Here is a 57671-nt window from a genome sequence, read left to right on the forward strand (position 1 = left end):
ACTGGCGGCGTGCTGCTGCAACACGTCAAGGAACATGGCCTGCACGTCGATCTCGGTCCCGAGGATCGACTGTTCTACTACACGACCTGCGGCTGGATGATGTGGAACTGGCTGGTGTCGGCCCTCGCCGTGGGTAGCGCGGTGGTGCTCTACGATGGCTCGCCGTTCCACCCCGGCCCCGAGCGCTTGCTGGACCTGATCGATCAGCAGCGCATCAGCGTCTTCGGCACCAGCCCCAAATTCCTCGCTGCCCTGGAAAGCGAAGGCCTCAAGCCCCGGCAGACGCACCGTTTGGACAGCCTGAAAACCCTCCTGTCCACCGGTTCGGCGCTGGCCCCCCATAGCTACGACTACGTGTACCGGGACATCAAGCCCGACGTCTGCCTGGCCTCGATGTCCGGCGGCACCGACATCGTGTCCTGCTTCGTCAACGGCAACCCGCTGTCCCCGGTGCGCCGGGGCGAAATGCAGGGCAAGAGCCTGGGCATGGCCGTGCAGGTCTGGAACGAGGCCGGCAACCCGGTCATCGGGGAAAAAGGTGAGTTGGTGTGCACCCGGCATTTCCCGGCGATGCCCATTGGCTTATGGAACGACCCTCGGCAGGAAAAACTTCGCGCGTCCTACTTCGCCCAGTTCCCCGGGGTGTGGGCCCAAGGCGACTACGCCGAGGAACTGCCCCACGGCGGCCTGTTGATCCATGGACGCTCCGACGCCGTGCTCAACCCTGGCGGCGTGCGCATCGGCACGGCGGAAATCTATCGGCAGGTGGAAAAGGTCGAGCAGGTGCTGGACAGCGTTGCCATCGGCCAGCAATGGCAAGGCGATGTCCGGGTGGTGCTGTTCGTGCGCCTGCGCGATGGCGTGACGCTGGATGACGCCTTGGAACAACGGATTCGCCAGGTCATCCGGACCCACACCACACCACGGCATGTACCGGCGAAGATCCTCGCGGTCAGTGATATTCCGCGAACCATCAGCGGCAAGGTGGTGGAGTTGGCGGTGCGTAACGTGGTGCATGGCGAGGCGGTGAAGAACACCGATGCCCTGGCCAACCCCGAGGCGCTGGAGCAGTTTCGAGATAGGCCGGAGCTTGCCGACTGAGCGTAACAGGCAGTTGTTGTGGCGAGGGGATTTATCCCCGCTGGGGCGCGAAGCGGCCCCTGAACCTGATACCCCCGCATGTCGGACTGATTGAGCCGACTGTATCGGGACTGCTTCGCAGTCCAGCGGGGATAAATCCCCTCGCCACAGGGGCGGTCTCCAACCCGATCAATCCATAAGCCCCCACTCGCCCGCCGCCGGATCGGCCGGTGGCGCCAGCGCCCCCGACTCGGTATGCAGCTTCAAACGCAACCGCAGGTTGTTCGCCGAATCGGCATTTTTCAGCGCCTCCTCCTCATCGATGGCGCCTTCGACCACCAGGTTGAACAAGGCCTGGTCAAAGGTTTGCATGCCCAGTTCCTCTGACTTTTCCATGATGCCCTTGAGCTCGCCGAGCTCGTTGCGCCGGATCAGGTCGGCCACCGTGGGCGAACCCAGCATGACCTCCACCGCCGCCCGCCGCTGGCCGGTACGGGTGCGCACCAGGCGTTGGGAAACGAACGCCTTGAGGTTGTTGCCCAGGTCGTTCAACAACTGCGGCCGGCGCTCTTCCGGGAAGAAATTGATCACCCGGTCCAGGGCCTGGTTGGCGTTATGGGCATGCAAGGTGGAAATCACCAAGTGCCCGGTGTCGGCAAACGCCAGGGCATGCTCCATGGTTTCCCGATCGCGGATTTCGCCGATCAGCACCACGTCCGGCGCCTGGCGCAAAGTGTTTTTCAGGGCCGCATGAAAACTGCGGGTGTCGACACCGACTTCCCGTTGGTTGATGATGGATTTCTTGTGCCGATGGATATACTCCACCGGGTCCTCGATGGTGATGATGTGGCCGCTGCTGTTGCGATTGCGGTAATCGATCAGCGCCGCCAGGGAAGTCGACTTGCCCGAACCTGTCGCGCCGACGAACAGCATCAACCCCTGTTTCTGCATGATGCTGTCCAACAGCACCCGGGGCAGTTTCAGGTCTTCGAAGCGCGGGATGTCCAGCTTGACGTTGCGGATCACCATGGACACGTCATTGCGCTGCTTGAAGACATTGACCCGGAACCGCCCGACGCCGGCCAGGGAGATCGCCAGGTTCATTTCCAGTTCCCGATCGAACTCAAGGCGCTGTTCGGCGTCCATCAAAGACTCGGCGAGCCGGGCAATGTCGCCGACCTTGAAGGCCTCGTGCCCCAAGGGCTTGAGTACGCCCTCGAAACGCGCGCACGGCGGCGCTCCCGTAGACATGTAAAGGTCGGAACCATTCTGGCTCGCCAGGATTCGCAACAACGGATCGATTTCCATGGACTGAAACTTCCGCGAGACATCAATGAAACAAGTTGAGCCGAACATGAAACCCTTCAGACCCACCCGCACTTACTTTCCTCACAGGATAGTAGACGCCGTGGTACAGACACGACAGCCAGGGATCGCGTGATGAACGCGACACCCGCCGGCAGCGATGCCCAACGCCTGGTCAGCCAGGTGGACTGGGCCCAGACCCCATTGGGCACTGCCCGGAACTGGCCCCAGAGCCTGCGCACCGCCGTGGACATCGTGCTCCATTCGCCCATGCCAATGGCCTTGCTGTGGGGCGCGCAGCTGACCCATCTCTACAACGACGCCTTCGGTCGACTGACCGGTGACAAGCACCCCCGGGCGTTCGGCCAGCCGACCCATGCGGCATGGCCCGAACTCAAAGGGGCAACCCAAGGGATTTACCACCGCGTGTTGCAAGGCCAGACGCACACCTGCCGCGACCAGCACTGGCGCGTGCCTTTCGCCGGGCGTCTCTGCGATGTCTGGCTGGACCTGACCTACAGCCCGGTGCATGACGAAAGCGGCAGCGTCGCCGGCATCCTGGTCACCGCCATCGAGACCAGCGAACGCCGCCGCCTGGCCATGGAATTCGAACGGCGCTCCGAGGCCAGCCTCAAGGCCCAGCACGAAAGCGAAGAGCGCCTGCAACTGGCCCTGGCCGCCGCCGACGCACTGGGCACCTGGGATTGGGACATCAGCGAAGACCGCTTCATTGCCGACGCGCATTTCGCCCTGCTGCATGGCGTCGACCCGAACCTGTCGCGCCAACTGCCCATCAGCGCCTACCTCGAAGGCGTGCATCCCGAGGACCGGGCGATGATTGCCCGCAGCATCAAGCACTGCATCACCCACGGCACCGAATACGCCGAAGAGTACCGGCTGTTGCAGCCCGACGATGAACTACGCTGGGTCTACGTGCGCGGCCGTTGCTACAAGGACCGCCACGGCCGGCCCAAGCGTTTTCTGGGCGCGGCCCTGGACCTGACCGAACGCAAGCGCACCGAGCAAGCCCTGCGCCAGAGCCAGACCGAGCTGCAGTTGATCATCAACGCCATGCCGATCCTCATCAGCTACGTGGACCGCGAAGAGCGCTTCCGGCTGAACAACAGCGCCTACCTGGACTGGTACGGCCTGACCCCGCAAGAGCTCTACGGCAAGACCATCCGCGAAGTGCTCGGCGAAGAGGCCTATGCCGCCCGCGCCCAACAAATCGCCGATGCCCTGGCCGGCAAACCGTGCAGCTTTACCTTGCAGATGGACCATCGCGACGGTCGCCCGCGCCATGCACTGATCAACTACTTGCCTCGCCACGGGACGGACGGGGCGGTGAACGGTTTCTACATCTTCGTGATCGATGAGACCGAGAGCCGGAAAACCGAGGAAGCCCTGCGCAACCTCAACGAAACGCTGGAGGAACGGGTCATCGCCAGGACCCGGCAACTGGCCGAAGCCAACCACCGCCTGCAAAGCGAGATGTTCGAACGCGAGCGCGCCGAAGAAGCCCTGCGCCATGCGCAGAAAATGGAGGCCGTGGGCCAACTCACCGGCGGCATTGCCCATGACTTCAACAACATGCTCACCGGCATCCTCGGCAGCCTCGACCTGATGCAACGCTACATCGCCGCCGGCCGCACCGCCGAGATCGGGCGCTTCACCGAAGCGGCGGTGTCCTCGGCCAACCGCGCCGCGGCCCTGACCCATCGGCTGCTGGCGTTTTCCCGCCGCCAGTCCCTGGACCGCAAGCCGCTGGACGCCAACGAGCTGGTGCGCTCGCTCGAAGACCTGCTGAGCCGGACCACCGGCGATCACATCGTGCTGCGGCTGCAACTGACCCCCGAGCTGTGGCCGGTCAGCACCGATGCCAGCCAGTTGGAAAACGCCCTGCTCAACCTGGTGATCAACGCCCGCGACGCCATGCCCGACGGCGGCGAATTGATCGTCGAAACCGCCAACGTCTATCTGGACGGCACTGACATCAACACCCTCGAACCGGTCAAGGTCGGCGACTACGTGATGATCGCGGTCAGCGACAACGGCAGCGGCATGACCCCCGCCGTGCTGGCCAAGGCCTTCGACCCGTTCTTTACCACCAAGCCCATCGGCCAGGGCACCGGCCTGGGCTTGTCGATGATCTACGGGTTTGCCCAACAGTCGGGTGGACACCTCAACCTGGACAGCGTGCCGGGCCAAGGCACACGGGTGCAGTTGTACCTGCCGCGCTTGCACGTTGCGCCGGCCCAACAACCCGCCACGGCGGAGACGGTCGACGTACCGCCGGCCATCGCCGGGGAAACCGTGTTACTGGTGGAGGATGAACCGGCAGTGCGCATGCTGGTGCTCGACCTGTTGAAGACCTTGGGCTACACCGCCCTGGAAGCCCAGGACGCCATCACGGCCCTGCCCCTGCTGGAATCGGAGCAGCGCATCGACCTGTTGGTGACCGACGTCGGGCTGCCGGGCATGAATGGCCGACAACTGGCGGAAATCGCCCGCCAGCACCGCCCGGGGTTGAAAGTGCTGTTCATGACCGGTTATGCGCAGAAAGCCGCCGAACGCCAGGGGTTCCTCGACCAGGGCATGGACATGGTCGCCAAGCCCTTCACTCTTGATCTGCTGGCCAACAAGATTCGGACGATGATCAACCATGACAGCTGACTTGAGGCATAATCGCCGCCCCGTCGCACCGTTCAGGTCACCGCTGCAATGAAAGCCCAAGCCCGCCATATCCTGGTGAAAACCGCCGAAGAAGCCGAACAGCTCAAGCAACGCATCGCCAAGGGCGAAGCCTTCGATGTGCTGGCCAAGAAATACTCCACCTGCCCCTCGGGCAAACGCGGCGGCGACCTGGGCGAAGTGCGGCCGGGGCAGATGGTCGGTGCGATCGATGCGGTGATCTTCAAGAAGCCCTTGCGGGTGGTGCATGGGCCGATCAAGAGCAAGTTCGGTTACCACCTGGTGCAGGTGTTCTACCGGGATTGAAACCGAGCCTGGCGCTTGTGGGAGCGAGCTTGCTCGCGATGGCGGCGACTCAGTCAACATTTCTGCAAGCTGACCCAGCGCTATCGCGAGCAAGCTCGCTCCCACAGGTTTTGTGCCCACTTATTATTTTGGCATCAACGCCCCCGGCACCTGGATCACCCGGCTCGCCAACAGATGCCCTGCTTCGGCCGCCTCCGCCGGAGTACCACCCAGCAAGCGGCTCGCCAGGTACGCGGCACTGAATGAATCCCCCGCCGCCGTGGTGTCCACCACACGCTCGACCCGTTGAGCAGGAATCTCATAAGACTCGCCATCGCAACGAATCAGGCAGGCCTCGGCACCGCGCTTGAGCACCACCTCCGGTGTGCCGAACTGCCCATAGGCGGCGAATACCGCGTCAGTGTCCGCATAGCCGAACAGTGCCTGCTCGTCTTCCACGGTCAACAGCGCCAACTCCACGTAAGGCAGTACGCTGCGATACGCCGCCCGCGCCGCCTCGATCGAGGCCCAGAGTCTTGGCCGGTAATTATTGTCGAACACCACCTGGGCCCCGCGTCGACGTGCTTCGACCAGGGTTTCGATGAGCCTGGCGCGCCCCTGCTCACCGAGCACCGCCAGGGTGACGCCGCTGAAATACAGCACATCGTAATCCGGCAATGCCGCCAGGATCGGCGCGGCGGCCGGGGTGGTAAAACACTCGCGCACCGCCGCCTCGTTGCGCCAGTAGAGGAATCGCCGCTCCCCCGCCGCATCAGTCTGGATGCAATACAGACCCGGCAGGCGGCCGGGCAAGCGCTGGACCCGTTGCAGACCGATGTTTTCTTCGGCCCAGCGCTCACACATGGCATCGCTGAAACTGTCGTCGCCCAGGGCGGTGACATAATCCACCGCGCCCCTGTCGCCCAAGGCGCGGGACAGATACACAGCGGTGTTCAGGGTATCGCCGCCGAAGCTTTGCAGCAGGCTGCCGTCAGCGCGTTGTTGCAGTTCGATCATGCATTCGCCGATCAGGGCGATGCGATTTTTTGGGCTGAGTGTACTCATGGATGATCCTGGTGTTTCGGTGGTGTTTTACAGGCCGTCTTCGCGAGCAAGCCCGCTCCCACAGAGGATTTTTGGCGAACACAAACTCTGTGTTCATACCTGTCCCAATGTGGGAGCGGGCTTGCTCGCGAAAGCCGCGACTCGGTCTTAAGCCCTAGAAACACGTCTCCATGCTCTCGACCACCCGCAACTGCTCATCCACCAGGCACCCCACCCGCCACTTGTCGAACGTCAGGCACGGGTGTGAAGTACCGAACGAGATAATGTCCCCGATTCGCAACTCAACCCCCGCCGCTACCGTCATGAACGCATGCTGGTCCATCACCGCCGTCACCTTGCAGCCGCTCACGTCGTCCCCCACCACCGAATCCGATCCGGGCGTGTAGCGCTTGAGCGGCACCGGCAATCCGGCGTCGTAGGCCACGTCGCGCTTGCCCAGGGCGATCACCGCGAAGCCCGGCTCCGGCAGCGATTGCACATGAGCCCAGACTTCCAGGGCCGGACGCAGGCCTTCGTGCAGGTCGCTGCGGCGCTCCAGCACGCAGCACTGGGCTTCCTTGTAGATGCCATGGTCATGGGCCACGTAACTGCCGGGACGCAGCACGCTGAGGAAACGCCCATGGGCATTCTGGGCTTCGAAGGATTCGGCGATCAGGTCGTACCAGGCCGAACCCGAGGCGGTGATGATCGGTTTGTCGATGGAGAAGGCTCCGTTGTCCTGCAACTGCACCGCCAGCCGTACCAACGATGCCGCGAATGCGCGGATGCCACTGATGGCGTGGTCGCCATGGATCACCCCTTCGTAGCCTTCGATACCGGTCAACGCCAGCGCCGGCTGACTGCGAATCGCCTCGGCCAGGGCCAACACCTCGGCCTCGGTCCGGCAGCCGCACCGACCACCGACCACGCCGTACTCGATCATCACATTGAGCCGCACGCCGCGCGAGGCGAAGTAAGCGCCCAGGTCTGCGACGTTGTCCGGATGATCGACCATGCAATGGAATTCGAACGCCGGGTCGACCAGCAGATCGGCGATCAGCGCCATGTTTGGCGTGCCCACCAGTTGGTTGGCCATCAGCACTCGACGAACGCCATGGGCGTAAGCGGCACGGGTCTGCACGGCGGTGGCGAGGGTCAGGCCCCAGGCACCGGCATCGAGCTGGCGTCGAAACAGCGCCGGGGTCATGCTGGTCTTGCCGTGGGGCGCCAGTTCGGCGCCACTGTCGGTGACGAACGCTTGCATCCAGCGAATGTTGTGCTCCAGCGCCGCGCGGTGCAGCACCAACGCCGGCAGGCTGACGTCCTTGAGCAGATGAGCACCGACGGTGGCCGCCCCCTTCTCTACGCCAGCATTGGGAATGACAGAAGACATGTTCGTACTCCTCGCACGCGGCCGCTCGTAGCCGCGGTTATCTATTCATTGATGCGCCGGGCCAGGTTGTTGGCGCTTTCGATCAGCACCCGGCGGTAGTCGGCGTAATTGTTCTTGGCGTCGGCCCGAGGGGCGACGATGCACAGGGTGGCGATGGCCACGCCGCCGGGGTCTTTGACCGGTGCGGCGAAGCAGTGGGTGAAGGTGTCGGCGACGCTGTCGAAGGAAAAGAACCCATCGAGGCCGGCCTGGCGGATTTCCTTGAGAAATTGCTCCAGGGGCAAGCGCTCGCCGTCCGGCAAAATGAAGTCGTCGGGGTCGATCAGGTCGACGATCTGTTGGTCACTCAAATGCGCCAGCAGCAGGCGTCCGGACGCCGTCCACGGGATTGGCGCGTTTTCACCGATGTCCGATGAAATGCGGAAATGCCGCTCACCTTCCTTCATCAGCGCGACGGTGTATTTGCGCCCGTTGAGCAGGCACATCTGCGCCGTTTCGCGGGTCTGGCGCACGATCTCCTGCAAGGCCTGGTCAGCCTCGCGGCTCAGGTCGAAATGCCGCAGGTGCGCCTGTCCGAGGAAATACAACTGGCGGCCCAGGTAGACGTGACCGTCCTTGCCCACCGGTTCAAGGATGCGGCGCTCCAGCAGCGACGCCACCAGTTCATAGACCGTGGACTTGGGGCTGCCGATGCCGCTGGCAATATCGTTCGGGCGCAGCGGCTGGCCGATTTCCTTGAGGAAATCGAGGATATCGAACGCCCGATCCAGTCCCCGGGCCCGGCGTTTGATGGTGTCTTCGGTCATGTCATTATTCCTGATCGTTCCCACGCTCTGCGTGGGCAATGCATCCCGTGACGCTCTGCGTCACATCGACAGCGGACGCGGAGCGTCCATGGCGGCATTCCCACGCAGAGCGTGGGAACGATCAATGATCACTTCTTCTTGTAGGCCACACAATCGATCTCGACTTTGCAATCGACCATCATGCTCGCCTGCACGCAGGCCCTGGCCGGGGCGTGTTCAGGGCTGAAGTATTCGCCGAACACCTTGTTGAAACTCCAGAAATCCCGCGGATCTTCCAACCACACGCCGCAGCGCACCACGTCCTTGAGCTCATAACCGGCCTCTTCGAGAATGGCGACCAGGTTCTTCATGGTCTGGTGGGTCTGCTCGACGATCCCGCCGACAATGATCTCGCCGTTCACCGCCGGCACCTGGCCGGACACGTGCAGCCAGCCATCGGCTTCCACGGCGCGGGCGAATGGCCGTGGCTGGCCGCCGCCTGCGGTGCTGCCGGTGCCGTAGCGCGTAATGCTCATGAGTGTTTCTCCTTACTGAATAAAATTAAAAACGGGTGTTCTTGAGAAATTCCGCCAACCGCGGCGATTGCGGCCGCTCGAACAATTCTTTCGGTGGCCCCTGCTCTTCGATGCGGCCCTGGTTCATGAATACGATCTTGTCGGAGACCTCGAAGGCAAAGCGCATTTCGTGGGTCACCAGCAGCATGGTCATGCCGTCCTCGGCCAGGCCCTTGATCACGTTCAGCACCTCGCCGACCAGCTCCGGGTCCAGGGCCGAGGTGACTTCGTCGAACAGCATCAGACTGGGGTTCATGGCAATCGCCCGGGCAATCGCCACACGCTGCTGCTGGCCGCCGGACAACTGGCCGGGGAAGTGATTGCGCCGCTCCAGCAGGCCGACCCGCTCCAGCCATTTCTCGGCCAGGGCCACCGCTTCGTCCTTGGGCAGTTTTTTCACCTTGAGCAGACCCAGGGTGACGTTCTGCAACGCGGTCAAATGCGGGAACAGGTTGAACTGCTGGAAGGCCATGCCGGTCATCGCACGGTGCCGGGCGATGACCTTCTCGGGGTGGCGCACGCGCTTGCCGTCCATGTCGTCATAGCCGATGGATTCGCCGTCGAGCATGATTTGCCCGCCCTGGAACTCTTCGAGCATGTTCACGCAACGCAACAGCGTGGTCTTGCCCGAACCGCTGGAGCCGATCAGCGTGACCACGTTGCCGCGCTGCATGCTCAGGTCCACGCCCTTGAGCACTTCCAGCGGGCCGTATTGTTTGCGCAGGCCGCGAATGTCCAACAGCGGTTGAGTGTTGGAAGGAGTCGAAGTATCAGTCATGGCAAGGCCACCCGCTTTTCAATGTGCCGCCCGAGCAATTCGATGGCGTAATTGATGATGAAAAAGAGAAACCCGGCGAACAGGTAAAACTCCAGGGTCATGAAGGTCCGGGCGATGATCTGCTGGGTGCTGAGCAACAGTTCGGCGACGCCGATCACCGACAACAGGGTTGAGGCCTTGACGATCTCGGTAGAGGAATTGACCCAGGTCGGCAGGATCTGCCGCAACGCCTGGGGCAACAGCACATAGCCCAGCGACTGGTAGAACGTCAGGCCGATGGCCTGGCTCGCCTCCATCTGCCCACGGGGCAGCGCCTGCAAGGCACCGCGCACGATCTCGGCCACATGGGAGCCACAAAACAGCGTCAGGCCCAGCACGCCAGCCTGGAATGCGCCGATCTGCCAGCCCAGGGCCGGGGCCATGTAGAAGCAGGCCAGCACCAGCACGAACACCGGCGTGCCGCGGATCAGGTCGACGTAGAAGCGAAACGGCGCGCGCATCCAGGTCCGGCCATAGGTCAGCACCAAGCCGGCCACCAGGCCGATCAGCGTGCCCAACACAATCGCCAACAGCGAACACTGCACACTGGTCAGGAAGCCGGCCCACAGGGTGTCCCGGGCGATCCATAACTCATGCAACCAACTGGGTGATTCGTACATGGGAGACTCCTAACGGCGGATCGCCAGGCGCTGCTCGAAATACCGCAGCACCATGGCAATGAGGTAACAGGCCGCGACATACAGGGCCGTGGTCACCAGCCAGGTTTCGATCACCCGATAGCTCTCCACGTTGATCTTGCGGGCGTAGTAGGTCAGCTCCGGCACGGCGATCGCCGCCGCCAGGGAGGTGTCCTTGAACAGCGAAATGAAGTTGTTCGACAAGGCCGGCAACACGTTGCGCAGCATCACCGGCACGGTGACGTAGGCTTTCACCTGCCACTCGCCCAGGCCGATGGCCAGCCCCGCTTCCCGCTGCCCCTTGTGAATGCTCAACAGCCCGCCGCGGAACACTTCGGTCAGGTAGGCCCCGGCGTACAGCGAGAGGGTGATGACGAACGACGGCAGCTTGTCCAGGCGGATGCCCAGGCTCGGCAAGGCGAAGTAGATCAACAGGATCAGCACCAGGATCGGCGTATTGCGGATCACCGTGACATACACCGACGCCAGCACCCGCAGAACCCGGTGCTTGCTCAGCAGCGCGAACGCCATGGCCAGGCCGATCACGCAACCGATGGCGATCGACACCAGCGCCAGGGAAAGCCCCAGGCCCAGCCCCGCCAGCAAGGTGTCGAAATCGCGCCAGACGGCAGCAAAGTTCAACTGATAATTCATGGTCGACAGTACCTTCAACGAAGCGCCCGCAAGGGGCGCCCCGGGCTCACAGGGTCATTTGAATTCAACGGGGAAACCAATCGCCGGCGACGGCAGCTCGACGCCGAACCACTGCTTGAACGACGCCGCATAGGTAGGAAATTCCACGCCGGTCATGGCTTCATGCAAGGTGGTGTTGACGAAGTTCAGCCAGTCCTGGTCGCCGCGCTTGACCGCACAGGCGTAGGTTTGCGGGCTCCAGGCATAAGCCGGGCTGCGGTAGCGCCCAGGGTTCTGCACCATCAGGTACTTGACCGAGGACTGGTCGGTGGCGGCGGCATCGGCGCGACCGGAGTTCACCGCCTGGTACATCAAATCGACGCTGTCGTACTGGTCGACCTTGGCCTTGGGCAGCGCCTGGTGCACCAATTCTTCGGCGTAGACGTTCTGCAGCACCGCCACGGTGACGTCATCGCCCGCGGCCTTGAGGTCTTCGATTTCCTTGTACTTGCTGTTGGCCGGCAGCAGCAGGCCCACGCCTTCGCGGTAGTACGGCAGGGTGAACGCCACTTGCTGGGCGCGGCTGGCAGTGACGGTGATGAACTGGCAGCTCATGTCGACCTTGTCGGTCAGCAGATTGGGGATCCGCGCATCGGACGACTGCACCACGAACTCGACTTTCTCCGGGTCATTGAACAGGCCCTTGGCGACCATGCGCGCGATATCGATATCAAAGCCCTGCAACTTGCCATCCGCTCCCTGGAAGTGCCACGGCGCATTGGTACTGCCCGTGCCCACGATCAATTTCCCCCGCTGCAGCACGCTGTCCAGCTTGCTGTCGGCCGCCTGGGCGACACCCACGGCAGCCACCGTGGCCGCGAAGAGAAAAACACATGTTTTGAACAAGGAAGGTCGGCGTTGCATGGCAAGCACTCCAGAGTGAGTTTATTCCGCTATACCGGAACATGGTATGTAACAACGGAATAGACAGCAGAAAGTGTGCCACAGGCTTGGGGCGCATGGGTGAGAAAAATGGAAAGTCAGGGAAATCAGGGAGATGGGAAAAACAGAGGCAATGGATGGGTGCTTGGAATCGTGCCGAGATTGCTACCGTTGGCCACGGCGAGCGGGTAACAAGGCCCCATGCCGGGTACTCGGCGCACCTGGCGCACTGAAACGGAGCCACCTGGAGTTATAAATGGATACCCGCGGGAGCGAGCTTGCTCGCAATAGCGGTGTATCAGTCAATGTTGGTGTTGACTGACCTGACGCTATCGCGAGCAAGCTCGCTCCCACAATTGTTCGGCAGTGTGCCTGGTCTATTTGCGCTTGTAGCTCTTGCTGCCGCCAGGCGTGAGGCAATAGACCCCGCCCCGGGGGCCGACGCAGTAATTGCCACTGCCGCACTGGCAACCGTCGGCGGACTTGAGCAGCGACTGCGGGCGCGCCTCGTTCCGAAGCCCCAGCACAGCGGAACAGGACTTCTTCGAAGCGCTGATGGAGCCGTCATTGCAGAGGAAGGTATCTCCGTCACACCCGGCGATCCCGCCCTTGCGGCCGGAACACGGTTGATTGGCGGCAAGGGCCGAAGTGCCCAGGGCCAACAACAGGATCGCGACACAGGTGCGAAGTAAAGCGGACGTTCCGTGACAGAGGTTCATGACAGCTTCCTGGCTGATAGGTGGCTCTATGCTATCACCCGATCATCTACTGCGCCTAACGCCCGCAAAACCTCACCCTGGACAACATCCGCAAATCCCCCTCGCGGTAATAGTCATCACTCCAGCTGTCATCCACCGCCAGTGGCTTGACCTGCTTGAGGGCGAGTTTTTTCGCGAAGTAGCGAAAGCGGTAATGCTCATAGAAACGCAGCAGTTCCAGCCCGTAGCGGTCGGCCAGGTCGGTATTGCCCTGAATGATCAGGTAGTTCTCGTCGTTGCCGCTGCTGGCGGCGGCGCTGAGGTTGTGGCTGCCGCTGAGGATGGTCGGTGTGTCACTGGTGAAGTCGGTGACGATGGCTTTGGTGTGCACCAGTAGATTGCCCTTCTGGCCTTTCATGTTTTCCCGCAGCCAGCCCTCCAGACCGGTGTTGAGCAACGCGGTGGCGGCGAATTCGGCGGTGCGGTCGGCATGAAAACCGGTGATGCGGCTCTTGGTGTTTTGCAGGCCGTAGCGCAACACGTCGTCATTGGGCTGGCCGAGCAAGGCGTCGAGGATGCGGTCGGGCAACACAAAGGCGGTGACGAACAACAGGTCCTTTCGCGCCCCCTTGATGATGTCGACGAAGCGATCCAGATCGCCCTCCCCGGTGCGTGGCGAGAACCCGGCGAACAACGCTTCTTGCGGGGCCATGGCATTGTTCAGGGTCAGCCACTGGCGAGTGACATCGACATCCTGGGGCGTTGCCCAGATTTGCTCGAATACCTGGGAATAGCTGCTGCTGATCCGCGGGTCATCCAGCACATGCACGACGTTGGCCTGGCGGTAGACACCGTTGGCCGTGAAGTTGGTGCTGCCGCACAGCACGGCTTCAGGGTGCAATGAGCCGTTGACCTCTACCTTGCTCAGCACAATGAACTTGTTATGGAAAATATTGTGGGTGATCCGCCCACGCTTGTTGGCCGCCGGCATGTTTTCGAGGCTGGCTTCGTTGCGCGCCGTGGTGTCGTCTCCCGGCTCGGCGTGATACAGCACCCGCACCTGGGCGCCGCGAGCATGAGCGGCAGTCACCGCGTCGACGATCACCGGCAATTCGTATTCATAAATGGCGACGTCCAAGGCCCAGCGGGCATCCAGCGCCCGGTCGATGAAACCGGTCAAGCGACCCAGCAAGCCGTTTTCCAACCAGCGACGTGGTGCGTCGGGCCAGTCATCGATGGACAGGTGCTTGTTGGCATTGAGCAGCGCGTCCACTTCGGGAAACTTGCGCTGGAACGCCTGACTGGCGGCCACGGCACGGTTGAAGATGACCCGCTGGTCGGCCGGCTGCCCGTCGTCGCTGGTGACGGTGACGGCCAGGGATTCGCCCAATTGCGGTGCATCGGGGCTGCCATAGGCCAGGTGCACGCGATAGTGGATCGTCACGCCGGGGTTGACGGCGTAATCGGCCCAGCGAAATTTCTGCAGGGGTGCCTTGTCGCTGGGGGTGGCGTGGAATTGGGGAAAGGTGTGGGTCTTGTCGGGGAACGTCAGGCTGTTGAACAGGAACAGCCAGGGCTTGTCCCCCTGCTGTTTCTCGATGGCAAAACCCAGCAAGCCCTTGCGCCGGGGTTCGGCCAGGTCCATGGCGAGCAGCACGCCGTTGGTGCCGGCATAGGCCTTGACCCGAAAATCGTCCTGGGCGTTGGTGACGAGTACGCGCATGGTTCACTCCTGTGAGGGCTGCTTGAGCATAGTGCAGTGATGCGGGTCAGGTGGGCAGGTCATTGGAACCGAGGGGATGCCATCGCGAGCAAGCTCGCTCCCACACAGGGCCGGGAATACATCAATCATGAACACACAAAACACTGTGGGAGCGAGCTTGCTCGCGATGGGGCCCTGACAGTCACAGAACCTTTCAATCAGCCTCATCGATATGCCGATACTCAGCCTGCAACTGCCCCGCCAACTGCCGGGCCCGGCCCAGGCGGATCGGGCCGCGCTCGATGTTGATCAACAGGCACGGGCAATCCAGGGAGGGCAGTGACAGTCCCTCCTTGACTCGTCCGTCGGTCATCACCAACACCCGCTGCTGCTCCGCCGGGTAACGCCTGCGCCGCGCAACCAGCCAGCGCCCGGCCTCGTCCAGCGCCGCCAGCAACGGCGTTCCGCCACCGGCGCCCAGGCCATCGAGCCAGTCCCGCAGGCCCGCCGAGGCCTTGAGCCCTTGCACCTGCCAGTTCGGCTGCGTGCCGCTGGCCGTCAACAGCGCCAGGCGGGCCCGTTGCCGGTAGGCGTCGTCGAACAATTGCGCCAACAAGCCTTTGCCGTCACTCAAGGCGCGATGACGACGGGTCGAGGCCGACGCATCGACGATGACCAGCCACAGCTCATGGGGCGCCCGATGCCGAGCGTGCCAGCGCAAGTCTGCATGCCGGTGTGGCCGGCCATTGAGTAACGTTCCCGGCCAGTTCACCGCACCGCTGGCCGCGGCTTTGCTGCGGCCCTGGCGTCCTTGCTCCAATTGTCCTGCACGGGGTCTGGCATTCGCCCCCGCCGTTGAACGAGGGCGAATGCCTAGGGCTTTTTTGGCCAGCTCGGCACGTCACGTCGGGCACCGGTCGGCAGTGCCCGAGCCGGCAGGTCGCCCCACTGGCCTTGGCCTTCGTTGGGCTTGGCCGTTTCATTCGCAGCCGTTTGTGGCGCCTGGGACGACGCCGGTGCCGAATGCCCGCGCCGCCGATGCCGCAAGGCAAATTCGGCGACCGCATCGATGTCCTCATCGGCAATCGCAGCAGCGTCTCGCCAGGCCGCATGGGCCCGGGCCGCCCGCAGCCAGACCAGGTCGGCGCGCAAGCCATCGACCCCGGCGGCAAAACAGCGCTCGGTGATCTGCGCCAGCGTCGCATCATCCAAGGCGATCCCAGCCAAACGGTCACGCGCCCGCTGGCAACGTTCGCGCAACTGCTGCTGGGCCATATCCCACTCCGTGCAGAACGCCAGCGGATCGCTGTCGAAATCCAACCGCCGCCGGATGATCTGGCCGCGTTCAGCCGGGGCGGTGTGACCATCGAGGGCGACGTTCAGGCCGAAACGGTCGAGCAACTGCGGGCGCAGCTCGCCCTCTTCCGGGTTCATGGTGCCGATCAGCACAAAGCGCGCTGGATGCCGATGGGAAATGCCGTCGCGCTCGATCAGGTTGGTGCCACTGGCGGCCACATCGAGCAGCAGGTCCACCAGGTGATCGGGCAGCAGGTTCACTTCATCGACATACAGCACGCCACCATCGGCTTTGGCCAGCACGCCGGGAGAAAATTGCGCGCGCCCCTCTCCCAGGGCCACATCCAGATCGAGGGTGCCCACCAGCCGCTCTTCGGTGGCACCGAGGGGCAAGGTGACGAACTGACCGCTGGCCAGCAGGTCCGCCAGGCCCCGGGCCAAGGTGGACTTGGCCATGCCCCGTGGGCCTTCGATCAGCACACCGCCGATTTTCGGATCGATGGCGGCCAGGCACAGGGCCAGTTTCAGGTCATCGGCGCCGACCACGGCGGAGAGTGGGAAATGGGGTTGGGTCATATCTAATTCTCAAGGGTGGTCGATAGCGTCAATATGAACAGAGTACTTGTGGCGAGGGGATTTATCCCCGCTGGGCTGCGAAGCAGCCCCAAGTGAGTCAACTCAATCTACCTGATACACCGAGGTGTTTGGGGTTAGGGTCGCTTCGCAACCCAGCGGGGATAAATCCCCTCACCACAGGGACGGTGTCTGACCTGCTGATTATGCATGTCAACCATCTTCCTCAATGTCCAACAACAAATTCTCCAGCGCCTCGCGATACTCCCCCGGTTCCTGCCACATCCCCCGCTGCTGCGCTTCGAGCATGCGCTCGGTCATGTCCCGCAGGGCGTCGGGGTTGTGCTGGCGGACGAAGTCCCGGGTGTCCGGATCGAGCAGGTAGGCATCGGCCAGCAAGGCGTACTGGTGGTCGTCGATCAGTTGCGTGGTGGCGTCGAAGGCGAACAGGTTGTCCACCGTCGCGGCCAGCTCGAACGCGCCTTTATAGCCGTGCCGCTTCACGCCGTCGATCCACTTCGGATTGGCCGCACGGGAGCGGATGACGCGGTTGAGTTCTTCCTTCAGGGTGCGAATCCTGGGCAAGTCCGGCAGGCTGTGGTCGCCATGGTAACTGGCCGCGGCGACTCCACCGAGGGTCTCGACCGCCGCCAGCATGCCGCCCTGGAACTGGTAATAGTCGTTGGAATCAAGCAGGTCGTGCTCGCGGTTGTCCTGGTTCTGCAACACCGCCTGCACCTGGCTCAAGCGCCGGGAGAACGGTTCGCGAGCGGCGGTGCCTTCATCGCTGGCGCCGTAGGCATAACCACCCCAGTTCAGGTACACCTCGGCCAAGTCTTCGCGGCTCTGCCACAAGCGACCGTCGATCGCCCCCTGCACGCCCGCGCCATAGGCACCAGGCTTGGCACCGAAAATCCGCCAGCCGGCCTGGCGCGCCGCGTCTTGAGGCTCAAGGCCCGATGCCAGCAAGGCTTCGCGCTCGCTGCGCACCTTGGCCGCCAAGGGGTTCAGGTCGTCCGGTTCATCGAGGGCGGCGACGGCCTGCACGGCGGCATCGAACAGGCGGATCAGGTTGGCGAAGGCGTCCCGGAAGAACCCGGACACCCGCAGCGTCACATCGACCCGCGGCCGGTCCAGCAGGCTCAACGGCAGTATCTCGAAATCATCGACCCGCTGGCTACCCGTGGCCCACACCGGACGCACGCCCATCAAGGCCATGGCCTGGGCGATATCGTCGCCGCCGGTGCGCATGGTGGCGGTGCCCCACACCGACAGACCGAGCTGGCGCAGGTGATCGCCATGGTCCTGCAAGTGCCGCTCAAGGATCAGGTTCGCCGACTGGAAACCGATGCGCCACGCCGTGGTGGTGGGCAGGTTGCGCACGTCCACCGAGAAGAAATTGCGCCCGGTGGGCAACACGTCGAGGCGTCCGCGACTTGGCGCGCCGCTGGGGCCGGCCGGTACGAAGCGCCCGCTCAAGGCATCGAGCAGGCCACGCATTTCCGCCGGACCGCAGGCGTCCAGGCGCGGCGCCACGACGGCTCGCAGGTTTTCAATGATGCCACCCACCACCTCCCAGCCCGGCGCGTCGAGCTGCTCGACCGCGCCGTCCAACGCCTGCTCGATCAACTGCACGGCGAACAGCTCCAGGCGCTCGCGAGTATCGCCGGCGCTGCGCCAAGGTTCGGCGCTGACCCGGCGCAACGCCTCGGGACAGTCGCCCGTCCAAGGTTCGGCCAAGGCACAATCCAGCGGATCGAAGCCCAGCCCGAACGCCTTCGCCAGCGCCCGCAGCAGGCTCGACTGCGCACCCTTGCCATCGCCCCGGGGAATGCGCAGCAACGCCAGCAACGTGTCGATACGCAGCCGCCCGCTGGGCGACTCACCGAAAATGTGCAAGCCGTCACGGATTTGCGACTCCTTCAAGTCGCACAGGTACGTATCCAGGCGTGGCAGCCAGATCGCGGCGTCAGCATCGCTGTCGAGGCCGGCATCCAGTTGCAGCTCGCGGTCGATGTTCGTCTCGCGCACCAGGTTGAGGATGTCCCGTTGCAGTTCCCGGGCGCGACGCGGATCGAGCAATTGCGCCTCGTAGTATTCGTCCGCCAATAACTCCAGGTTACGCAGCGGCCCATAGGTTTCGGCCCGGGTCAGCGGCGGCATCAAGTGGTCGATGATCACCGCCTGGGTGCGACGCTTGGCCTGGGCGCCCTCGCCCGGGTCGTTGACGATGAACGGGTAGATATTCGGCAGTGGCCCCAACAGCACGTCCGGCCAGCAATTTTCCGAGAGCCCGACACCTTTGCCTGGCAGCCACTCGAGGTTGCCGTGCTTGCCGACGTGGATCACCCCGTGGACGCCATAGGTGTGGCGCAACCAGAAATAAAACGCCAGGTAACCGTGGGGCGGCACCAGGTCCGGGTCGTGGTACACCGCACTCGGGTCGACCTGATAACCCCGGGCCGGCTGGATGCCGACGAAGGTCAGGCCCAGGCGCAGGCCGGCGACCATCAGGCGGCCGTCGCGGAACATCGGGTCCTGCTCGGGCGAGCCCCAACGCGCCAGCACCGCTTGGCGATTGGCCTCGGGCAGCGCGTCGAACATGGCCAGGTAGGCATCCAGGGCCAGGCTTTGGTGGCATGGCCGCAGGTCAAGGCTGTCCAGGTCGTTACTGACGCCGCCGAGCAATTGCCGGATCAACGCAGTGCCGCTCGCCGGCAGTTCGGCCGGCAGTGGATAGCCCTCGGCCTGCATGGCCCGCAGGATATTTAAGGCCGCCGCCGGCGTATCCAGGCCGACGCCGTTGCCGATACGTCCGTCCCGGGTCGGGTAGTTGGCGAGGATCAGCGCCACACGCTTCTGCCCATTGGGCAGGCGCGCCAGGGTGGTCCAACGTCGGGCCAGCTCGGCGACAAAATCCATGCGTTCGGGTACGGCGCGGTAGCAGACCACGTCGCTCTGGCTGCGCTCACTGCGCCAGGCCAGGTCCTTGAAACTGATGGGGCGGCTGATGATCCGGCCATCCAGCTCCGGCAAGGCAATGTGCATCGCCAAGTCCCGCGGGCCCAGGCCCTGCTCGCTGGCGCGCCAGCCCGGTTCGTTGTCCTGGGCGCAGATCGCCTGGATCACCGGGATGTTGCGGCGAAACGGTCGCAAGTGCGGGGCTTCAGGGCTGGATTGAGCGAAGCCGGTGGTATTGAGGATCACCCCGGCCTCCACCTCGTCCAGCCAGTCTTCGACCAGCGCCAGGCAACCGGGCTCCTTGAGGCTGGCCACGGCAATCGGCAACGGATTGAGCCCCGCCGCTCGCAGGCGCTGGCAAAACACATCGATGAACGCGGTGTTCGCCGCTTGCAAGTGGGAACGATAAAACAGCACCGCCGCCACCGGTTGCCCGGCGCTCCACTCGGCTTGCCAATCGCCGAGGCTGGCGCTGGTTTTTTCCGGGTGATAGATCGCCGTGCGCGGCAGGGTCTGCGGCTCGGCCCACGGATAATCGCGGCCGAACCATTGACTGCCAAGGTTGTGAAACAGGTCCAGGGCATTGCCCAGGCCGCCCTGGCGCAAGAACTGCCAGAGCCGATCACGGTCTTCGACGGCCACGTTGCTCAGGTCACTGAGTTCCGGGTCCGGACGATCGTCCCCCGGCACCAGGATCAGCTTCACCCCGCGCCCGGCCAGCTCCACCAGGCGTTCAACGCCATAGCGCCAATAACCGATGCCGCCGTGCAGCGACAACAGGATGACCTTGGCGTGGCGCAGCACGCCTTCGAAATACAGATCCACCGAGGCGTGGTTCTGCACCTGCATCGGATTGGCGAGGCGAAACTCCGGATAATCGCCCGGCAACTGCTTCGCCGCTTCGGCCAGCAGTGCCAGGCTGGAATCGCCGCTGCACAGGATCACCAGTTCGGCGGGGGTTTGCCCCAGGTCGGCAATGTTGTCATCCGACACGAAACCGCCGGGCTGAGTCCTGAGCAGGTGCATGGCTTAGGCGCTGAGGGCGGCGCGCAACTGCGCTTCAAGCAGCGCAGCGTCCAGCGCCTGGCCGATCAGCACCAGACGGGTGACCCGCGCTTCCTCGGCGCCCCACTGGCGGTCGAAATGTTTATCGAAACGCGTGCCAACGCCTTGGATCAGCAGGCGCATCGGCTTGTTCGGGATCGCCGCGAAACCCTTGACCCGCAGTACACCGTGCTGGACCACCAGTTGCGTCAGCGCGTCCAGCAACAGGCTTTCGTCGGCCTGGGGCAGCTCGATGGAGATGGAATCGAAGGCGTCATGATCGTGGTCGTCATCGTCGCCATCGTGGTGATGGTCGTGATGGCTGTGGCGGCCGTCGATGTGCTCTTCGGAACCGGCGCCCAGGCCGATCAACACGTCCAGCGGCAGGCGACCGCTGCTGGCTTCGATGACCTTGACCGCCGGCGGCAGCTCTTCGGCGACTTCCAGGCGAACTTTGGCCAAGTCTTCAGGGCTGATCAGGTCAGCCTTGTTGAGGATCACCAGGTCAGCACTCGCCAGTTGGTCGGCGAACAGCTCGTGCAACGGCGATTCGTGATCCAGGTTCGGGTCGAGTTTGCGCTGGGCATCGACCTGGTCGGGGAAGGCGGCGAAGGTGCCGGCGGCCACGGCTGGGCTGTCGACCACGGTGATCACCGCATCGACCGTGCAGGCGCTGCGGATTTCCGGCCATTGGAAAGCCTGGACCAGTGGCTTGGGCAAGGCCAGGCCGGAGGTTTCGATCAGGATATGGTCGAGGTCGCCACGCCGGGCCACCAGCTCTCGCATCACAGGGAAGAATTCTTCCTGCACCGTGCAGCACAGGCAGCCGTTGGCCAGTTCATAGACGCGGCCGTTGGCCTCTTCTTCGGTGCAACCGATGGCGCACTGCTTGAGGATCTCGCCGTCGATACCCAGCTCGCCAAACTCGTTGACGATCACGGCGATGCGCCGGCCTTGGGCGTTGTCGAGCATGTGCCGCAGCAAGGTGGTCTTACCCGAGCCGAGAAAGCCGGTGACGATGGTGACGGGGAGTTTGGCCAGTGTTTTCATCGGATGCCCTTTGGCAAGGTGGCGGGCAAACGGGACGACAACCGCGGGCACAGGTGTGCACGGAAGATTTCGCCACCGGATCACCCCGCCCGGTTGTAGTGAGAATCTGTCTCGAGGCAGGTCTCCTGGCTGACGGCGGGCCAGTCTTTCGACTGGCAATGGCTGCGCCTTCCCGTGCGCCTTTGGTAAAAGGGCATGCACAGTGGCCTTGCAGAAACCTCACCGTTCACAGTTGCGGGGGCAGCCGCGGCTTGGACCGCGTTCCCTTCTTAGCTTCGGCACAGGCCGAAGAACCTCGAAGGCGCAAGGCTACGCAGGGTGTGGGGGCGGGTCAATCTCCGCAAGTAAGTTCTGCGGTGTCCTTGCTCGCGATGGGCTGCGCAGCGGCCCCCTGTGCATTGACGGCCCCGCCCCACCCATGCTCTCCTGTGCGCCTAGTTACGGGTGCCCTTCACAGGGTGAAACGGGAAACCGGTGAATCGTGTGCTTTACTCCAAAGCCACGTCAGTCCGGTGCTGCCCCCGCAACGGTAAGCGAGCGAAGCGTCTGAACCACTGTGTCCCCGGACATGGGAAGGTGACGCTTGCAGGCAAGGCTCAGCCCCTGCCCCTCGCGAGCCCGGAGACCGGCCCATGACTCAAAGCATCAACAAACCCGCGGTGGGCGGGCGCTGTTCGAACCTTGGCGGTCTTTCGCCCGGGGTCTCATTGCGCTCGCATCCCCACGGAACAAAAACAGAGGGAAGCGCCATGTCGACCATCAGCAGCACCGCCCGCACCGCCAGCAGCACCACCACCCTGAGCCAACGCCTGAGCGCCGCGATCCTGGCTTCGATCCTGGGCGCGGGGCTGGTCTATTTCGCCGGTTTCTCCCACATCGAAGCGGTGCACAACGCCGCCCACGATACCCGCCACAGCGCCGCCTTCCCGTGCCATTGAGAACTGACGACATGATCAAGCGTATCGCGCAGACCGCCGGCTTCAGTGGCTTGCTGGCCGCCCTGCTGCTGACCCTGTTGCAGAGTTTCTGGGTATCGCCGCTGATTCTCCAGGCGGAAACCTTCGAGAAGGCCCCGGCGACCGAGGTCCATGAGCACACCGACGGTGTGGCCCACACCCATGATGCCGAGGCCTGGGAACCGGAAGATGGCTGGCAGCGCGTGCTGTCCACCACCGGCGGTAACCTGGTGGTCGCCGTGGGTTTTGCCCTGATGCTGGCGGGCCTGTACACCTTGCGCGCACCGACTCGCACCTCCCAGGGCCTGCTCTGGGGCCTGGCCGGTTATGCCACTTTCGTCCTGGCACCCACCCTCGGCCTGCCCCCGGAATTGCCCGGCACCGCAGCGGCCGACCTGGCCCAGCGGCAGATGTGGTGGATCGGCACCGCGGCGTCCACGGCGGTGGGCATTGCCCTGATCGCCTTCGGCCGGCACTGGCTGCTCAAGCTGCTGGGCGTGGCGACGTTGCTGGTGCCCCACCTCATCGGTGCGCCGCAGCCCGAAGTCCACTCGATGCTGGCGCCCGAAGCGCTGGAAAGCCAGTTCAAGATCGCCTCGCAGGTGACGAACGTCGCCTTCTGGCTGGCCCTGGGCCTGATCAGCGCCTGGCTGTTTCGCCGTGACGGTCAAGCCCACCACGACGCATGAACACTGGGGCGATGCTGGTGATCGGCCTCGGTTGCCAACGCGGTTGCCCGGCCAGCACGCTGCGGGCCTTGCTCGACCAGACGTTGCTGGCCCACGGCATCGAACTTCACCAGGTCCGGGCCCTGGCCAGTATCGACCTCAAGCGTGACGAGCCCGGGCTGCTGGAACTGGCCGGGCAACTGGCCCTGCCGCTGACCTGTTTCAGTGCCGGACAGTTGGTCGGTTACGAACAGCGGCTTAGTCATCGCTCCGAGATCGCCTTCGCGCGAACCGGTTGCTACGGCATCGCCGAAAGCGCCGCCCTGGCCTTGGCCGACCAATTGGGCACGACACCCGCAACGCTGCTGATTCCCCGCCAAACAGGCCCCATGAGCACGTTGGCATTGGCGGTCGTGGCGTAAATCCCGATAATCGCCGCCCAGGATCATGAGCGATCTTCATCTGGGCGACGCTCACCCACCTTCCACAGGAGCCGGTCATGACCGTGTACTTCATCGGCGCCGGCCCCGGCGACCCGGACCTCATCACGGTCAAAGGCCAGCGACTGATCCGCCAGTGCGCGGTGATCATCTACGCCGGCTCGCTGGTGCCGACCGCCGTCCTCGAAGGCCATTGTGCCGAACAGGTGATCAACAGCGCCGAGCTGCATCTGGAACAGATCATCGAATTGATCAACAGCGCCCATCTCAAGGGCCAGGACGTGGCCCGGGTGCACTCCGGCGACCCGAGCCTGTACGGCGCCATCGGCGAACAGATTCGTTGCCTGCGGGAACTGGACATCCCTTTCGAAATCATCCCGGGCGTGACCGCGACCTCAGCCTGCGCCGCCCTGCTGGGTGCCGAACTGACCTTGCCGGACATCTCCCAGAGCCTGATCCTCACCCGTTACGCCGATAAATCCCCGATGCCCGCTGGGGAAGAACTGGGCAACCTGGCACAGCACGGGGCGACCATGGCGATTCACCTGGGGGTCAATCACCTGGAAAAAATCGTCGACGAACTGCGGCCCCACTACGGCGCGGATTGCCCGATTGCGGTGATCCACCGGGCGACATGGCCGGATCAGGATTGGGTGATGGGGACGCTGGCAGATATTGCCGAGAAGGTGCAAGCCAAGGGTTTCCGCCGGACGGCGCTGATCCTGGTGGGGCGTGTGCTGGGCAATGACGTGTTCAGCGAATCGTCGCTGTACAGCGCCGGACATGCGCATCTCTACCGGCCCTGAGGCAATCGGCAAGAGCCAACCCCGATCCCTGTGGGAGCGAGCTTGCTCGCGATAACGACGGCACATTCAACATCATCGCAGGCTGACCCACCGCTATCGCGAGCAAGCTCGCTCCCACAGGGGGGGTGGATACAGGCTGACGACTGAAACCAGTGTGGCGAGGGAGATTGCTCCCTCGCCACACACTATCCGCAGCGAACACCTATCAGTAGTAGGCGTTTTCTTTCTGCGTATGGTCGGTCACGTCACGCACGCCCTTGAGCTCCGGAATGCGCTCGAGCAAGGTGCGCTCGATGCCTTCCTTCAAGGTCACGTCAGCCTGGCCGCAGCCCTGGCAGCCGCCGCCGAACTGGAGCACGGCGATGCCGTCTTCCACCACGTCGATCAACGAAACCTGGCCGCCGTGGCTGGCCAGCCCCGGGTTGATCTCGGTTTGCAGGTAGTAATTGATGCGCTCGTTGACCGGGCTGTCGGCATTGACCATCGGCACCTTGGCGTTCGGTGCCTTGATGGTCAGCTGGCCGCCCATGCGGTCGGTGGCGTAGTCGACCACCGCATCGTCCAGGAAGGCTTCGCTGAACGAGTCGATGTACGCGGTGAAGCTCTTGAGCCCCAACGCGGTGTCTTCGGGTTTTTCTTCTCCCGGCTTGCAGTAGGCAATGCACGTCTCTGCGTACTGGGTGCCGGGCTGGGTGATGAAGATGCGGATCCCGATCCCCGGGGTGTTCTGCTTGGACAGCAGGTCGGCCAGGTAATCGTGGGCGGCATCGGTAATGGTAATGGCGGTCATGGAAACTCCTCGCAGGCTTGACGGCAGTTTACGCCAATCATCGCGCCGGACAAAGTCCTAGTATTTTTGTCAGGAAAGCGTCCGACGGCACGGGGTTTGCCGCCGGACAGGCCTATCAGAGGTTCTGGTAGCGATTCATGTCCAGCACACCGCTTTCCACGGGCTCCGTTTCCTGGATGTACTGGCTCAGGTCATGGAAGTAATACCAGAACTGCGGGTGACTGCGGCGAATCCCCCAGCGCTCGACGATCCGCTCGAACGCCGGCTCATCCTGGGCACGTTCCATGGCCTCGACAAATGCCGGCACTTGCCCGGCCGGAATGTTGAACATGAAGTTCGGATAGCTGCTGAGCACGCCCGGGTAGACCGTCAGCGTGTCCAGCCCCGGCTGATAGCGCGTCTCCTCGCCCAGCAGGAACGCCACGTTGCTGTGGGCCCGGTTGCGCAGCAGGCTGTAGACCTCACGTTGGCCGCTGGCGGTTTCGATGCGCAACAGGGTCGCTTCCGGCAGTTGGTCGATCACCTTGAGCCCCGCCGCCGGTCGCGACACCAGCCGACTGAGGGCCTGCTCGGCGTTTTGCAGCGCAGGGTCGATGTTCGGGCGCGAGCAGTAGGCACCGTCGCAACGGTTGATCGGATCGGGGTGCGCGTTCAGCTCGCCATAACGGGTCAGCAGTTGCTGGGCGAAATCACCCTTGGGATCGCGCTCGTCAAGCTTGAGGGCGGTCGGTTTGTCATTGTCGATGGCCTCATAATCGAGCCACATCTTGAATTTGCCACCGGCCTGGTACCAGTCGTCGAGGTAGCCTTCCCGGGAGTCGGCCGGCATCAGGCGCAGGAAGTTCTGCTCCGCACCGTTGCGGATCAAATCGAAATACAACCGGGTCTGGGCCTGGTGGGAGACGTTGCCGAACACGTCGAAATTCACCGCCAACTGATAATAGGTACGCTCCAGTAACGGGAAGTCGAACAGCCACATCGTCTGCGGCACCTCCCCGATCAGCCCCTTGGTGACCGAAGCGCTGTCGAAATGCCGGAAAATGCTCAGCAGCGCGTTGTCGTTGCCGGCCCACAGCGTCGACCAGCTCGGAGCCGGCAGCTCGGCATAGTTGTCGCGGCGCAAGGCCTCGTACTCGTTGCGCTTGTCACGGTAATCGAGCCACAGGCTGAGGACGCTGCCCACATCGTCGTTCTGCCCCGGCATCGCCAACAGCGGTGTGGCCTGGCCGCGGTAGTTCGGATCGGTGATGTACAGATCGTGTTCAGGGGCCTGGAACAGCGCCCAGAAATTGTCACGGATCACGTCCGTGGCGATCTGGCCCCGGCACACCGGCCCGCGAATGAACGTCCGCACGAAATACTCGGCGTTATCGAGCATGAATTGGTAGCGGGCCTGGGCCGGAATCGCTTCGAAGGTGGAAAACGGGTTGGCCCGGCGCTCCGGACCGTACCCCGGCAACGCGGTGACCTGCCACTTGCCGCTGTAGAACAGGCTCTTGATCCGCGCCATCTTCGCCGCGCTCAAGCCGTAGGTGATGTGGGTCTTGTGCACGATCACCCCTTGCACCGGCCAGAGCCGATAATAGACGCGGGTGCCGGGATCGTCGTTCGGGCGGCGGGTGTTGATCAGGTCGATGGGCTGCCCGGTGGGCGTACGCGAACGCACCCATTGGAAGAAATGCCCCGGCTCGCCGTCCTTGAAATAGATATGCGCCAGGAACCAGTGCTCGAACAACCAGCGCCCCACCAGGCTTTCCCGGGCGCCGGGGGCGTTGAGCAGGTTTTCCCACTGCACCACTTGCAAGGCTTCGGCGGCGCTCGGGGCCAAGGCCTGCTGGTCGATGGGGGCGCCGGCGGCCAGCCAGCGCTGCAGGGTCTGGTATTGCTGGTCGGTCAGGCCGGTGACCGCCAGCGGCATGCCTTCCCTGGGATGGGCTGCCGCATATTCGTCGAATTGATCCGGCATCGCGCAGCTGTTCTCTCGATTGAGACCCAACACGATCTCCTCCGGCAGCTTGGCGTTGGGTTGCAGCGGCGTGCGGTGCCCCAGTTCCAGCATTCGCGCCATCAACGCCGCCTGGCTGCCTTGGGCGTCGAGCACCGAATAGAAGCCTTTGCGCTGCCAGGCGCGCTGGCCGGAGGCATCGTAGAACAAACGGGTCGGCTCGGCCGCCTGGCGCCGCTCGCCGTCATACACCGACAGCTTGCTCGCGCCCCGTGCCGCCCCTTCGCCGCTGCCCAGGTTCAATTGGCAGGCGGAGTCGTAGCAGGCATGACAGGCCACGCATTTTTCCGTGAAGATCGGCTGGATGTCGCGGGTGTAGGAGATCGCCGGAACGGGATTCCCGGCGGCTGCGCTAAAAGACAACGACAGCAACAGACTGCCGAATAAGACGCGGTACGGCATGTCTCGGGTCCCTAAGAGATAGTCCGGCGATTCTACCGGGCCAGCATCGCCTTGCAAACATGAGCGATATTCATGCAAAAGCCCCTCATGATCAAATCCTGCGCAGGTTTGCTATCATCCCGGCCTTCGTAATGGTCTTTTTTTCCAGGTAGTCCTATGTCCGATCGCAGCGCTCGCCTTTATCTTCTCCAGCAAGCCCTCAAGGAACGCATCCTGATCCTCGACGGCGGCATGGGCACGATGATCCAGAGCTACAAGCTGGAAGAACAGGACTACCGCGGCAAGCGTTTTGCCGACTGGCCGAGCGACGTCAAGGGCAACAACGACCTGCTGGTCCTGAGCCGCCCGGACGTGATCGGTGCCATCGAAAAGGCCTACCTGGATGCCGGTGCCGACATCCTGGAAACCAACACCTTCAACGCCACCCAGGTGTCCCAGGCCGACTACGGTATGCAGGCCCTGGCCTACGAGCTGAACCTGGAAGGCGCGCGCCTGGCCCGCCAGGTGGCCGACGCCAAGACCCTGGAGACCCCGGACAAGCCACGCTTCGTCGCCGGCGTGCTCGGCCCGACCAGCCGCACCTGCTCGCTGTCGCCGGACGTAAACAACCCCGGCTACCGCAACGTGACCTTCGACGAACTGGTGGAGAACTACACCGAAGCCACCAAGGGCCTGATCGAAGGCGGCGCCGACCTGATCCTGATCGAGACCATCTTCGACACGCTGAACGCCAAGGCGGCGATCTTCGCCGTGCAAGGGGTCTACGAAGAACTGGGCGTCGAACTGCCGATCATGATCTCCGGCACCATCACCGACGCCTCCGGCCGCACCCTCTCCGGCCAGACCACCGAAGCCTTCTGGAACTCGGTGGCCCACGCCAAGCCGATCTCCGTGGGCCTGAACTGCGCCCTCGGCGCCAGCGAACTGCGCCCGTACCTGGAAGAGCTGTCGAACAAGGCCAGCACCCACGTATCGGCCCACCCCAACGCCGGCCTGCCCAACGAGTTCGGCGAATACGACGAACTGCCGGCCGAGACGGCCAAGGTCATCGAAGAGTTCGCCCAGAGCGGCTTCCTGAACATTGTCGGCGGTTGCTGCGGCACCACCCCGGCGCACATCGAAGCCATCGCCAAGGCCGTGGCCGGCTACGCGCCGCGACAGATTCCAGAGATCCCGAGGGCTTGCCGCCTGTCGGGCCTGGAACCGTTCACCATCGATCGCAGCTCCTTGTTCGTCAACGTCGGCGAGCGGACCAACATCACCGGTTCCGCCAAGTTCGCCCGGTTGATCCGCGAGGACAACTACACCGAAGCGCTGGAAGTGGCCCTGCAGCAGGTCGAGGCCGGCGCCCAGGTGATCGACATCAACATGGACGAGGGCATGCTCGATTCGAAGAAGGCCATGGTGACCTTCCTCAATCTGATTGCCGGCGAACCGGACATTTCCCGCGTGCCGATCATGATCGACTCCTCCAAGTGGGAAGTGATCGAAGCCGGCCTCAAGTGCATCCAGGGCAAGGGCATCGTCAACTCCATCAGCATGAAGGAAGGCGTCGAGCAGTTCATCCACCACGCCAAACTGTGCAAACGCTACGGCGCCGCCGTGGTGGTAATGGCCTTCGACGAAGCCGGCCAGGCCGACACCGAGGCGCGCAAGAAGGAAATCTGCAAGCGCTCCTACGACATCCTGGTCAATGAAGTCGGCTTCCCGCCGGAAGACATCATCTTCGACCCGAACATCTTCGCCGTCGCCACCGGTATCGAAGAGCACAACAACTATGCCGTGGACTTCATCAACGCCTGTGCCTACATCCGCGACGAACTGCCGTACGCGCTGACCTCCGGCGGCGTGTCCAACGTGTCGTTCTCGTTCCGTGGCAACAACCCGGTGCGCGAGGCGATCCACTCGGTGTTCCTGCTGTATGCGATCCGCGCGGGCCTGACCATGGGCATCGTCAACGCCGGCCAACTGGAGATCTACGACCAGATCCCGGTGGAACTGCGTGACGCCGTGGAGGACGTGATCCTCAACCGCACCCCCGAAGGCACCGACGCCCTGCTCGCCATCGCCGACAAGTACAAGGGCGACGGCAGCGTCAAGGAAGCGGAAACCGAGGAATGGCGCGGCTGGGAAGTGAACAAGCGCCTGGAGCATGCGCTGGTCAAGGGCATTACCACCCACATCGTCGAAGACACCGAAGAATCGCGACTGTCGTTCGCCCGGCCGATCGAGGTCATTGAAGGCCCGCTGATGGCTGGCATGAACATCGTCGGCGACCTGTTTGGTGCCGGCAAAATGTTCCTGCCCCAAGTGGTCAAGTCCGCCCGTGTGATGAAGCAGGCCGTGGCCCACCTGATTCCGTTCATCGAGGCGGAAAAAGGCGACAAGCCGGAGGCCAAGGGCAAGATCCTGATGGCCACGGTCAAGGGCGACGTCCACGACATCGGCAAGAACATCGTCGGCGTGGTGCTCGGTTGCAACGGCTATGACATCGTCGACCTGGGCGTGATGGTGCCAGCGGAGAAGATCCTGCAGGTGGCCAAGGAGCAGAAATGCGACATCATCGGCCTGTCCGGCCTGATCACCCCGTCCCTGGATGAGATGGTGCATGTGGCGCGGGAGATGCAGCGCCAGGACTTCCATCTGCCGCTGATGATCGGTGGCGCCACCACCTCCAAGGCCCACACGGCGGTGAAGATCGAACCCAAGTACAGCAACGACGCGGTGATCTACGTCACCGACGCCTCCCGCGCCGTGGGCGTGGCGACCCAGTTGCTGTCCAAGGAGCTCAAGCCGGCGTTCGTCGAGAAAACCCGCCAGGACTACATCGAAGTACGCGAGCGCACGGCCAACCGCAGCGCCCGCACCGAGCGCCTGAGCTACCCCGCTGCCGTGGCCAAGAAGCCACAGTTCGACTGGAGCAGCTACCAGCCGGTCAAGCCGACCTTCACCGGCGCCAAGGTGCTGGACAACATCGACTTGAACGTCCTGGCCGAATACATCGACTGGACACCGTTCTTCATCTCCTGGGACCTGGCCGGCAAATACCCGCGCATCCTCACCGACGAAGTGGTCGGCGAAGCCGCCACCGCGCTGTACGCGGATGCCCGGGCGATGCTGCGCAAGCTGATCGACGAGAAACTCATCAGCGCCCGCGCCGTGTTCGGCTTCTGGCCGGCCAACCAGGTGCATGACGACGACCTGGAAGTCTACGGCGACGATGGCAAGCCACTGGCGCGCTTGCATCACTTGCGCCAGCAGATCATCAAGACCGACGGCAAGCCGAACTTTTCCCTGGCCGACTTCGTCGCGCCCAAGGACAGCGGCGTGACCGACTACGTCGGCGGCTTCATCACCACCGCCGGCATCGGCGCCGAAGAAGTCGCCAAGGCCTATCAGGAGGCCGGCGACGATTACAACTCGATCATGGTCAAGGCCTTGGCCGACCGCCTGGCCGAAGCCTGCGCCGAATGGCTGCACCAGCAGGTGCGCAAGGAGCATTGGGGTTATGCCCAGGACGAGAGCCTGGACAACGAGGCGCTGATCAAGGAGCAGTACACCGGCATCCGCCCTGCCCCCGGCTACCCGGCCTGCCCGGATCACACCGAGAAGGCCACCTTGTTCCGCCTGCTCGATCCCGAGGCCAGCGAACTGAAAGCCGGCCGCAGCGGCGTGTTCCTCACCGAACACTACGCCATGTTCCCGGCGGCAGCGGTCAGCGGCTGGTATTTCGCCCATCCCCAGGCGCAATACTTCGCCGTGGGCAAGATCGACAAGGACCAGGTCCAGAGCTACACCGCGCGCAAGGGCCAGGATTTGAGCGTGACGGAGCGTTGGCTGGCACCGAACCTGGGCTACGACAACTAAGCCCCCTTAAAATAAGCGCCCTTAAAAGATCGCAGGCTTCGCCAGTTCCTACAGGGTTTTGTGTGTTCCCGTAGGCACCGGCGAAGCCTGCGATCTTTTTTTGTCTATGCTTGTCCCACACACATGGCAGACGAGGGATTTATGGACGATCCAGTCGACAACAAGCCGCCGACCCTGTGGCAGATGATGCACAGCGTGCTGGCCGCCGCCTTCGGCGTACAGAGTGGCAAGAACCGCGCCCGGGATTTCACCCACGGCAAGCCGAGTCACTTCGTGATATTGGGGATCACGTTCACGGTGATTTTCGCCTTGACGCTGTTTGGCATCGTCAAGCTGGTGGTGCATCTGGCGGGGTTGTAACGCTCTCCAACACAACATATGACCCTGTGGGAGCGAGCTTGCTCGCGATCACGGTGCACCAGTCGACATCAATCCGACTGAACCACCGCTATCGCGAGCAAGCTCGCTCCCACAGGTTTTTCATCGCCAGGGATAAACCGTTTACTGGTGACTGACCCAGAACACTGCGGTGCCCACCACCAGGATAATCAGAAACAAAATGGCCCAGGCATCAACAGTACTGTCGCTTTTCCTTGCTTTGGTCGGATTGCTCATTGCATCGCCTCTTGTCGGTTTTGTAGGTGATTGCATAGGGACTCGACCACAGTTAAGACGATGATTGCCCGTACGACAAATGTGGGTTAGGCAATAATCAATCTCATTAGTCGATTTGGTTCTTTACATATACTCAAACATCACTTTTGCGCATAACTCAAAACAGGTATCTTGCACCGGCTCCTCTAGGAGTGCGCGGCCGTGCGCGCAGAATTGCCGAGGCAGAACCCGATTCCAGCGAGCCAACATGCAGCTGTTTCTGATCGGCCCAAGCCTGAGACCGAGACTTATATGTACGTATATGACGAGTACGATCAGCGAATCATCGAGGACCGCGTCAAGCAGTTCCGTGATCAGACCCGACGCTATCTGGCAGGCGAGCTGAGCGAAGAAGAATTCCGCCCTCTGCGCTTGCAGAATGGCCTGTATATCCAGCGCTTCGCCCCGATGCTGCGCGTGGCTGTGCCTTATGGCCAGCTGACTTCACGCCAGGTGCGCAAGCTGGCGCAAATTGCCCGGGACTATGACAAGGGCTATGCCCACATCAGTACCCGGCAGAACGTCCAGTACAACTGGCCGGCCCTGGAAGATGTGCCCGAGATCCTGGCCGAGCTGGCCACCGTGCAGATGCACGCGATCCAGACCAGCGGCAACTGCCTGCGCAACGTCACCACCGACCAGTTCGCCGGTGTCGCGGCCGACGAGTTGATCGACCCGCGGCCGTGGTGCGAAATCGTTCGCCAGTGGACGACGTTCCACCCGGAATTCGCCTACCTGCCGCGCAAGTTCAAGATCGCCATCAACGGTTCGAGTTCGGACCGTGCGGCCATCGAAGTCCACGACATCGGCCTGGAGACGGTCTACAACGCAGCCGGCGAACTGGGCTTCCGTGTGCTCGTGGGCGGCGGCCTGGGGCGTACCCCGGTGGTTGGCGCGTTCATCAACGAGTTCCTGCCGTGGCAGGACCTGCTGAGCTACCTCGACGCCATCCTGCGGGTGTACAACCGCTACGGCCGTCGTGACAACAAGTACAAGGCGCGGATCAAGATCCTGGTCAAGGCCCTGACGCCTGAAGTGTTCGCCGAGAAGGTCGAAGCCGAGATGGCTCACCTGCGTGGCGGCCAGACGACCCTGACCGAAGCCGAAGTCCATCGTGTGGCCAAGCATTTCGTCGATCCAGACTACAAGGCCCTGGGCAATCAGGACGCCGAACTGGCAGCCCTGGACAAGGAACACCCGGGCTTCGCCCGCTGGCGCACCCGCAACACCCTGGCCCACAAGAAGCCGGGTTATGTCGCGGTGACCCTGTCCCTGAAACCCACCGGCGTGGCACCGGGCGACATCACCGACAAGCAACTGGACGCCGTGGCCGACCTGGCCGAGCGCTACAGTTTCGGCCAGCTGCGCACCTCCCACGAGCAGAACATCATCCTGGCGGACGTTGAACAGAGCCAGTTGTTCACCCTGTGGGGCGAGCTGCGCGAACAAGGTTTCGCCACCCCGAACATCGGCCTGCTGACCGACATGATCTGCTGCCCGGGCGGCGACTTCTGCTCCCTGGCCAACGCCAAGTCGATCCCTATCGCCGAATCGATCCAGCGTCGTTTCGATGACCTGGACTACCTGTTCGACATCGGCGAGCTGGACCTGAACATTTCCGGCTGCATGAACGCCTGTGGTCACCACCACGTCGGCCACATCGGCATCCTGGGCGTGGACAAGAAAGGCGAAGAGTTCTACCAGGTCTCCCTGGGCGGCAGCGGCAGCCGCGACGCCAGCCTGGGCAAGATCCTCGGCCCGTCGTTTGCCCAGGATGACATGCCTGACGTGATCGAGAAGCTGATCGACGTGTACATCGAACAACGTACCGCGGACGAGCGCTTCATCGACACTTACCAACGTATTGGCATCGACCTCTTCAAGGAACGCGTCTATGCAGCGAATCATTAAGAACAACGAGGTCATCGACGAAACCTGGCACCTGTTGCCCAAGGACGCGACCCTCGATGGCATCTCCAACTGCGACGACCTGATCGTGCCACTGGCCCTGTGGCGCGATCATGCCCATGCCCTCAAGGCCCGCGACGGCGGCCTGGGTGTGTGGCTGGACGCCGACGAGGAAGCGGAAGAAATCGGCGAAGACGCCAACCAGTTGCAGGTCATCGCCCTGAACTTCCCGGCCTTCACCGACGGACGCAGCTACTCCAACGCCCGCCTGCTGCGTGACCGCTATGGTTTCAAGGGTGAATTGCGGGCGATTGGCGACGTGCTGCGCGACCAGCTGTTCTACATGCGCCGCTGCGGTTTCGACGCCTTTGCCTTGCGCGCCGACAAAGACCCCTTTGAGGCCCTCGAAAGCCTCAAGGACTTCTCGGTGACCTACCAGGCTGCCACTGACGAACCGCTGCCACTGTTCCGTCGTCGCTGAAACAGCCCCATGAAAAAGCCCTGATCCGGGTGTGCCGGTTCAGGGCTTTTTCATTTGATGGTCCCCACCGTGGCGGCCCAGCCCCCTGTGGGAGCGGGCTTGCTCGCGAAGGCGGCGTCACAGCCAGCATCATCTATTCAGACAGACCGCCTTCGCGAGCAAGCCCGCTCCCACAGGGCAGTGCGGGGGCGGGCTGCGCGGATTACCAGAACCGCTGCTGGGTCAGGCGGCTCCACCAACTGAGCAGCACGCGATCCACCGAACCACTAGCCGCCATGCCAATGCGTTCCTGCAGGCTTTTGCGTTCGGCGTAGTGCAGGTAGTACAGCTCGGCACCCTTGGCCCGTTCGGCCAGGTACTCGTCGCTGGTTTTCAGCTCGTCCACCAAGCCCTTGCCCTGCGCCGCGACACCCAGCCAGACCTCACCGGTCGCCACTTCATCGATGGCCAGTTGCGGGCGATAGTTGGACACGAAGTTCTTGAACAGTTCGTGGGTGATGTCCAGGTCTTCCTGGAACTTCTCCCGGCCCTTCTCGGTATTTTCGCCGAACACCGTCAACGTGCGTTTGTACTCACCGGCCGTCAACACTTCGAAATCGATGTCATGTTTCTTCAGCAGACGGTTGACGTTGGGCAATTGCGCGACGACGCCGATGGAGCCCAGGATCGCGAAGGGAGCGCTGATGATCTTCTCGCCGATGCACGCCATCATGTAGCCGCCGCTGGCCGCCACCTTGTCGATGCAGACGGTCAGCGGCACGCCAGCCTGACGGATCCGCGCCAGTTGCGACGAGGCCAGGCCATAGCTGTGGACCATGCCGCCACCACTTTCCAGGCGCAGCACCACTTCATCCTTCGGCGTCGCCAGGGTCAGCAGCGCGGTGATTTCATGACGCAGGCTCTCGGTGGCCGAGGCCTTGATGTCACCGTCGAAGTCCAGCACGAACACCCGGGGCTTGGCCGCCGGCTTGTCCTTGTTTTTCTTCCCGGCCTTTTGAGCCTTGCCTTCGGCCTTGCGCAAGGCCTTGAGCTGATCCTTGTCCAGCAACGTCTGTTCCAGGCGCTCACGCAACCCCTTGTAGAAATCGTTGAGTTTGCTCACCTGCAACTGGCCGGCCGACTTGCGCCGCCCCTTGCTGCGCAGCGCAGCAAAACTGGCCAGCACCACCAGGATGGCGATCACCAGCGTCACGGTCTTGGCCAGGAAACCGGCGTACTCGATGAAAAACTCCACAGCAACTCCTTAAATGCAATGCGCCACTGAACGCAGGCGCGTGACAGCCCCAGCATACCCATGCGCCTGCGTCGCGACCAGCCAAGAAACCTATGGTTACCTTGACGCGAGCGAGGCAGGGCAAGGCTGCAACGGGCATTTCAAACAAGCGTATGTTTTTTCATTGACAGCTCACCGCCATCCCCATAACCTCGCCAAACCTTCAACGTACCGGGATGACGCGGACGTGGGCAGTATCTATCTGATTCGACATGGCCAGGCCTCCTTTGGTGCGGACGACTACGATGTCCTCTCGCCCAATGGCGTACGCCAGGCGCAAGTGCTCGGCGACCACCTTGCCGAGCTCGGTGTCGTATTCGACCGCTGCCTCTCCGGTGACCTGCGGCGCCAACAGGATACCGCCGTCGGTGCGCTGGGCCAGATGTCCGCCGCCGGCATGCCGGTCCCCGAATTGGAAATCGACCCGGCGTTCAACGAGTTCGATGCCGATGCGGTCATTCGCGCCCTGTTGCCGGACATGCTCCCCCAGGAACCCGAGGCGGTGCATATCCTGCGCAACGCCGCGCAGAACCGCGCCGAATTCCAGCGTATCTTCGTGCTGATCGTCGAGCGCTGGCTGAGCGGCCGGTATGACCCGCCCGGTCTCGAAAGCTGGCTGGGGTTCGTCGAGCGGGTCCAGGCCGGCCTGCAGCGCATCCTGGAGCAAGCCGACAACACCCACAAGATCGCCGTGTTCACCTCCGGCGGCACCATCACCGCCCTGCTCCACCTGATCACCCGGATACCGGCCCGACAGGCCTTCGAACTGAACTGGCAAATCGTCAACACCTCGCTCAACCACCTGAAATTCAGGGGCCGCGAGGTGGCCCTGGCTTCCTTCAACAGCCATGCCCACCTGCAACTGTTGAAGGCCCCGGACCTCATCACCTTTCGCTGAGTCCGGATTACTGTAGACCCTTGCTGTACCACCCAAATAAGGATCGAAACCATGACCTCCGTAGCCGACGCCGTACAAGCCATGAAAGCCAAGTTCAACCCAGCCGCCGCAGCCGGCCTGGACCTGGTATTCGGTTTCCGCATCGATGAATCCAAGCATTTCTCGCTGATCGTCAAGGACAGCACCTGCGAACTGCAGGAAGGTGAAAACCCGGACGCCCAGGTCACCCTGGTGATGGATGGCGAAACCCTGCAAGGCATCGTCGACGGCAGCACCGACGGCATGCAAGCGTTCATGGGTGGCAAGCTGCGCGCCGAAGGCGACATGATGCTGGCCATGAAACTGTCCGAGCTGTTCCCAGCCTGAGATTGAGTTCGCCTTCCTCGCGAGCCTTTTGATTGCAAACGAATCCCGCCCCCGTGGCGGGATTCGTGTTTCTGCCCTCCGCTGATTCTGCCTTGCACTCACAACCTTGATCCCTGTCAGTTGTCGCTCCTCCCCCAGTCGCTAATGTAGCGCTTCCATCAAGCCAGGGACGGCTCATCGGGAGCCGGCGCCTGCTCATCTCACGGAAGAGAGACTCATGCCCACACTGAAGATCATTTTGCTGTCGAGTGCCTTCAACGGCCTGACCCAACGCGCCTGGCTGGACCTGCGCGAGGCCGGCTATCGCCCTAGCGTCGTGCTGTTCACCGATCCGGCCTCGGTCTGCCGGCAAATCGAAGAAAGCGGCGCCCACTTGGTGATCTGTCCGTTTCTCAAGGACCGCGTACCCGAGCAGTTGTGGCGCAACCCACGGCGCCCGGTGGTGATCATTCATCCGGGGATTGTCGGCGATCGCGGTGCCAGTGCCCTGGACTGGGCGATCACCCGGCAATCCGAACGCTGGGGGGTCACCGCATTGCAGGCGTTGGAGGAAATGGACGCCGGGCCAGTCTGGGCCACGTGGGAATTCGACCTGCCCAAAGGCCTGCGTAAATCGGAGCTGTATAACGGTCCGGTCAGCGACGCGGCCATTCGTTGCATCCGCGAGGTCGTGGAAAAATACCGTTGCGGTTTCGTCCCGGTGCCACTGGACTATGGCCGCCATGACGTGATCGGGCGCCTGCAACCGAACATGACCCAGGATGATCGCAGCTTCAGCTGGCACGACAGCAGCGGTTTCATCAAGCGTTGCATCGACGCCGCGGACGGTCAGCCCGGCGTGCTCGCAAGCCTGGCCGGCGAACAGTTTTACCTGTACGACGCCCATCCGGACGTTCGCCACGGCCGGCCCGGCGAGCTGTTGGCCGTGCGTGACGATGCGGTGCTGGTGGCGACGGGGGATGCCAGCCTGTGGATCGGCGCACTGCGCCGCAAGCCGCAACCCGGCGAACAGACCTTCAAGCGCCCGGCGCGCCATGTACTGTCGAACCACCTCGAAGGCATCCCGGTGCTCGACAGTTCCCTGGACCGGCAGCCGTTCAGCGACGAACCCTATCAACCCATTCGTTACCGGGAATGCGGCCATGTCGGGGAGCTGACCTTCGAGTTCTATAACGGGGCGATGAGCACTGAGCAATGCCAGCGCCTGGCGGCGGCATTGCGCTGGGCCAAGTCCCGGGACACCCAGGTGCTGTTGATCCGTGGTGGGCGCGGCAGCTTTTCCAACGGCGTGCACCTGAACGTGATCCAGGCCGCCGCCGAGCCGGGCCTGGAAGCCTGGGCCAACATACAAGCCATCGACGACGTTTGCCTGGAGCTGTTCAGCGCCCGGCAACTGGTGGTCAGCGGCCTGACGGGGAACGCCGGGGCCGGCGGTGTGATGCTGGCCCTGGCCGCCGATATCGTGCTCGCGCGCCGTGACATTGTGCTCAACCCCCATTACGCGACCATGGGCCTGTACGGTTCTGAATACTGGACCTACAGCCTGCCCCGCGCGGTCGGTCCGGACATGGCTTGGAAGCTCACCCAGGACTGCCTGCCCATCAGCGCCTTGCAGGCGTTGCGCTACGGCATGGTCCAGGAGATCGGCCCGCGTTGCCCCGACGAGTTCGGCCTGTGGCTGCTGCAGCGAGCCAACCGCGCGCTGCTCGATCCGACCTATGAAAGCATCCGGACGCGCAAGGCCGAACGGAGCCTGTCGGCGATCCAGGCGTGTCGCGATGACGAACTCGCACAGATGCGCCTCGACATGGTGGACAATCGCCACGGCTTCGCCGACAAATGCCGTCGTTTCGTCTTCAAGCACAAGGCCTGCGGTACGCCCGAACGCCTGGTTGCCCCCTGGGCGCGGACAAGACAGGCCCAGGCCGTCCAGTAACTCCCGGTATCGGGGAAGGCTTGGCAGCTCTTACAATGCCCGCTTTCCCCGCATCGGCCTGAACATGGACATCGACCTCGCCCGCACTTTCCTGGAAATCGTCCGCCACGGCAGCCTCGCCGCAGCCGCCGAAAAGCTGCACGTGACCCAAACGGCGATCACCGCCCGGGTCCAGAAGCTCGAAAGCCAGCTCGGCTGCGCGCTGTTCGTGCGCAATCGTGCCGGCGCCCGCTTGACCGCCGACGGCGAAGCCTTTGTGGTCTACGCCAACCAGTTGGTGCAAACCTGGGAAGCGGCCCGCCGTGACCTGCCGCTGCCCGAGGGTTATCGCAACGTCCTGCACCTGGGAGGCGAGGTCAGCCTGTGCAACCCGTTGATGCTCGCCTGGGCCGGAGAGCTGCGCCAGAAGATCCCCGGTCACGCCCTGCGCATGGACATTCGCGATGGCGAGAAGCTGCTGCAACAGTTGGAACTGGGCCTGCTGGATGCGGCGGTGGTCTATCAGCCCGAATACTGGCCGCGCCTGCAAGTAGAACAACTGCTGGAAGAAAAACTCATCCTGGTGCGCCTGGCCGCCCGTCCCGAACCCTACGTGTATATCGACTGGAGCGCGGACTTCCGGCGCCAACACGACACCGCGCTGCCAGACAAGGCCAAGGCCGCCGTGACCTTCAACCTCGGCCCGCTGGCCCTGCAATACATCCTGGAAAACGGCGGCAGCGGTTACTTCCGCACGCGGGTCGTACAGAGCTACCTGGACAGCGGAATCCTGGAACGGGTGTCCAAGGCACCGGAGTTCAATTACCCGACTTACCTGGTCTATTCCCGCGATCGGGATTCAGCGGCGTTGCAGCAGGCATTCGATGTGCTGCGAGAGATCGTCAAGTCCGGCAGCGACTGGTCGCAGCGCTGGGATCCATTGACCTGACACCTGCTCAAGCAAGACTTGCCTGGAATGAAAACCTGACATGGCCAGGGATTGCTCCCGCTTTTCAGGCGCTGGCGAAGCAGGCGATCTTTCTCTTGCGACTCAATCGCCGGTGGAAAGATCGCAGCCTCGTTGCACTCGGCAGCTCCTACCGTCGCAACCCAGCGGGAGCAATTCCTGGCTACAAAAGCCCTTCGCGATACTAAGGGTCGGGTTCTATGGCTCGCTCTGCATGTGATCCACGATCTCGTCCTTGATCAGCAATCGCTTCTTCTTGAGCGTCTCCAAAACGTCGGCGGGCAGCGCGGCGGAGGACGGTTTCTCGGCATCGACCACCTTGGCATCAAGTTGGGAGTATTGTTGAAGTAACGAGTCGAGCCTTGGATTCTCGCTGCGTTTTTGCTGGATTTGATCTTTTGTGTAGTTGAGATCCTGGCACAAATCGTGAGACACCGGCATGGAACACCTCCTTTGATGGATCGGTGGCAGGCGTCCTTTCAACGCCCGTCGATTATCAGGATGGCCTCTTGAACGGGGTTCTGTCGACCGCCAATCCGACCAGCGGTGACCGTTCGTCGTCCCGGATCGCTTGGCGATCAAACCTTTGCCTGGGCATAACCCTCCATTGATCAGAGACGACAAGAATCGCTCGTTCAACCTGTATGGAGACTTACTTATGGACAAATTCATCCTGCGTCAACTCGGCCTGGCAGTTGCCCTGAGTACCAGCATGGGCATGGCCTGGGCCGCGACTTCCAACGACTTCGTCGACGAAGCGGTGGCCGGTGGCCTCGCGGAAATCGAAACCAGCAAACTGGCCTTGGAAAAAAGCCAATCGGCGGACATCAAGGCGTTCGCCAACAAGATGATCACCGACCACACCAAGGCCAACGAAGAGCTGAAGGCGCTGGCGAAAAAACATGACATCGAAGTGCCCGACGACACCACGTTGATGAAGAAAGCCAAGGCGAAGATTCTCGAGGTGCGCGATGAGTCCTTTGATGCGGCCTTCGCCAACAACCAGGTCAAGGCCCACGAAGAAACCATCGCCCTGTTCAAGAAAGAAGCCGAGACCGTTACCGACGACAAGAAAGCTGGCAACACCGAACTCAAGGCGTTCGCCCAGAAGATGCTGCCGGACCTGCAACATCACCTGGATGAAGCCAAGAAACTCCAGGCGGCCCATCCTAGCAAGTAACGGTAAACCCGCTACTTGAGCCGCCATAGGGCTCGTTCAAGGAAAAACGGCGCTTCTCCCAAGACTGGAAGGCGCCGTTTTCGTACACCGGACTTCTATCAGGCCTCAAGCCCCTTGCGCGCAACCGCGGCACCCGCCTGCAACGCCCTTCCCACCTGTTCTTCGAAATCCCCCCGGCTCATCACCTGCAAGGCGGCGGCCGTGACACCCCGGTAAGCCACCAAGGCGTCGATCATCTGCTGGGCATCACGGCTCGCCAGCAACTGGCTGCTGTTGACCACGACACTTTTCGCGGCCAACTGTGCGATGTCGCCCGGTATGCCGGCCAGCATCGCCTGGCGGGCCAGCGCCGTCATCAACAAGGCCGGAAAGGCCGGGCCAGTGCCCGAGAGCGCGGAGAGGTAGTCAATGTAATCTTCTTTTTCGACCTCAACCGCAGTGCCCACGCACTCGAACAGCTGTTGCACGAGGCTTTTCAGCGGCAGCGCTATCGCACCCAACCCATACCAAGGCGTAAAGGACTGGCCGATTTCCACCGCCGCGTTGGGCATCGCCCGCACGACCGCTGAAGTCGAGGTCTGCACAGCAATCGCCTGCGCCGTGATCCCGGCCATCAGGGAGATCACCGTCTTACCCGTCGCATTGATGCCCAGGCTGGCGAAATGCTCGGGGCGAACGGCGATGATCACCACGTCGCTGCGATCCACCAGGTCCTGGTTGTCCGTGACCAGGCAAGCACCTTGTTGAGCCAGCGGGTGGTTGCCCGAGCGATTGGAAATGATCAGGTTGCCCGCCGGCACCAGCCCCTTCTCCAGGACTGCCTTGGCAATCGCGCCGCCCAACCAGCCGGTGCCGCCAATGATCCCCACGGTCTCATTGATCATCGCCGTGACCTTCGAACGTATCGGTCAGGGGCACAAAGACCCCGGGTTCTTTTTCGGCATAACCGAACTTCCCGTAGAAACGATCCAGCTCCCGCTGCTTGGGGACTTTGCCGGTGAAGATGCTCACGTAATGCGGGATGCGCTGGAAGCGCACGGTGATCAACTCTGTCGTGTTCATGGTGATGTAACCGATCTGCGTCAGATAGATCGTTCGGGCCCGGGCATCAGCTCCTTGGCTGTCGTAGCCAAAGCGCTTGAACATGTTCGCCAGGGCGTTCATGCGCTGCTCGTCCACCACCGCCACCTCTTGGGCCACTTCAGCAGACTGAAGCGCCCAGCTGCGCACGGCGAACTCGAATTGCGAATCGAACAATTGCGGGTTGAGCCAGCACTCGAACACATTCAGGATCGCCTCGGAAATGCTTTCGGCATAGCTTTCACTTTGCCGGATCAGCCCCCCCGTGTTGGTCTCCCGCCAACGCGACAGCAAAGCAGCCAGCAGTTGCTCACGGTCCTCGAAAAACCAGTAGAAGCTGGTGCGTGACAACCCCAGGCGCTTGGCCAGCGGCATGACCCGAACCGCATCGATGCCCGACTCTTTCAGGGCCACGTAGGCCGCTTCCAGCCAACCCTCCGGCGAGCCGCGCCAACCTGCGTCCTGGGCCTTGCTACGGGCCTTCCCTACCTGCGGCATCGTGCGCCTCCTTCTTCAAATACGAGATAGAAATGTACCCTGACGATCCCTTAATGTACACATGAGTACATTTTATTGACCCGGCCGTCTTGAGTACTTAAAGTCCAGCATCATGGAGATCCGACCACCGTCCCCATTAAACAAGCCGGACCCAGGCATGAAACAACCTGTCCGTGAGGCGCGCCGGGTTGTATCTCCAAGAGGCAAGGACTCTAAAACAACAACGAGCCGCCATTATGATTTTTTGCTGAACGCCGCTGAAAGAACTTCGCCATCCGGCCAAAGAATGCCGGAACAACTGCCTTCGTCACCCCCTTCATCTGATCTTCGATGGCGTGAGTCATCAGGCACAGCGTTGAAACACACCTATGCAACCCAGCGATATCGATAAAAAGGTCAAGGGCTATCGGCGGTTGATACCGTCGATGACGGCGTTGCTGGAATTCGAAGCCGTGGCGCGGCTGGCCAGTTTCACCCTGGCCGCCCAAGAGCTGGGCGTGACGCAGGCCGCCGTCAGCAAACAGATCCGGTTGTTGGAAGAGACCCTGGAGACCAAGCTGTTCCACCGCCTTCATCGGTCGATCAAGCTGACGCACGAAGGCTACGTCCTGCATCTGGTCGTCGCGGAGTCCATTCATCGCATGGCCAGTGTCTTCGACAAAATTGCCGAGGGCATTGGTGAACAGGAGATCACCATCGCCTGCACGGAAGCGTTTTCTCACTTGAGAATACTCCCCCGGTTGATTGCCCTGCGCACCCTGCAACCGAAGTTGAAGTTGCGCTTGCTGACGCAACAGGTCTCGCCCAGTTCATACCGCGATGACGTCGACCTGGCCATCCGTTTCGGCAATGGAAAATGGGAGGATGGCAGTTCGGTTTTCCTGTTCGATGAAGAAGTGTTTCCCGTTTGCGCACCGGCCTGGCTTGCCGCCAACGCAGCCCCTTCATCCGTTACCGATTTCCTGGACACGGCGCTGATTGATTCGGACTCCACCCTGGAAGGCTGGATGACCTGGAACCGTTGGTGCCGGGAACTGGGCGATATGCGCCCCAAGCTCAACTATTCATTTCGCTGCAGTTCCTATAACGATGCGATCGAGGCGGCTATTCAAGGCCATGGCATTGCACTGGGCTGGAGCCGGCTGATCGCGCACCGGCTCAACAGTGGTGAACTGATCAGAATTACGCCCTACGTGGTCAAGCCAAAAGACGCTTATTACCTGGTTATTCCGAACGGTCGGAAACTTGAGCCCATCACCCAGGCACTGATCGATTGGCTGCGCGATGACAGCCATCTAAGCCATTGATTACATAGATGTTCAAGACCACTTTTACGCATAACGCAAAGTTATGCGAGCGTGAAAATAAAGCGCGTTGACGGTCTTATCCCACCTTTCCAAACTGTACTCGCCGCCTGATCAACTTTGCGTTTGAGCGAGACCCATAATGACAATTAATACCGTGAAGACCCATCGTGAACTTCTGACCGACCGCACGCCGGGCCATGGCATGCCGGGCGGTTTGTTTGGTCGCCAGGATATTTTTGAAACCGATGTCGATATCTTTTTCACCCGGCATTGGATTCTGGTGGGGGTCACCAGCGACGTCCCCGAACCTGGGGATGTCTCCACCCTCGATATCGGCAAATCCTCCATCCTCCTGGTGCGCGACGATGATGAGCATGTGCAGGCCTTTCGCAACGTTTGCCGGCACCGCGGGGCGCGCTTGAAACAGGCTGGCAAGTCAACGGTGGGCATGCTGGTCTGCCCCTATCACCAGTGGACATACGACCTGGATGGCAGCCTGAAACATGCGGCACACATGGGCCAGGACTTCGACCCTAAATGCAAAAGCCTGATCCCGGTGCACACTCGAGTCGTCGGCACCCATGTCTTCGTCTGCCTGGGCGACGAACCGCCGGAAGACATCCTGTACCTTGACCAGGTCATGACACCGCGTTTCGCCCAATATGACCTCGCCCATTCCAAGATCGCCTACGAATCGGAAATCATCGAGAACGGCAATTGGAAACTGGTGATCGAAAATAACCGCGAGTGTTATCACTGCGCCGCCACCCACCCGGAATTGACTGCCTCTTTCCTGCCCGAAGATTTCGGTTTCTGCACCGACGGGCTGGGGGAGGATTCACTCCAGGCGCTGGCGGAGTATCACCGCCGCAATGCCGAGACCAAGGCCAACTGGGAGCACGAAGGTTATATCTGCGATGCCGTCGAGCACCTGGGCGAAGACGCCGTGACCCAGTTTCGCTCGCAGCGACTGACCATTGCCGGCAACGGCGAATCCCAGACCCTGGACACCCGCGTGGCGTGCACCCGGCTGTTTGGCGAGCTCACGCGCCGCGACTTGGGCGACGTGCATCTTTGGACGCACAACTCGTGGACCCACATCATGAGCGACCATGCCGTGGTCTCCTACATCATCCCGCTGGCGCCCGATAAAACCCTGGTGCGCACCAAATGGCTGGTCCATGCCGATGCCGTCGAAGGCGTCGATTACCAGATGGATAAGCTGACCGAAGTCTGGGTCGCGACCAACCAGCAGGACGCCAGCCTCGTCGGCATCACCCACAGCGGTACCCAGGATCCTGCCTACACGCCCGGGCCGTTCTCGGCCTTCACCGAAACCTATGTCGACCAGTTCTCTCGCTGGTACGCGGCGCGTCTGGCCGCCCATGGCGTGTGAGCAATGATCATGACGACTTACGAAAACCTGACGCGCCCTGGACATGCCAGCGTGCTCCAACGTTTTACCGACCCGGCCACCTGGGGCACGTTCGGTGCGCAATGGCACAGCGGTGAACAGAAAACCCTGCAATGCTGCGCTGTGCGCCAGGAAACCCATGACGTCAAAACCTTCATTTTCCGCTGTGCGGACTTCAGCGCCCTGAGCTTCGAGCCCGGTCAATTCATCACGATCTCACCGGTCATTGGCGGGCAGACCATTGCCCGCTGCTACACCCTGTCGTCCTCCCCGACCCGGCCGTTTGCGTTTTCCATTACCGTCAAGCGCGTACCGGGGGGCGCGGTGTCGAACTGGCTGCATGACCACCTCAAGCCCGGCGACAACCTGAGGGCCTGCGGCCCGGCGGGCAGCTTCACACCGGTCGGCCATCCGGCGACCAAGTGGTTGTACCTGTCCGCCGGTTCCGGTGTAACGCCCCTGATGTCGATGACCCAGGCCGCCTGCGACATGGCCGGCAACCTCGACATCGTTTTCGTGCACAGCGCCCGCACGCCCACCGACATCATCTTCCACGGAGAACTGACGCGCATGCAGGCCGCCATGCCGGGGTTGCGGGTCATCAGTGTTTGCGAAGGTCTCGGCGACACCGTTCAATGGCAGCAACCGATAGGCCGGCTCGATTTGTCGTTGTTGAGCCAGCACGTGCCGGATTACCAGGAACGGGAAATCTTTACCTGCGGCCCCCAGGGTTACATGGAAGCGGTCAAGTCGCTGCTCAGGGAGGCGGCATTCGACTTCGCCCACTATCACCAGGAAAGCTTCGACATTGCCGCACTGAATGAAGAACCTTTGATCGAGCAGGCGGCTTCGCTCAATCAACAGGACGTCTTCACCGTGACCCTGTCGCGCTCGGGCAAGACGTTCAGCATGCCGGGCCATCAGACCGTGTTGTCTGCCGCCAGGAAAGCCGGCGCGATCGTGCCCTCCTCCTGCAGCCAGGGCGTTTGTGGCACCTGCAAGACGGCCCTGCTCCAGGGCACGGTGGACATGCATCACAACGGCGGCATCAGGCAGCGGGAAATCGACAAAGGCCTGCGCTTGCTGTGCTGCAGCAAACCCACCTCAGACTTGGTCCTTGATCTTTAGCCTTGCCTCAGGCACCAGCGCTTGCGCCAGTGAGCGTGGGGGCCATTTATCGCCATTTCGAAAATTCGTCAGGCGCACCTCTGGGCTCAGCGTTTTTCTGCGATCAATCTCAAAAACCGCCGATAACGGCCGATACCCAGGATAAGACCCCGCCACTGGGGCGCAGGACAGAACGGTAGGTCAGTCATGACAGAGATTTATTTGCTGATAGCGCACGGCACGGACCAGGGCGAAGCCTACGTGCTGGGCTGGTTCGACGACCGGAGCAAAGCCCGGGAAGTGGCCGAGCAGAAAGAATGGGAAGCGTACCGCGCCAGCCTGAGGGAGAAACACCCATGGTCCAGCCACAAGCCGCTGGCACCGGACCAGACGGACTACCGCCGCTACTGGATCAAGACCATTTCCAAATTCGAACACGTGCCAGTGCCAAGGTCCTTTGCGGTCCATTGATCATCACGCATGAATATTCGACGAAACGAGCATTATCGGTGGTGGTCTAGACGATTAAGCCCACCTGATGAGAGCGTTACTATGTTGAAATTCCTTGGCGGCACCGTAGGTATCATTTTCCTGATTGGCCTGATCGTGGTGATTGCGCTGTTCAAGTTCATTTTTTGAGCGTGGCAGCGGGGATCTTTGGTTTGGTGGTCCCTATTTTCAGGCGTAAAAAAGCCCAATCTTTGCAGATTGGGCTACGTCATTGTCGCCAACGGGTTCGCTTGATTCATGATGACATCCATTCAGGAATGTCCCGCATGGCGTGTAGAACTCGCCATACGTCAATGTGTTCGTTGCACTCCACGTAGAACACCAGATAGGGATAACGTTTCAGCGGCCAGCAGAGTAATCCGGGGACATCCAGCTCATGGGCGTACCTGGACATACCCGATGCCGGATGGCGGCTGATGTGCATATAGGCGTTTTCCAAGGCGTCGATGAAATTGAGTGCCGCCTGCTCTGCCTGCTCGCCTAGGTAATAGTTGATGGCGTCCTCTACATCCTGGCTGGCAAGAGCTCGCGCAATGACGGGTTTCGCCTTCATCCTCTCCCCTTGCGCACCTTGGCCCGAAGGGATTCGAAGTAGTCGCCATTCACAGGAGCAGTGGGAGCAGACTCCGCCCCGGCCAGTATCAAGCCACGCAGGTGCTGCCGATCCTGATCCTTGCGAATCAGCTCCCGCACATATTCGCTACTGGTGCTGTAGCCTCTCTGGCTAACCTGATCATCTATGAATGATTTGAGAGCGTCCGGCAGGGAGATGTTCATGGTACTCATGACTTTGCCTGTTTTTTGACAAAATTTGCCAAAGTATACACTCTTGGGCCAGCCTCGCCAGGGGTCGAACTCGGGTGAAGCTTGTCGTCTTTGGCCAACCATGAAACGTGCAGATCGCAATGACATGACAGACATAGAGACTGCTATTGCTGACTGGGAACCGCTGAACCTTGAATGGCATCAAGGCTTCGCATTCATGGACGGTGTGCTGCTGGGCGATGGGCAAGTGCCTGATGTGTACATCATGCTCAACCCTCAAGGCACACAGCCCGGCGAGTTGGCACAATGTGCCAGCGCGGGGCGCTATCCGCACTCGCCCTTGCTGGCCGGTCAGCCGGTTTGGCGGCATCGACGCAACCCTTGGGTGTTGCGCGAAGCCCTGCGTGATTACTACCTGCTTCCGGCCTACCGGGAGCGCCACGGCTACCATGCGCTGCAGCCCTTGCCGTTTCGGTTCGACAAGGGCCTGGAAAGCCTCGGCCACCAGTACTGGCGTGACGCAACCGGTGCCTATTGGTTCGGCGAGTACGCGATCACCCAAATCCACGAGGCGCAACCCGACAGGCTGGCCCTGCTGGCCTCGTCCCCGGCCTCGGTGACTTCAGCGTCCGCGCTGTTCTGCGACGGTGCGCATCTCTTTTTGCAGGGGCACATTATCGCCAGCGCCACGGCGCGGGTGCGCTATTGCAACCACCCGTCCTATCGAGTGATCGACGATCAAGTCTATAGGGGCTTCAAGCCCCTGCACCAGAAGGACGGCACGCCGCTGCCGGTCGCCAACCCGGATGACTTCCAGATGCTCGCCCAACGCTGGGGCACCGATGGGCAGTCGATCATCGTGCAAGCGCAGCAGGGTTCGAGCATTTCTTATGAATACTTCTACCGCATCGACAATGCCGACCTGGCGACCTTCACCGTGCTTAACGAACGCTACGCCAAGGACAAGCAACGCGCCTATTACCTGACCGGAAAAACCATTCGCTACGTGGGAGACTTCCACCTGCTCCAGTGCTGGCAGCCAGCATTCGATGCGTGCGGTCGCGTGCTCAGCGCCCGCGAATACGAGGATGAGTATTTTGCCGTGGACGACCAGTACGTCTACGCCGCCGGGACCCGCCTGCGCGATGCCCATGGCCCGAGTTTTCGTCATTTGGGGTTCGATTACTACCGTGATCACCAACACGTCTACAGGCGCCAGAAACGCCTCGATGTCGACGTGGAGAGCTTCGTCGTGACCCAGCCCTGTCGTAATGACCAGGATGACTCGCCCGTGCTGGCAGGTGACAAGCACGGCCCACTGGGCTCTGGCGGCATCATCGATGCGGCCATGCAAGCGGCGTGGGCGCCTTACTTCGAAGCGCATCCGCAGTTGCAAGGGTATTGGTGGCACCGCTTGCAGGCACCACCTGAAGCCGCGCAAACATACACGGACACGTTGCAGCTACAGGCCATCGGTCTCGGTTTCGAACTGGGTGACCAGGTGTACTTCCATGGACGTGTGATCAACGGGCTGGACGCAGCGAGTTTCAAATTGCTGGACACGCATCTGTGCGGCGATGCCAACGGCTTGTATCTGATCCCATTCCATAACGCCGACACGGAAGTCCCCGAACGTTTTTCCCCGGAATCGGCGGAACATTTTCGCTCACTCGGCCCACCCTACCTGACCGACGGCAAGACGGTGTTCTGCCACCGGGTTTTTTACCATCCCCCGGAACCGATTCGTAGGGCCCAAGCGGCTACGTTCGAATCCTGCGGCCATGGCTGGGCCAAGGATCAGGACACGGTGTATTACTACGGCGAGGCGAAAAAAAAGCTACATCCTTCGGATACCCGCATTCTCGGCACTTACGCCGTAAGCCCTACGCTGATCTTCTCGGAAGGCAAGCCGCTGGACGTGGCGTTCGACCCCGACGAGGTCCGCGTGCCCCATCCCGACTTCCTGCAACTGGGCACGCGCAAGTTGTTCTGTCACCGCCGCCCGTTGAGCGCCAAGCGGATCGACCTGGCCACCCTCGAGTTCCTGAATGAGCGCTACGCCCGTGACAGGCATCGGGTCTACCATTACGACGGTTATGCGACGCTGACCGAGGTCGATGAAGCGCAGTATCGGGAATCGCTTGGTCTGCCGGCGTAACAGAGGGTATCGACTGTAGCCTTTTCCAGTTGTTCACACGTTTGCTTCATCAGATCCCGCTAAACCAGTTATAGCCCTGATCTTCCCAATATCCGCCTGGATTATCATGACTGACGAAAATCTCAACGATGTGCTTGGGGTTTTTGAAGCCCAGCTTGGTCGGTACTCGAACCCGTAGTGGATAGCCATACTCCGGCGGCAAGGCGACTTCACCGTAATCAAGTGCCAGTAGCGTTTGCGGATGCAATGCCGTCGGCATGTCCAGGCTGGAGTAATAACGGTCGGCACACTTGAAGCCGACAAAGTTAGCCGTGGTGTCGGCCCCGATGTGTTCCAGGAAGGTTTTCAGCGGCACGCCCCCCCACTGCCCGATGGCGCTCCAGCCTTCAACACAGATCAGACGCGTAATGTCAGTGCGCTGCGGCAGTTTGCGCAAGCCTTCGAGGGTCCACGGCGCCTTGTCCCGTACCCGTCCGGAGACGGCCAGCGAATAACTGGGCAGATCCACTTCCGGGATATCGTCCTGACCGTAGAATGCATTGAATGGAAATGGCGTGGTCATTTGCGCCTTGGTGAAGGTCGGCGCCAGTTTCTGCCCACTGAACAGCCAGGCCTGAACCCGGTCGTTCCAGCGCGACATCGCCCACAGCACCTTATCGACCTGATCGCCGTCCTGCAGGTTACAACCGCTCAGCATCGCCATCGCGCCGATGGTCAAGCCACCCCGAAGAAAGTTCCGGCGCTGGACGTTTTCCAACTGAAGCTGCTGTGCGGGCTCAAGCTTGATGCGCTGAATAGAGCGTTTTTCGGGCTCAATCATGGTCGGTTTTTCCGCTTTCAATGGGCCGTACACCGCCCGTGATCATGGGCAGCAAGGTCTTCGGCACCAGCATCACCAAGATCAAATGCACAATCACGAACGCGCCAATCACCACCATCGCCGCGAAATGCACGTACCGGGCAATGTCGTAGCCGCCCAGGAGCGCGACCAGTTCTTGCAGTTGGATGGGCTTCCAGATCGCCAGCCCCGAGACGACGACCAGTACCCCTGCCGCCAGCACCATCCAATACATCAAGCGCTGCACCGCGTTGTAAACGCCCTTCTCGTGCACCAGTCGAAAACGCAGTGCATCGGTCAAATCATGTTTTAGCGCTGGGAGGCTGATCGGCAACCAATCACGTTTGAAATGGCGGCTGATCAATCCGTACAGCACATAGACAAGGCCGTTGATGAACAGCAGCCACATAAACGCAAAGTGCCAGGCCAGTGAGCCGCCAAGCCAGCCGCCCACCGTCAACGCCACCGGAAACTTGAAGGCGAACAACGGAGAGGCGTTGTAAATCGCCCAACCGCTCATGAACATGCAGGTCATGCTGATGGCGTTGAGCCAATGGGCGAGGCGGACGGGCCAGGAATGGATTGATTCTTTACTCATGTTTTTCCCACTCAGAAACCATCCGTGCGCTGGAGCGATGCCGGACGGCGTCGCTCCAACCTGTTCAGGTGATTACATCGGTGGCTGGAACCCATCCTTACCGACGGCAATACCGCGTGCGGTTGTGCCACCCTCGGCCGGGAACACGACAATTTTCGCGCCTTTGACCAACTCATTGGCTTTGCCTGGTTCCACGTAGGCGATGGGTACATCTTGCGGCACGACGAGTTGCTTCTCGCCGCCCTTGTAATTGACGGTCAGCGTGCGGCCATTGGCTTTGGACAATTTGCCCACGGTGCCGTTGGTCATGGTGCCTGTGCTGCCATCCGCATTTTGCCAACCATAGTGACCTTCACCGCTGCCCTTGAGGCTGGACTCGAATACGGTGACTTCCAGCGCCTTCAGCGAACCGTCGGCCTGTGGAATGGCTGCAGAGCCCACGAAGCTGTCGGCTTTGATCGAATCGATATCAGTCTTTGATACCCGGTTGATACCGGTCTTGTCAGTCAGACCTATGGTCTGCTGTGCGCCGGAACGGGTGGTGAAGGTCAGCGTGTTGTTGTTGACACTTTCGACGGTGCCCCGCAGCGGCTTGATCACCGGCATATCGGCCGCAGTGGCCATGACAGCGGCGCTGAGCATCAGCAAACCGAAGGTGGTGGACAGAGCAGTCTTGAGCTTCATTGCGACAATTCCTCACGGGTTTAAGTGCCGCTATCCTCGCCCCCGGATCGGGACCTCACGATGACCGCCGAATGACATTTCTGTCATTCGCAACGGCGCCTTTACGAATGACAGAAATGTAACCGACTCAACCTTCTCAGCTGGTTACACTGCAATCCTGAGAAACCGATACCGCGGGTTGAATCCCGTTATAAAAGAGATCCGAGCGCCCCCTGACGATGCATATCCTGCTGATCGAAGACGACACCAAAACCGGCGAGTACCTGAAAAAGGGACTTGGCGAGTCCGGCTACAACGTCGACTGGACCCAGCACGGCGCCGATGGCTTGCACATGGCCCTGCAAACGTCCTACGACCTGATCGTGCTGGATGTGATGTTGCCCGGCATCGACGGATTTCAAATCATCGAGCTATTGCGCGCCAAGCAAGATGTGCCGGTGCTGTTTCTCACCGCTCGCGATCAGTTGCATGACCGCATTCGCGGTTTGGAACTGGGCGCCGATGACTATCTGGTCAAACCGTTTTCCTTCACCGAATTGCTGTTGCGCATTCGCACCATCCTGCGCCGTGGCGTGGTGCGCGAAGCCGATCATTTTCACATCGCCGACCTGGAGCTGGACCTGGTGCGTCGCCGCGTCACGCGCCAGCAGCAAGTGATTGTGTTGACCAACAAGGAGTTCGCCCTGCTGCATCTGTTTCTGCGCCGCGAAGGCGATGTCCTGTCCCGGGCGCAAATTGCTTCGGAAGTCTGGGACATGAATTTCGACAGCGATACCAACGTCGTGGACGTGGCCGTCAAACGCCTGCGCAGCAAGGTCGACCAGCCCTACCCAATCAAACTGATCCATACCATTCGCGGTATCGGCTATGTGTGCGAGGTGAGGCCATGCGGACCCGACGCCAACCATCCCTGACCCTGCGCTCGACCCTGGCGTTCTCACTGGTGGCCATGCTCGCCGTGGCCGGGGCCGGGTTCTACTTGTACCAGTCGATGAAAGCCTCGGTACTGATCTACAGCGATCACGCGGTCATGGGCCGTCTGGATCACTTCCGCAAACTGCTGCATTACGAACTGGCCATCGAGAAGCTGCGTGACAGCCCGCAGATTTTCAAGAACATGCTCGACAGCGAAGACGATATTTTTATCATCGAGGAGCCCGGCCAGCAGCCGGTGATCCGGGTCAATCCGCTGAACGTCACGCTGCCCGATCTGCCTGTGATCGGCCCAGAGGCGAAGCTGAGCGTCAACGACCTGCGCAGCGGCGTGACCGACTCTGGAGTACCGCTGCGCGCCGCTTCCGTACAAACCACCTCGGGCGGGCGCGAAGTTCGCCTGACTGCCGCGCACCTCATGGGCAAGGAAATGGCCATGCTCGCGGCGTTTCGCGAACGTATTTACCTGGCCGTTACCCTGGCCTTTCTGCTCACGGCGATGCTCGGTTACGTGCTGCTGCGTCGCGGTCTGCGCCCGTTGCGCAAAATGGCCGCCCATGCGGCAAACATAACGCCTGAGCGGCTCGACAGCCGGATGGACAGTGCCGACACACCGGTTGAACTGCAACAACTGAGTGACGCCTACAACGCGATGCTCGATCGCCTTGCCAAGGGTTATCAACGACTGACGCAGTTCTCCGCCGACCTGGCTCACGAAATACGCACGCCGGTGGGTTCGTTGATGGGGCACTGCCAGGTCGCCCTGCGCCAGCGCCGTAGCGAGGATGACTACCAGGCGCTTATCGCCTCGAACCTTGAGGAACTGGAGCGTATTTCCCGGATCGTCGAAAGCATCCTGTTCCTCGCTCGCGCCGACGAAGCGCAATCGCTGGTCGAGCGCCAGCCACTGTCGCTGCATGACGAATCACAGCGCATCGCGGGTTATTTCGAAGGTCTGGCCGAAGAACGGCAGATGACCCTCAAGATTATGGGCGATGGCACCGTGCACGCGGACCCTTTGCTGCTGCGCCGAGCACTGAGCAATCTGGTCGCCAACGCGATTCGCTATGCAGACGAAGGCAGTGAAATTCTGATGCGCGTCGTTGCAGTCGACGGCGGATGCCGAATTGAAGTGGAGAATCAGGGTCCCGTGCTAAGCGACGAAACCCTGCGCAAACTGTTCGACCGTTTCTACCGCGGCGATGCCTCCCGCCACCAAAGCTCCGACTCATACGGCCTCGGCCTCGCCATCGTCATGGCGATCATGCAATTGCATGGCGGTACTGTGAGTGTCGAACAGCCCAAGCCCGGGACCATCCGCTTTTCGCTTTTATTCCCCACTGCCTGAGTAATACAACCGGACATCGCTTAGATTTGTGAGAGGCCACCGTCGACCATCAGTTCTACACCGTTGACATAACTGGCGTCAGCGGAGGCAAGGAACAGTGCGGCCGACGCTATTTGTTCCGGTTGAGCCATGTAGCCCAGCGGCACGATTTGTCCTACGTGATTTCTGAGGGCTTCGATCTGGCTCTCATCCATCTTCAGTCCGTTGTCCATCAATGGCGTCCTGGTAAAGCCAGGGCTGAGCACGTTCGCGCGAATCTTTCGGCCTTTGAGTTCATTGGCCCAAGTACGTGCAAATGAACGCACCGCAGCCTTCGACGCATTGTAAAGACTCAGGCCTTCCATCCCATTGCTGGAGCAAATGGAAGCGGTCAGCACGATTGACGAGCCATCCTTCATCAATGGCAACAGCGTCTGAACCGTGAAAAATACGCCCTTCACGTTTATATCGAACATGTTGTAATAAGCGGCTTCAGTCGTTTCGCCCGAGGGATTTTTTTCGCAGATACCGGCATTGGCAAACACCACGTCGAGTTGACCGTCCCGTCCTTCGACCAGTGCCTTGAGCGAATCCAGATCGGCCTGCCGGGCGACATCGGACACCACTGCCACGGCATTCTTCCCCAATGCGGCAACCGCGGCGTCCAACGTTACCGCCGAGCGTCCAGTGATATAGACGCGTTTGGCGCCCTCGGCTAACAGGGCTTGGGCAATCGCAAAGCCGATTCCAGTCGAGCCGCCCGTGACGACCGCTACTTGATTGATAAATTTACCCGTCATGTCTTGTCTCCTAAGGAACGTATCTAGGGTGAGTTGAAGATTTGGCAACTGCTCAGCGCTGGCGTCAGTCACGGTTCGGGCTGATCGAAACGCCGAAAGGAGCCGCCGCTTTTGTTGAACGAGGCATCGAGGCATAAACAGACAGCAGCGCTGAAATGACCAGGCAAGCAGCAATGCCCAGCAGGGTGGCAATGAATCCGGTGGCAAGGGAGGAAGGGCTTTGCGCAGGGGCAGCCAGTGCGTAAAACACCCCACCGAGGACCGCCACCCCAAGCGCGGCGCTGATCTGCAAGGCCGAATTGACTACACCGGAGATCATTCCCGATCCGCCGGGTGGTGCGCGATCTATCACGGTTCGAATAAGGGTTGGCAGCGCCCAGCCCTGGCCAAACCCGAGTAACCCCACCGCCAGGATCACCAACGCCAATTGAGGGCTCTGCCCTGTCGGCGCGGCGGCGACCGCCGCGCTCAGGATCAGGCATCCCAGTACCTCGAGCATCATGCCCATGGCGGGTACAAAACGGCCGAACAAGCGGATGGCAAAGGGCGTTGTCAAAGGGCCGATCAGAAAACCCACACCAAACGGGACGAACATCATCCCCGAGGTCAATGGCGTGACACCCAGCGCGTCCTGTAGATAAATCGAAAACGTCAGGAAGAATGCCGATACCACGTAGAAGAACAGTACGCCCGTCAATCCGGCCACCAAGCCGCGTGCTCGACTGAGTTGCGGACTGACCAAGGGCGTGCCGCCCCGACGCTCCAGCGCGATCTCGTAGCGCCAAAAGGCCGCAGCGGCTAGCGGCGAGCCGAGCAGCAACAGACAAAGCCACCATGGCCAACCGGCTTCCCTGCCTTCAACCAACGGTACCACCAGCAGCCCGACCGTCAGCGCACACAGCAGCACGCCAATGCGATCCAGCGGCACCGGAGTTTGACTCCGAGTATCGGGAAGCAACCGAATCCCGCCCATAAACACAGCGATGACGATGGGCAGATTGATCAAGAAAACTGCACGCCATTGCAGCTCCCAGACATTCATCGTTATCAGCCAGCCCCCTAGCGCCTGGGCGACAACCGCCGCGAAGCCAATCGTTGCGCCATACACCGCTAACGCCCGCGAACGTTCATGCTCCGGAAACAGGCTATGGATGGACGCCAGTCCCTGCGGTGCCATTGCCGCAGCGCTCAAACCTTGCAACACACGTCCGCCGATCAACATCGTCGGCGAGTTGGCCAGGCCACACATCAAGGAGGCCACGCCGAAGCCGGCCATGCCCGCGAAGAACACCCGGCGGCGGCCAAACAGGTCGCCCAGCCGACCGCCCGTGATCAGGAAGACGGCGTAAGTGGCGGCATAGCCTGAAATGACCCATTCGACCTGCGCCGGTGTAATCGCCAGGCCGCTGCGAATGGACGGCAACGCCACATTGACGATGAAAAAATCCAGCGGTGGAAGAAAGGCGCCGACAAGAAGAACAGCGAAAGCAAACCATCGGCGCGATTCGGCTGCTGGGGCGCGATCCAGTTTGAATGTCATTGGGCAACTCCAGAAAGACATGACTAGCGCAGGCTGACTTCACATTCACTCAGGTGCGCTGCCTGACAGATGAAACGGCAAGCCTCAGGGTTTGCTGCCGTCATTGAGGGTCTATTGTCGAAGTCAACGAGCGACGGCGGCACTGCCAGGGATGCACATTCCTCGTGCATTTTTGTAAGGCCGCCACCCGTTGTGCAGCGTCTTCAGTCGGTGGCAAGAGCCGACTTGAAAAGCTCGCTTCCAGCAATGGGCATATGCGGCAACTTCCGCCAGCTCTGTTCCGCCATGGGGTTGCAACGGGACTGCCATTGCTGCATCTTCGCCGTTCATTTTTGTTGGGGATGAGCCCATGGACTGGAACGACTTACGCGTCTTTCTGGCGATTGTCCGCACCGGCTCGCTGGGCGCTGCCGCGAAGCAACTGGGCGTTAGCCACCCCACCGTAGGACGGCGGCTTCACGTTCTTGAGCAGCACAGCGGGCAGGTTTTTTTCCGCCGCACCGGGCAAGGTCTTGTGTTGACGGACAGCGGTGAAAAAATTCTGGGTCTGGCCGAGGAAATGGAGCGAAGCGCTCTTTCCATTGAGCGGCACCTGGCGGGCGACAGCGATCAACCTGAGGGCCTGTTGCGAATTTCATCGGCGGACTGGTTCGCCTGCTATGTGCTCGCCCCTGTACTCGACGAAATGTCGCGACGGTACCCGTTGATCGTTCCAGAGGTGATCCCCGGACATCGCCTGTTCGATCTGACTCGCCGCGATGCGGATATCGCCTTTCGCATCGTGCCGTTCACTGAACCGGACATCGTTCAGCGTCGGCTGACGACACTCAGCTACGGACTGTACGTTGCAGCGCACTTACCCTTCTCACCCTCGGAAGATGGAAAAGGCCTCGGGTTGATCCTCATGAACACGGCGCAAGCACACTACCCCGACGTGCTTTGGCTACAACAGATGTTTCCCCGCGCCAAAACCGTGTTCACCAGCAGCAGCCGTACCGTTCAGGCGCAGATGTGCGCCCGCGGA

At 61.7% G+C, this 57671-nt stretch carries 52 protein-coding genes and 2 riboswitches (2 of these 54 cut by a window edge); of the genes, 24 read left to right on the plus strand and 28 right to left on the minus strand.

What is annotated here, in order from left to right:
• Positions 1 to 1101: the 3' portion of an acetoacetate--CoA ligase gene (locus tag BM317_RS17665; protein WP_092475466.1), read on the plus strand. Its footprint begins 855 nt before the window's first position; only the last 1101 of its 1956 coding nucleotides appear in the window; its start codon lies off the left edge, out of view; it ends in the stop codon at positions 1099 to 1101.
• Positions 1102 to 1269: 168 nt separating this feature from the next.
• Here the strand turns inward: BM317_RS17665 and BM317_RS17670 are convergent, their stop codons facing one another.
• A complete protein-coding gene (locus BM317_RS17670) occupies positions 1270 to 2388 on the minus strand; it encodes a PilT/PilU family type 4a pilus ATPase (protein WP_092170479.1) in 1119 nt (372 codons plus the stop codon).
• Positions 2389 to 2520: 132 nt separating this feature from the next.
• On the opposite strand from BM317_RS17670, the gene BM317_RS17675 reads away from it, so the two are divergent.
• Together BM317_RS17675 and BM317_RS17680 are read left to right on the plus strand one after the other, a co-directional pair.
• The gene (locus BM317_RS17675; protein ID WP_092475470.1) at positions 2521 to 5058 is read left to right on the plus strand and encodes a hybrid sensor histidine kinase/response regulator; all 2538 of its coding nucleotides are present in this window, start codon (positions 2521 to 2523) and stop codon (positions 5056 to 5058) included.
• Positions 5059 to 5106: 48 nt separating this feature from the next.
• Positions 5107 to 5382, plus strand: coding sequence for a peptidylprolyl isomerase (locus BM317_RS17680; protein WP_019690952.1), 276 nt, complete (start codon positions 5107 to 5109; stop codon positions 5380 to 5382).
• 123 nt (positions 5383 to 5505) lie between these two features.
• On the opposite strand, the gene BM317_RS17685 is transcribed toward BM317_RS17680, so the two are convergent.
• From BM317_RS17685 to cobW, 14 genes are all read right to left on the minus strand, one after another.
• Positions 5506 to 6426 (minus strand): sugar kinase, encoded by a 921-nt coding sequence (locus BM317_RS17685; RefSeq protein WP_092170304.1) that lies wholly within the window; start codon positions 6424 to 6426, stop codon positions 5506 to 5508.
• A gap of 154 nt (positions 6427 to 6580) precedes the next feature.
• Entirely contained in the window at positions 6581 to 7798 is a 1218-nt protein-coding gene (locus BM317_RS17690; RefSeq protein WP_092170308.1) for an amino acid deaminase, read from the minus strand.
• 41 nt (positions 7799 to 7839) lie between these two features.
• Entirely contained in the window at positions 7840 to 8604 is a 765-nt protein-coding gene (locus BM317_RS17695) for an IclR family transcriptional regulator (protein ID WP_058543922.1), read from the minus strand.
• A 128-nt stretch (positions 8605 to 8732) separates the two neighbouring features.
• Complete coding sequence (locus BM317_RS17700; RefSeq protein ID WP_092170313.1) at positions 8733 to 9119, minus strand: RidA family protein; 387 nt, start codon at positions 9117 to 9119, stop codon at positions 8733 to 8735.
• A gap of 25 nt (positions 9120 to 9144) precedes the next feature.
• Positions 9145 to 9936, minus strand: a complete 792-nt coding sequence (locus tag BM317_RS17705; protein ID WP_092170316.1) for an amino acid ABC transporter ATP-binding protein — start codon at positions 9934 to 9936, stop codon at positions 9145 to 9147.
• Positions 9933 to 10595: an amino acid ABC transporter permease gene (locus BM317_RS17710; RefSeq protein ID WP_092170319.1), complete on the minus strand. Its 663-nt coding sequence runs from the start codon at positions 10593 to 10595 to the stop codon at positions 9933 to 9935. Before BM317_RS17710 ends, BM317_RS17705 begins: the two co-directional genes overlap by 4 nt.
• A gap of 9 nt (positions 10596 to 10604) precedes the next feature.
• Positions 10605 to 11267 carry an amino acid ABC transporter permease gene (locus BM317_RS17715; RefSeq protein WP_018608019.1) on the minus strand — a complete coding sequence of 221 codons (663 nt, stop codon included), beginning with the start codon at positions 11265 to 11267 and terminating at the stop codon, positions 10605 to 10607.
• 54 nt (positions 11268 to 11321) lie between these two features.
• On the minus strand, positions 11322 to 12170 hold the full coding sequence (locus BM317_RS17720) for a transporter substrate-binding domain-containing protein (RefSeq protein ID WP_063321992.1): 849 nt from the start codon (positions 12168 to 12170) through the stop codon (positions 11322 to 11324).
• A gap of 395 nt (positions 12171 to 12565) precedes the next feature.
• Positions 12566 to 12907, minus strand: coding sequence for a YdcA family protein (locus BM317_RS17725; protein WP_092170322.1), 342 nt, complete (start codon positions 12905 to 12907; stop codon positions 12566 to 12568).
• 55 nt (positions 12908 to 12962) lie between these two features.
• The gene (locus BM317_RS17730; RefSeq protein ID WP_092170325.1) at positions 12963 to 14609 is read right to left on the minus strand and encodes a phospholipase D-like domain-containing protein; all 1647 of its coding nucleotides are present in this window, start codon (positions 14607 to 14609) and stop codon (positions 12963 to 12965) included.
• Positions 14610 to 14802: 193 nt separating this feature from the next.
• Positions 14803 to 15408: a vWA domain-containing protein gene (locus BM317_RS17735; protein ID WP_256574163.1), complete on the minus strand. Its 606-nt coding sequence runs from the start codon at positions 15406 to 15408 to the stop codon at positions 14803 to 14805.
• A gap of 53 nt (positions 15409 to 15461) precedes the next feature.
• On the minus strand, positions 15462 to 16460 hold the full coding sequence (locus BM317_RS17740) for a magnesium chelatase ATPase subunit I (RefSeq protein ID WP_092170330.1): 999 nt from the start codon (positions 16458 to 16460) through the stop codon (positions 15462 to 15464).
• A gap of 210 nt (positions 16461 to 16670) precedes the next feature.
• The gene (gene cobN, locus BM317_RS17745; protein ID WP_092475471.1) at positions 16671 to 20444 is read right to left on the minus strand and encodes a cobaltochelatase subunit CobN; all 3774 of its coding nucleotides are present in this window, start codon (positions 20442 to 20444) and stop codon (positions 16671 to 16673) included.
• A gap of 3 nt (positions 20445 to 20447) precedes the next feature.
• Complete coding sequence (cobW, locus tag BM317_RS17750; protein WP_060738114.1) at positions 20448 to 21512, minus strand: cobalamin biosynthesis protein CobW; 1065 nt, start codon at positions 21510 to 21512, stop codon at positions 20448 to 20450.
• A gap of 97 nt (positions 21513 to 21609) precedes the next feature.
• Positions 21610 to 21825: riboswitch (cobalamin riboswitch) on the minus strand.
• A 112-nt stretch (positions 21826 to 21937) separates the two neighbouring features.
• A riboswitch (cobalamin riboswitch) is annotated at positions 21938 to 22161 on the plus strand.
• Positions 22162 to 22261: 100 nt separating this feature from the next.
• Here cobW and BM317_RS17755 point away from each other — a divergent pair.
• The 4 genes from BM317_RS17755 to cobM all read left to right on the plus strand — a co-directional run bounded on the left by BM317_RS17755 (position 22262) and on the right by cobM (position 24382).
• A complete protein-coding gene (locus BM317_RS17755) occupies positions 22262 to 22450 on the plus strand; it encodes a CbtB domain-containing protein (protein ID WP_014338677.1) in 189 nt (62 codons plus the stop codon).
• A gap of 11 nt (positions 22451 to 22461) precedes the next feature.
• Positions 22462 to 23157 carry a CbtA family protein gene (locus BM317_RS17760; RefSeq protein WP_092170337.1) on the plus strand — a complete coding sequence of 232 codons (696 nt, stop codon included), beginning with the start codon at positions 22462 to 22464 and terminating at the stop codon, positions 23155 to 23157.
• Positions 23154 to 23558 carry a cobalamin biosynthesis protein gene (locus tag BM317_RS17765; RefSeq protein WP_092170342.1) on the plus strand — a complete coding sequence of 135 codons (405 nt, stop codon included), beginning with the start codon at positions 23154 to 23156 and terminating at the stop codon, positions 23556 to 23558. Before BM317_RS17760 ends, BM317_RS17765 begins: the two co-directional genes overlap by 4 nt.
• Positions 23559 to 23635: 77 nt before the next feature.
• Positions 23636 to 24382, plus strand: coding sequence for a precorrin-4 C(11)-methyltransferase (cobM, locus tag BM317_RS17770; RefSeq protein ID WP_092170346.1), 747 nt, complete (start codon positions 23636 to 23638; stop codon positions 24380 to 24382).
• A gap of 205 nt (positions 24383 to 24587) precedes the next feature.
• On the opposite strand, the gene nfuA is transcribed toward cobM, so the two are convergent.
• Both nfuA and BM317_RS17785 read right to left on the minus strand, forming a co-directional pair.
• Positions 24588 to 25172: a Fe-S biogenesis protein NfuA gene (nfuA, locus tag BM317_RS17780; RefSeq protein ID WP_003182850.1), complete on the minus strand. Its 585-nt coding sequence runs from the start codon at positions 25170 to 25172 to the stop codon at positions 24588 to 24590.
• 115 nt (positions 25173 to 25287) lie between these two features.
• Positions 25288 to 27579: a fatty acid cis/trans isomerase gene (locus BM317_RS17785; protein WP_092170355.1), complete on the minus strand. Its 2292-nt coding sequence runs from the start codon at positions 27577 to 27579 to the stop codon at positions 25288 to 25290.
• A 156-nt stretch (positions 27580 to 27735) separates the two neighbouring features.
• On the opposite strand from BM317_RS17785, the gene metH reads away from it, so the two are divergent.
• The 4 genes from metH (at position 27736) to BM317_RS17805 (ending at position 34489) form a co-directional block, all read left to right on the plus strand.
• A complete protein-coding gene (gene metH, locus BM317_RS17790) occupies positions 27736 to 31446 on the plus strand; it encodes a methionine synthase (protein WP_092170360.1) in 3711 nt (1236 codons plus the stop codon).
• A 141-nt stretch (positions 31447 to 31587) separates the two neighbouring features.
• Positions 31588 to 31806, plus strand: coding sequence for a DUF2970 domain-containing protein (locus BM317_RS17795; RefSeq protein WP_092170364.1), 219 nt, complete (start codon positions 31588 to 31590; stop codon positions 31804 to 31806).
• A gap of 546 nt (positions 31807 to 32352) precedes the next feature.
• Positions 32353 to 34011 carry a nitrite/sulfite reductase gene (locus tag BM317_RS17800; protein ID WP_092170368.1) on the plus strand — a complete coding sequence of 553 codons (1659 nt, stop codon included), beginning with the start codon at positions 32353 to 32355 and terminating at the stop codon, positions 34009 to 34011.
• Positions 33995 to 34489 carry a DUF934 domain-containing protein gene (locus BM317_RS17805; protein WP_063322008.1) on the plus strand — a complete coding sequence of 165 codons (495 nt, stop codon included), beginning with the start codon at positions 33995 to 33997 and terminating at the stop codon, positions 34487 to 34489. Before BM317_RS17800 ends, BM317_RS17805 begins: the two co-directional genes overlap by 17 nt.
• Before the next feature lie 202 nt (positions 34490 to 34691).
• On the opposite strand, the gene sohB is transcribed toward BM317_RS17805, so the two are convergent.
• Positions 34692 to 35723, minus strand: a complete 1032-nt coding sequence (sohB, locus tag BM317_RS17810; RefSeq protein ID WP_092475472.1) for a protease SohB — start codon at positions 35721 to 35723, stop codon at positions 34692 to 34694.
• 226 nt (positions 35724 to 35949) lie between these two features.
• On the opposite strand from sohB, the gene BM317_RS17815 reads away from it, so the two are divergent.
• From BM317_RS17815 to BM317_RS17830, 4 genes are all read left to right on the plus strand, one after another.
• Complete coding sequence (locus BM317_RS17815; RefSeq protein WP_092170378.1) at positions 35950 to 36660, plus strand: histidine phosphatase family protein; 711 nt, start codon at positions 35950 to 35952, stop codon at positions 36658 to 36660.
• A gap of 51 nt (positions 36661 to 36711) precedes the next feature.
• Positions 36712 to 37026, plus strand: a complete 315-nt coding sequence (locus tag BM317_RS17820) for an SCP2 sterol-binding domain-containing protein (RefSeq protein ID WP_060738123.1) — start codon at positions 36712 to 36714, stop codon at positions 37024 to 37026.
• Positions 37027 to 37243: 217 nt separating this feature from the next.
• The gene (locus BM317_RS17825; protein WP_092475473.1) at positions 37244 to 38962 is read left to right on the plus strand and encodes a hydrogenase maturation protein; all 1719 of its coding nucleotides are present in this window, start codon (positions 37244 to 37246) and stop codon (positions 38960 to 38962) included.
• Between the two features lie 64 nt (positions 38963 to 39026).
• Positions 39027 to 39890, plus strand: a complete 864-nt coding sequence (locus BM317_RS17830) for a LysR family transcriptional regulator (protein ID WP_092475474.1) — start codon at positions 39027 to 39029, stop codon at positions 39888 to 39890.
• Between the two features lie 216 nt (positions 39891 to 40106).
• Here the strand turns inward: BM317_RS17830 and BM317_RS17835 are convergent, their stop codons facing one another.
• Positions 40107 to 40349 (minus strand): HP1242/YdcH family protein, encoded by a 243-nt coding sequence (locus BM317_RS17835; protein ID WP_060738125.1) that lies wholly within the window; start codon positions 40347 to 40349, stop codon positions 40107 to 40109.
• A gap of 217 nt (positions 40350 to 40566) precedes the next feature.
• Here BM317_RS17835 and BM317_RS17840 point away from each other — a divergent pair, with 217 nt between their 5' ends.
• Positions 40567 to 41088: a DUF4142 domain-containing protein gene (locus BM317_RS17840; protein WP_092475475.1), complete on the plus strand. Its 522-nt coding sequence runs from the start codon at positions 40567 to 40569 to the stop codon at positions 41086 to 41088.
• Between the two features lie 98 nt (positions 41089 to 41186).
• Here the strand turns inward: BM317_RS17840 and BM317_RS17845 are convergent, their stop codons facing one another.
• Both BM317_RS17845 and BM317_RS17850 read right to left on the minus strand, forming a co-directional pair.
• The gene (locus tag BM317_RS17845) at positions 41187 to 41972 is read right to left on the minus strand and encodes a pyrroline-5-carboxylate reductase family protein (RefSeq protein ID WP_092475477.1); all 786 of its coding nucleotides are present in this window, start codon (positions 41970 to 41972) and stop codon (positions 41187 to 41189) included.
• Positions 41962 to 42666 carry a TetR/AcrR family transcriptional regulator gene (locus BM317_RS17850; protein WP_060738128.1) on the minus strand — a complete coding sequence of 235 codons (705 nt, stop codon included), beginning with the start codon at positions 42664 to 42666 and terminating at the stop codon, positions 41962 to 41964. Before BM317_RS17850 ends, BM317_RS17845 begins: the two co-directional genes overlap by 11 nt.
• Before the next feature lie 368 nt (positions 42667 to 43034).
• On the opposite strand from BM317_RS17850, the gene BM317_RS17855 reads away from it, so the two are divergent.
• From BM317_RS17855 to BM317_RS17870, 4 genes are all read left to right on the plus strand, one after another.
• Positions 43035 to 43973, plus strand: coding sequence for a LysR substrate-binding domain-containing protein (locus BM317_RS17855; protein WP_092170404.1), 939 nt, complete (start codon positions 43035 to 43037; stop codon positions 43971 to 43973).
• 139 nt (positions 43974 to 44112) lie between these two features.
• The gene (locus BM317_RS17860) at positions 44113 to 45369 is read left to right on the plus strand and encodes an aromatic ring-hydroxylating oxygenase subunit alpha (protein WP_092475479.1); all 1257 of its coding nucleotides are present in this window, start codon (positions 44113 to 44115) and stop codon (positions 45367 to 45369) included.
• 9 nt (positions 45370 to 45378) lie between these two features.
• Positions 45379 to 46515: an FAD-binding oxidoreductase gene (locus BM317_RS17865; RefSeq protein ID WP_092475499.1), complete on the plus strand. Its 1137-nt coding sequence runs from the start codon at positions 45379 to 45381 to the stop codon at positions 46513 to 46515.
• A gap of 186 nt (positions 46516 to 46701) precedes the next feature.
• Positions 46702 to 46965, plus strand: a complete 264-nt coding sequence (locus BM317_RS17870) for a hypothetical protein (RefSeq protein ID WP_092170414.1) — start codon at positions 46702 to 46704, stop codon at positions 46963 to 46965.
• Between the two features lie 274 nt (positions 46966 to 47239).
• Here the strand turns inward: BM317_RS17870 and BM317_RS17875 are convergent, their stop codons facing one another.
• Both BM317_RS17875 and BM317_RS17880 read right to left on the minus strand, forming a co-directional pair.
• Positions 47240 to 47557 carry a type II toxin-antitoxin system RelE/ParE family toxin gene (locus tag BM317_RS17875; protein ID WP_063320410.1) on the minus strand — a complete coding sequence of 106 codons (318 nt, stop codon included), beginning with the start codon at positions 47555 to 47557 and terminating at the stop codon, positions 47240 to 47242.
• Positions 47554 to 47790: a type II toxin-antitoxin system ParD family antitoxin gene (locus tag BM317_RS17880; RefSeq protein WP_072405200.1), complete on the minus strand. Its 237-nt coding sequence runs from the start codon at positions 47788 to 47790 to the stop codon at positions 47554 to 47556. Before BM317_RS17880 ends, BM317_RS17875 begins: the two co-directional genes overlap by 4 nt.
• 124 nt (positions 47791 to 47914) lie before the next feature.
• On the opposite strand from BM317_RS17880, the gene BM317_RS17885 reads away from it, so the two are divergent.
• Positions 47915 to 49927 (plus strand): DKNYY domain-containing protein, encoded by a 2013-nt coding sequence (locus tag BM317_RS17885; RefSeq protein ID WP_092475481.1) that lies wholly within the window; start codon positions 47915 to 47917, stop codon positions 49925 to 49927.
• 49 nt (positions 49928 to 49976) lie between these two features.
• On the opposite strand, the gene BM317_RS17890 is transcribed toward BM317_RS17885, so the two are convergent.
• The 3 genes from BM317_RS17890 to BM317_RS17900 form a co-directional block, all read right to left on the minus strand.
• Positions 49977 to 50747: a molybdopterin-dependent oxidoreductase gene (locus BM317_RS17890; protein WP_092475482.1), complete on the minus strand. Its 771-nt coding sequence runs from the start codon at positions 50745 to 50747 to the stop codon at positions 49977 to 49979.
• Positions 50740 to 51363, minus strand: a complete 624-nt coding sequence (locus tag BM317_RS17895; RefSeq protein WP_092170426.1) for a cytochrome b/b6 domain-containing protein — start codon at positions 51361 to 51363, stop codon at positions 50740 to 50742. The genes BM317_RS17890 and BM317_RS17895 overlap by 8 nt, the downstream gene beginning before the upstream one ends.
• 72 nt (positions 51364 to 51435) lie before the next feature.
• On the minus strand, positions 51436 to 52047 hold the full coding sequence (locus BM317_RS17900; protein WP_092170430.1) for a hypothetical protein: 612 nt from the start codon (positions 52045 to 52047) through the stop codon (positions 51436 to 51438).
• 218 nt (positions 52048 to 52265) lie between these two features.
• Here BM317_RS17900 and BM317_RS17905 point away from each other — a divergent pair, with 218 nt between their 5' ends.
• A complete protein-coding gene (locus BM317_RS17905; RefSeq protein ID WP_072405205.1) occupies positions 52266 to 52961 on the plus strand; it encodes a heavy metal response regulator transcription factor in 696 nt (231 codons plus the stop codon).
• Entirely contained in the window at positions 52934 to 54328 is a 1395-nt protein-coding gene (locus tag BM317_RS17910; RefSeq protein WP_092170434.1) for a heavy metal sensor histidine kinase, read from the plus strand. The genes BM317_RS17905 and BM317_RS17910 overlap by 28 nt, the downstream gene beginning before the upstream one ends.
• A gap of 20 nt (positions 54329 to 54348) precedes the next feature.
• On the opposite strand, the gene BM317_RS17915 is transcribed toward BM317_RS17910, so the two are convergent.
• Both BM317_RS17915 and BM317_RS17920 read right to left on the minus strand, forming a co-directional pair.
• Positions 54349 to 55107, minus strand: coding sequence for an SDR family NAD(P)-dependent oxidoreductase (locus BM317_RS17915; RefSeq protein WP_092170438.1), 759 nt, complete (start codon positions 55105 to 55107; stop codon positions 54349 to 54351).
• 64 nt (positions 55108 to 55171) lie between these two features.
• Complete coding sequence (locus tag BM317_RS17920) at positions 55172 to 56647, minus strand: MFS transporter (RefSeq protein WP_092170443.1); 1476 nt, start codon at positions 56645 to 56647, stop codon at positions 55172 to 55174.
• 349 nt (positions 56648 to 56996) lie between these two features.
• On the opposite strand from BM317_RS17920, the gene BM317_RS17925 reads away from it, so the two are divergent.
• Positions 56997 to 57671: the 5' portion of a LysR family transcriptional regulator gene (locus tag BM317_RS17925; protein ID WP_092170447.1), read on the plus strand. Its footprint extends 177 nt past the window's final position; only the first 675 of its 852 coding nucleotides appear in the window; it begins with the start codon at positions 56997 to 56999; its stop codon lies beyond the right edge, outside the window.

This window comes from Pseudomonas sp. NFACC24-1 (genome assembly GCF_900115235.1).
Classification (GTDB): domain Bacteria; phylum Pseudomonadota; class Gammaproteobacteria; order Pseudomonadales; family Pseudomonadaceae; genus Aquipseudomonas; species Aquipseudomonas fluorescens_AA.

Coding starts and splice junctions, on each gene's coding strand:
- BM317_RS17670 (WP_092170479.1), bottom strand. CDS start 2,388: ATGGAAATCGATCCGTTGTTGCGAATCCTGGCGAGCCAGAATGGTTCC.
- BM317_RS17675 (WP_092475470.1), top strand. CDS start 2,521: ATGAACGCGACACCCGCCGGCAGCGATGCCCAACGCCTGGTCAGCCAG.
- BM317_RS17680 (WP_019690952.1), top strand. CDS start 5,107: ATGAAAGCCCAAGCCCGCCATATCCTGGTGAAAACCGCCGAAGAAGCC.
- BM317_RS17685 (WP_092170304.1), bottom strand. CDS start 6,426: ATGAGTACACTCAGCCCAAAAAATCGCATCGCCCTGATCGGCGAATGC.
- BM317_RS17690 (WP_092170308.1), bottom strand. CDS start 7,798: ATGTCTTCTGTCATTCCCAATGCTGGCGTAGAGAAGGGGGCGGCCACC.
- BM317_RS17695 (WP_058543922.1), bottom strand. CDS start 8,604: ATGACCGAAGACACCATCAAACGCCGGGCCCGGGGACTGGATCGGGCG.
- BM317_RS17700 (WP_092170313.1), bottom strand. CDS start 9,119: ATGAGCATTACGCGCTACGGCACCGGCAGCACCGCAGGCGGCGGCCAG.
- BM317_RS17705 (WP_092170316.1), bottom strand. CDS start 9,936: ATGACTGATACTTCGACTCCTTCCAACACTCAACCGCTGTTGGACATT.
- BM317_RS17710 (WP_092170319.1), bottom strand. CDS start 10,595: ATGTACGAATCACCCAGTTGGTTGCATGAGTTATGGATCGCCCGGGAC.
- BM317_RS17715 (WP_018608019.1), bottom strand. CDS start 11,267: ATGAATTATCAGTTGAACTTTGCTGCCGTCTGGCGCGATTTCGACACC.
- BM317_RS17720 (WP_063321992.1), bottom strand. CDS start 12,170: ATGCAACGCCGACCTTCCTTGTTCAAAACATGTGTTTTTCTCTTCGCG.
- BM317_RS17725 (WP_092170322.1), bottom strand. CDS start 12,907: ATGAACCTCTGTCACGGAACGTCCGCTTTACTTCGCACCTGTGTCGCG.
- BM317_RS17730 (WP_092170325.1), bottom strand. CDS start 14,609: ATGCGCGTACTCGTCACCAACGCCCAGGACGATTTTCGGGTCAAGGCC.
- BM317_RS17740 (WP_092170330.1), bottom strand. CDS start 16,460: ATGACCCAACCCCATTTCCCACTCTCCGCCGTGGTCGGCGCCGATGAC.
- cobN (WP_092475471.1), bottom strand. CDS start 20,444: ATGCACCTGCTCAGGACTCAGCCCGGCGGTTTCGTGTCGGATGACAAC.
- cobW (WP_060738114.1), bottom strand. CDS start 21,512: ATGAAAACACTGGCCAAACTCCCCGTCACCATCGTCACCGGCTTTCTC.
- BM317_RS17755 (WP_014338677.1), top strand. CDS start 22,262: ATGTCGACCATCAGCAGCACCGCCCGCACCGCCAGCAGCACCACCACC.
- BM317_RS17760 (WP_092170337.1), top strand. CDS start 22,462: ATGATCAAGCGTATCGCGCAGACCGCCGGCTTCAGTGGCTTGCTGGCC.
- BM317_RS17765 (WP_092170342.1), top strand. CDS start 23,154: ATGAACACTGGGGCGATGCTGGTGATCGGCCTCGGTTGCCAACGCGGT.
- cobM (WP_092170346.1), top strand. CDS start 23,636: ATGACCGTGTACTTCATCGGCGCCGGCCCCGGCGACCCGGACCTCATC.
- nfuA (WP_003182850.1), bottom strand. CDS start 25,172: ATGACCGCCATTACCATTACCGATGCCGCCCACGATTACCTGGCCGAC.
- BM317_RS17785 (WP_092170355.1), bottom strand. CDS start 27,579: ATGCCGTACCGCGTCTTATTCGGCAGTCTGTTGCTGTCGTTGTCTTTT.
- metH (WP_092170360.1), top strand. CDS start 27,736: ATGTCCGATCGCAGCGCTCGCCTTTATCTTCTCCAGCAAGCCCTCAAG.
- BM317_RS17795 (WP_092170364.1), top strand. CDS start 31,588: ATGGACGATCCAGTCGACAACAAGCCGCCGACCCTGTGGCAGATGATG.
- BM317_RS17800 (WP_092170368.1), top strand. CDS start 32,353: ATGTACGTATATGACGAGTACGATCAGCGAATCATCGAGGACCGCGTC.
- BM317_RS17805 (WP_063322008.1), top strand. CDS start 33,995: ATGCAGCGAATCATTAAGAACAACGAGGTCATCGACGAAACCTGGCAC.
- BM317_RS17820 (WP_060738123.1), top strand. CDS start 36,712: ATGACCTCCGTAGCCGACGCCGTACAAGCCATGAAAGCCAAGTTCAAC.
- BM317_RS17825 (WP_092475473.1), top strand. CDS start 37,244: ATGCCCACACTGAAGATCATTTTGCTGTCGAGTGCCTTCAACGGCCTG.
- BM317_RS17830 (WP_092475474.1), top strand. CDS start 39,027: ATGGACATCGACCTCGCCCGCACTTTCCTGGAAATCGTCCGCCACGGC.
- BM317_RS17835 (WP_060738125.1), bottom strand. CDS start 40,349: ATGCCGGTGTCTCACGATTTGTGCCAGGATCTCAACTACACAAAAGAT.
- BM317_RS17840 (WP_092475475.1), top strand. CDS start 40,567: ATGGACAAATTCATCCTGCGTCAACTCGGCCTGGCAGTTGCCCTGAGT.
- BM317_RS17845 (WP_092475477.1), bottom strand. CDS start 41,972: ATGATCAATGAGACCGTGGGGATCATTGGCGGCACCGGCTGGTTGGGC.
- BM317_RS17850 (WP_060738128.1), bottom strand. CDS start 42,666: ATGCCGCAGGTAGGGAAGGCCCGTAGCAAGGCCCAGGACGCAGGTTGG.
- BM317_RS17855 (WP_092170404.1), top strand. CDS start 43,035: ATGCAACCCAGCGATATCGATAAAAAGGTCAAGGGCTATCGGCGGTTG.
- BM317_RS17860 (WP_092475479.1), top strand. CDS start 44,113: ATGACAATTAATACCGTGAAGACCCATCGTGAACTTCTGACCGACCGC.
- BM317_RS17865 (WP_092475499.1), top strand. CDS start 45,379: ATGACGACTTACGAAAACCTGACGCGCCCTGGACATGCCAGCGTGCTC.
- BM317_RS17870 (WP_092170414.1), top strand. CDS start 46,702: ATGACAGAGATTTATTTGCTGATAGCGCACGGCACGGACCAGGGCGAA.
- BM317_RS17875 (WP_063320410.1), bottom strand. CDS start 47,557: ATGAAGGCGAAACCCGTCATTGCGCGAGCTCTTGCCAGCCAGGATGTA.
- BM317_RS17880 (WP_072405200.1), bottom strand. CDS start 47,790: ATGAGTACCATGAACATCTCCCTGCCGGACGCTCTCAAATCATTCATA.
- BM317_RS17885 (WP_092475481.1), top strand. CDS start 47,915: ATGACAGACATAGAGACTGCTATTGCTGACTGGGAACCGCTGAACCTT.
- BM317_RS17890 (WP_092475482.1), bottom strand. CDS start 50,747: ATGATTGAGCCCGAAAAACGCTCTATTCAGCGCATCAAGCTTGAGCCC.
- BM317_RS17895 (WP_092170426.1), bottom strand. CDS start 51,363: ATGAGTAAAGAATCAATCCATTCCTGGCCCGTCCGCCTCGCCCATTGG.
- BM317_RS17900 (WP_092170430.1), bottom strand. CDS start 52,047: ATGAAGCTCAAGACTGCTCTGTCCACCACCTTCGGTTTGCTGATGCTC.
- BM317_RS17905 (WP_072405205.1), top strand. CDS start 52,266: ATGCATATCCTGCTGATCGAAGACGACACCAAAACCGGCGAGTACCTG.
- BM317_RS17910 (WP_092170434.1), top strand. CDS start 52,934: ATGCGGACCCGACGCCAACCATCCCTGACCCTGCGCTCGACCCTGGCG.
- BM317_RS17915 (WP_092170438.1), bottom strand. CDS start 55,107: ATGACGGGTAAATTTATCAATCAAGTAGCGGTCGTCACGGGCGGCTCG.
- BM317_RS17920 (WP_092170443.1), bottom strand. CDS start 56,647: ATGACATTCAAACTGGATCGCGCCCCAGCAGCCGAATCGCGCCGATGG.